This window comes from Streptomyces sp. NPDC005374, assembly GCF_042872225.1.
Taxonomy (GTDB): domain Bacteria; phylum Actinomycetota; class Actinomycetes; order Streptomycetales; family Streptomycetaceae; genus Streptomyces.
This window is the reverse complement of record NZ_JBIAKA010000004.1, coordinates 1-56,502: the sequence shown is the minus strand read 5'-3', so window position 1 is coordinate 56,502 and position 56,502 is coordinate 1. Positions and strand designations below refer to the sequence as shown.

The window sequence follows — 56,502 nt, the reverse complement described above, 5'->3', positions numbered from 1 at the left end:
CAGGGGATGCGTGAGCCGCCGCTGCCGCCGTACGAAGAGGACGAGCAGCACCGCCCCGGCGATCAGCGGGACCGCGGTGAACGCGTCGAACTCGCCGCCGCCGAGCCGCTTCACGCCGAGGACGAGGCCGAAGAGTCCGGCGGCGGCCATCAGTGCGCCGACGACGTCCCAGGGGCCGTTCGCGCTGCCCTTCGACTCGGGCAGCAGCAGGCGGCCCACCGGCAGGCTGACCAGCATCAACGGGATGTTGACGAGGAAGACCGAGCCCCACCAGAAGTGTTCCAGGAGGAAACCGCCGAGCAGCGGTCCGACCGCCGCTCCGACCGCGGCGACCGCGCTCCAGATGCCGATCGCGAGCGCCCGCTCCCGGCGGTCCGGGAAGACCTGCCGCAGGATCGAGAGGGTCGCGGGCATGATCATCGCGCCGCCGACGCCGAGCAGCGCCCGCGCGAGGATCAGCATCACGGCGCTGTCCGCGAAGGCGGCGAGACCGGAGGCGACGCCGAACAGGCCGTACCCGAGGAGAAGGACCCGTCTGCGGCCGACGCGGTCGCCGAGCGTGCCGAACAGGATCAGCAGCGAGGCGCAGACCAGGGGGTAGATGTCGACGATCCAGAGCAGGTCCATCGCGCCGGGCTTGAGGTCCTCGGTGACGGCCGGGACCGCCACGTGCAGCACGGTCGCGTCGAGGGCGACCAGGAGCAGGCTGACACACAGGACGACGAGGACGACCCAGCGGTTGGCACCGGCCCCGGCCGCCCGACGGCGCAGCGCTGAGGCGGCCGTGGTCGTCCCGGACATGTACGTACCTCCCAGATGTTCCCTCGCGTTCGGCGGGCACACGGGGTGGGGGCTCCCCATGATCTCGGCCGGAGAGGAGCGGGGTCTCCGGCCCGCGCAGCGAACGGCGGGTGACACGTCAGCGTACGCGAGTTCGGACGTCGGCCCAGTGGCGGACCTCTCAGACTCCGAACAGAACACGTGTGGCGTACACCACTTTCCGCACCCCTCCGCGTGCCCCGGCGGACATGCCTGTCCGGCGCGCGGTCGATAATCGGGCCCGTGACCGATCTTGCGACGCGCACCGAACCGGCCCTGCGCCGAGCCGCCCCGGCGCTGCTCGGCTACGCGGCCGTGCGCGCCCTGGGCCTGATCGCCCTGGCCGTGTGGAGCGCTGCCCGCGGCAAGAGCGCGTACACGCTGCTGACGGCCCGCTGGGACGCGCTCTGGTACACGCGGGTCGCCGAACTCGGGTACGGCTACGAGGTACGGCTGCCGGGCGGGGACGTGCACTCGAACCTGGCGTTCTTCCCGCTGCTGCCGTGGCTGGAACGGCTGTTGGCCGCGCTGACCCCGCTGTCGTACGCCGACGCCGGCTTCGCCGTCTCGTTGCTCGCCTCGCTCGCCGCGGCCTGGGGGGTCTTCGCGGTGACGGACCACGTGTACGGCCGCCGGGCCGGCGTCTGCGCGGTGCTGCTGTGGGCCGTCCTGCCCGTCGGGATCGTCCAGTCGATGGCGTACAGCGAGTCGCTGTTCACGGCGCTGGCGGCCTGGTCGCTGTACGCGGTCCTGACCGGCCGCTGGGTGACGGCGGGCGCCCTGGCGTCCCTGGCGGGTCTGACCAGGCCGGTGGGGATCGCGGTGGTCGCGGCGGTGTGGGCGGCGGGGATCGCCGCGTTCGTACGGAACCGGGCGGACGCCGCCGGGGAGACCTCCGTCCTCTCCCTGCGCCGTGCTCTCGGCCTGGCGCTGGCCCCGGTCGGCACCGCCGTCTACGTCCTGTGGGTCGGGCACCGCACCGGAAAGGGGCCGTTCGGCTACCTCGACGTCCAGGCGGGCTGGCGCAACGGATTCGACGGCGGGTACGCCTTCGCCCGTTTCGTCGCCGACAAGTTCACGTCGTTCCCGTCGGCCCTGGCCGGAGCGGGGCTGATCGTCGGGGTCGGGCTGGTCGTGTGGCTGTACGTCAGTTGTGTGCGGCAGGGTCAGCCGCTGCCGCTCCTGGTGTACGCGGGGGTCGTCACGGCGCTCGCCCTGTGCGCGTCGAGCTACTTCGGCTCGAAACCGCGCCTGCTGATGCCCGGCTTCCCCCTGTTGCTCCCCCTCGCCCTGGCCCTCGCCCGGCTGCGTACCCGCAGGTCAGCCGTGATCGTGGCGTCGATCGCCGGCGCGTCCGCCCTGTACGGCGCGTTCTGGCTGAACGGCTCCGGTCCGCCCTGACCGACCGCGGAGCGTCGATGAGCGCCGGGAGAATTCCGCCCCATGATTCGGTGAACGAATTCATAAGGGCCATAAAACCGGAACCCGGAATGATCAAAGGAATTGAAGGACGCAGCGCCCGCCTTTGCGGAATCCCCGGAAATAAACCACCGGTTGAGAGGAATCCCACATCACATCGTCATCACAAAGCCGTTGATTCGACAGGGAACTGAGCTCACTCGCTGTAACGTCGATTGAGTGCGTACCGAACGAAACCCCACCCGTCTGGACCGGGTGTTCGCCAGGCTGGACCGCGAGCGGCAGCGGCCGGCTCATCTCAGCGTGCCGAGGCCGAGCCGCCACCGGACCGTCCTGGTGCTCGCCGGACTGGCCTTCTACCTGGCCATCGTGTGGCTGGTGGTGACCACCTCGTGGCTGGTCCGCCTCGACTGGCAGGTCATGTTCTTCCGGCCCTACCAGCAGTGGGCCTCGATCCACTGGTTCGTCGACTACTACGTGGTGCTGGGCCAGCGCGGCCCCACCGCGGTGATGGTCGCGGCCTGGCTGGGCTGGCGTTCCTGGCGGCAGCACACCCTGCGCCCCCTGCTGACCCTGGGCGCATCCCTGCTGCTGCTGAACATCACGGTCGGCGCCGCCAAGTACGGCATGGGAAGGCTCGGACCGCACTACGCGACCGTCATCGGCTCGAACGAGATGGGCCTGGGCGGCGATATATTTCCCAGCGGCCACACCGCCAACGCCGTGGTGACCTGGGGGATCCTGGCATATCTGGCCTCCACCCCGGCAGCCCGCCGCTGGCTGTCCGCGATCTCCGCGGTGACCTCGCTGGGCGTGGGCATGGCCACCGTCTACCTCGGTACGCACTGGCTGAGCGACGTCGTGCTGGGCTGGGTGGCGGGTCTGCTGATCCTGCTCGCACTGCCCTGGTTCGAGCCGTTGATCGCCCGCACCGAGGCCCACGTCTTCGACCTGCGCGACCGCTGGCGGGCCCGCGGCGACCTGCGGGCACCGGCCCCGGTCACCCCCGTACCGGCGCACGCGCCCGCCCGGCTCAAGCCCCTCACGGCCCCGCAGAACGAGACGGCGGCCCGCGAGGCCACCACCCCGGCACACGGCACCAGGCCGCCCGCCTACCTGGCCCAGGGCCCGCACACGAGCCGCTCGGAGCGCACCCCGGTCACCCCCGTCGGCAGCCGCCGCCCGCCACAGTCGGACCGTGTCGTGCGCGGTACGCCGTCCCCGGCCACCCGGCCGGTGGCAGGCGGCTGAGCCCTCTTGCGACCAGCGGGGCCGGTACGCACCACCACCCCGCACGAAGGCCCCGGTTCGCCATGACAGGCGACCGGGGCCTTCGTCGTCGTACAGAGGTGCTCCGTTTGTCAGCCCTTCCAGGCCCGTGCGACGCGGCCGTCCTTCACCTCGAAGTTCAGCCGGCCCGCGCGGTACTCCATCGTGATGATCGCCCCCGGCGGCAGCGACCGGACCGTCGACCAGCCCCGCTCACGCGCGGTCCGTTCGGCGGATGCGGAGTCGAGGCCGACGTATGTGTCCGGACTGTCGTCGGGTTCGGCGGACGGTGTGGGAATGGGTGCCATGGCGCCACGCTAGGCCCTGCCCGGCGGCCGGGGAAGTCCGGGTCCCGCACCCCTCCTGTCACGCTTCTGTCACAGGATCACGACACCCGTTTCCCTAGCGCTGCGTCACACGGACGGGCGTTTCCCTAGCCCTTCCGCGGGTATTCGAACGAAATTCCCGCGTGTCGGGCGACTTCCCCGAATGGCCCGTGAGAGGGCTTGTCCGAGAACCGGCCCGGGCCCCTTTGCCCACCGATTCCGGACAGTGCCACGGAAGCTGACACCGCATAAGAAATACACGGTTCCAGCACAGAACCCCCTTACGCCCCCTGTCGCCGCGCACGACGGCGCGAGCATCATGGCGTGAGCCGAGCGAAGGGGCGAGCGATGGGGACGCAGACCGTGCAGGCGACGGCGCGACCGGTGCGGACCAGGCGAGGCGGGCGGCTGGTGGTGGACTGGCTGACCACCACCGACCACAAGAAGATCGGTCACCTCTACCTGATCACGTCGTTCGCGTTCTTCCTGGTCGGCGGGGTCATGGCCCTGCTGATGCGTGCCGAACTCGCCCGTCCCGGGCTGCAGATCGTGGACAACCAGCAGTACAACCAGCTGTTCACGATGCACGGCACGATCATGCTGCTGCTGTTCGCGACCCCGAGCTTCGCGGGCTTCGCCAACGAGCTGATGCCGCTGCAGATCGGCGCCCCCGACGTGGCGTTCCCACGGCTCAACATGCTGTCGTACTGGTTCTTCCTGTTCGGCGGTCTGATCGTGCTCGGTTCGCTGCTCGTGCCGACCGGGCCCGCCGCCTTCGGCTGGTTCGCCTACGCGCCCCTCAACAGCTCCGCGCACTCCCCCGGCGTGGGCCCCGACCTGTGGATCATGGGCCTCGCCCTGGCCGGCTTCGGCACGATCCTCGGCGCGGTCAACTTCATCACCACGATCATCGGGATGCGCGCACCCGGTATGACGATGTTCCGGATGCCGATCTTCACCTGGAACACGCTGTTCACGTCGATCCTGATCCTGCTGGCGTTCCCGGTGCTGGCGGCGGCCCTGCTGGTCCTGGAGGCGGACCGGCGCCTCGGCTCACAGGTGTTCGAGGCGGGCAACGGCGGGGCGCTTCTGTGGCAGCACCTGTTCTGGTTCTTCGGGCATCCCGAGGTGTACATCATCGCGCTGCCGTTCTTCGGGATCATCACGGAGATCATCCCGGTCTTCAGCCGCAAACCGATCTTCGGTTATCTGACGCTGGTCGGCGCGACCATGTCGATCACCGGTCTGTCGATCGTGGTGTGGGCGCACCACATGTTCGTCACCGGCGCGGTGCTGCTGCCGTTCTTCTCGTTCATGAGCTTCCTGATCGCCGTGCCCACGGGGGTGAAGTTCTTCAACTGGACCGGCACGATGATCAAGGGCTCGCTGTCCTTCGAGACACCGATGCTGTGGGCGACCGGCTTCCTGGTGACGTTCCTGTTCGGCGGCCTGACCGGGGTGATCCTGGCGTCGCCGCCCCTGGACTTCCACGTCTCGGACACCTACTTCGTGGTGGCGCACTTCCACTACGTCGTCTTCGGCACGGTCGTCTTCGCGATCTTCGCCGGCTTCTACTTCTGGTGGCCCAAGTTCACGGGCAAGATGCTCGACGAACGGCTCGGCAAGATCCACTTCTGGACACTGTTCGTCGGCTTCCACACCACGTTCCTGGTGCAGCACTGGCTGGGCGCGGAAGGCATGCCACGCCGGTACGCCGACTACCTCGCCGCCGACGGATTCACCGCCCTGAACACCGTCTCGACGATCGGCGCGTTCCTGCTCGGCGCCTCGACGCTGCCGTTCCTCTACAACATCTGGAAGACCGCGAAGTACGGCGTCCCGGTGGAGACCGACGACCCCTGGGGCTTCGGCCGCTCCCTGGAGTGGGCGACCTCCTGCCCGCCGCCGCGGCACAACTTCACGACGCTGCCGCGGATCCGCTCGGAGTCCCCGGCGTTCGACCTGCACCATCCGGAGTACGCGGCCCTGGCTCCGCAGCCCGAGCCGAAGAGCGAGCAAGCGAGCGAGCGAGGCGGTCCCGAGCCGTCCTGATCGCCTCGGTCAGCCCGTCCGGCTCCAGCACCTCGAACTCGAAGCCGGTCAGCATCACGTGGATCACCATCACGTCGAGACTCGCGGCGCCGCTGTGCAGGATGCAGCTGTCGGAGCTCTCCTCCTCCAGCACCCCGGCACTCGGCGAGATCCGCTCGGCGGCCCGCTCCTTGGGCACCAGCAGCCGCACGACCGCGTGTGAGGCGTACGCGCGCGTGGAGACGCCTCGCGAGACGTACGCGGCGAGATCGTCGGCGGGTGGGGTGCGGGGCGCGAAACGGGGGCCGTGCGGCGGTCTGGGCGTGATCCGGTCGACGCGGAAGGTCCGCCAGTCCTCGCGGTCCAGGTCCCAGGCGACCAGGTACCAGCGCCGCTCGCTGCACACCAGCCGGTGCGGCTCGACGGTACGGCGGCTGGAGGCGCCCCCGTGGTCGCTGTACTCGAAGCGCAGCCGCTCGGCGTCCCGGCAGAGGGTGGCGAGCTCGGTGAGCACGGCCGGGTCCACGGCACTGGGCTGCGGGCCGCGCAGCATCGGCACGGTGAAGGCGTTCAGGGCGCCCACCCGGCGGCGCAGCCGGCTCGGCAGGACCTGCTCCAGCTTGGCGAGGGCCCGTACGGAGGTCTCGCCGATGCCCTCGATGCCCTGTCCCGCGGCCGTGCGCAGGCCGACGGCGACCGCGACGGCCTCGTCGTCGTCCAGGAGCAGCGGGGGCAGCTCGGCGCCCACGCCCAGCTGGTAGCCGCCGCCGGTGCCGGGGCTGGCGTTGACGGGGTAGCCCAGCTCGCGCAGCCGGTCCACGTCCCGGCGGACGGTGCGCGGGGTGACGCCGAGGCGCTCGGCGAGGTCGGCGCCGGACCAGTCGCGGTGGGCCTGCAGCAGTGACAGCAGGCGCAGGAGTCGTGCCGAGGTCTCCAACATGATTCCGAGTCTGCCAGTCATCGCGGACAGTGGCTGTCCGCAAGCCTTCCTACCTTGGGCTCATGGCAGACAACGGCGCGACCACAGAGACCCGTGAGACCCGTGAGATCCCCGAGATCCGTCCCTTCCGGATCGACATCCCCCAGGCGCAGCTCGACGATCTGCACACCCGTCTGGACCTCACCCGCTGGCCGGACGAACTCCCGGGCGCCGGCTGGGAGTACGGCACCTCGCTGCCGTATCTCCGCGATCTCGCCGCCTACTGGCGGGGCGCCTACGACTGGCGCAAGCACGAGGCCGCCCTCAACGAACTCCCGCAGTACGTCACCGGGATCGACGGCGCCCAGGTGCACTTCCTGCACATCCGCTCCTCCCGCCCGGACGCGCTCCCGCTGATCCTCACGCACGGCTGGCCGGGTTCGATCGTCGAGTTCCTCGGTGTGATCGGCTCGCTGAGCGAGGACTTCCACCTCGTGATCCCCTCCATCCCCGGCTTCGGCTTCTCCGGCCCGACGCGCGACAAGGGATGGAACGTCAACCGGGTCGCCCGCGCGTGGGCGGAGCTGATGCGCAGGCTCGGCTACGAGCGCTACGGCGCCCAGGGCGGCGACCTCGGCGCGCTGATCTCCCCCGCGCTCGCCCGGATCGCCCCCGAGTCCGTCGTCGGCGTCCATGTGAACGCCGCCTCGGTCGGCTTCATCCCGCTCGGCCCGGTGTCCGAGGAGCAGCAGCAGGGGCTCAGCGAACGGGAGTCGAGGAGCCTGGCCGCCATCGCCGCGTTCACCACGGACGGCTTCGGCTACAACGTCCTTCAGTCCACCCGTCCGCAGACCCTGTCCTACGGCCTCACCGACTCGCCCGTCGGCCAACTCGCCTGGATCATGGAGAAGTTCCAGGCGTGGACGCACTCCTCGGCCGCGCTCCCGGAGGACGCGATCGACCGGGACACCCTGCTCACCAACGTGATGCTGTACTGGCTGACCGGCACGGCCGGTTCCGCGGCCCGCATGTACTACGAGAACAGTCATGTGCCGGACTGGTTCCCGACGGCGGCCTCGGGGGTGCCGACCGCGGTGGCCAACTTCGGTGAGGACGTGGCGATCCGCCGCTGGGCCGAGCAGGCCAACACCGTCGTCCGCTGGACGGAGTTCGACCGCGGCGGACACTTCGCCGCCCTGGAGGTCCCCGAGCTGCTGGCCGGTGACGTCAGGGAGTTCTTCGGCTCACTGCCCGTCCACGCGCGCGTGTGAGTCACTGCCGGTACGGCAACTGCGGAACGTCGAAACAGGTGCTGTCCATGTCGCCCTGGGAGACCCAGCCCCTGCCGTCCTCCCAACGGGCCACCGACAGACAGGTCCTGCGGGACTTCGGCGGCTCGGCGAGGCGTTCGAAGGTGACGGGCAGGAGAAGGCCGTCCGCGGTGTAGCCCCGGCTGCGGTTCACGAAGGTGTCGACGCACGCGCGCGTGACGCCCTGTGCCGCACACGACTTCGCCGCGTCCGTGAACCACATCGCGGCGGCCCAGCCCTCCAACTGCCACTGAGAGTGCGTCTTCAGGCCCTTCGTGGCGTCCCTGAACTCCCGTACGGCCTCGTTGCCGGTGTCCTCGTAGTTGCGGCTGGATCCGGTCGCCCACAGGGCGTTGCGGCAGCGCGCGGCGTCCTTGTAGTCGTCCGGGACGGTCGACGTCCAGTTCTGCACGTTGGTGACCTTGGCGGTGACCTGGACGCCGGCCCGGTCCATCGCCTCGCACAACTTCGCGTTGCCGTGGCTGTCGACGGCGTCGAAGACCAGATCGGCGCCCCGCTCCTTGAGGTCGGCCGCCACGGCACGGAAGTTGGGCAGCGCGAAGTCGACCTGCTCGGTGACGACCTCGTAGCCCTCGGCCTTGAGGCCCTGCTCGACGAGCCGGGCGTAGGCGGCGGACGCGGCCTGGTTGTAGGACACGACGGCCGCCGTACGGGCCCCGTGTTCGCGCTTGAAGTAGCGGTAGACCTCGGTGCCGCCGTACTGCCTGCCGCCCCAGCCGGTGGTGCCGTCACGGGGCGCGAGGCTCCCGTAGACGCCGTAGAGGTGCGGCCAGGTGTCGTAGGCGGACCCGATGGGCTGGCCCCCGATGTCGGGCACGCGCGCGTGGGAGACGCGGGAGGCGCCCGCGTAGTCGAGGGCGGTGGTCGCGACCAGGGCGACCACCTTGTCCTCGTCGATCAGCCGGTGCACACAGGTGTTGTTGCCGACCCCGCTGCCGCCGTCGTCGCACTCGCGCACCTCGACCCTGCGGCCGGCGACGCCCCCGCGCGCGTTGAGCCGCTCGAAGTACGCCTTGGCGCCGTCACGCGGGCCGGTGAAGGCGCTGCCGCCGACCGGGCTGGTGACGCTGGTGATGACGCCGACCCGGATCGGGACGCCGTCCTGGTCGGTCGCCGCCCGCTCCCGGTGCTCGAAGTCGCTCTCCGGCAGCCGGCTGCCGCACGCCGTGCCCACCACGAGCAGCAGCACCGCGACGGCGGCCTCAGCAGCCCGGAAGAGCCGAGGCCGTGGCATTGCCGCTCAACTGCACCAGCGCGCACAGGGTATTGACCGACACCTTCCAGGCGCCGCCCTGTTCGACCGACGTTCCGGATGCGTCCGGCAGGGCGGTGGCCCCGTTCAGGAGCAGTGTGTACGTCACGGTCGCCTCGGTCGGCTTCGTGAACTCGATCCTGGTGACCTTCGCCGCCACCTGACCGCCGCGCTGGTCACCGCTGAACGCCTTCAGCACCGGCCCCATCCGGTCGCCGTTCTCCAGGACGGCCTGCTTCTCCTTCGTCGAGGTCTTCGGGTCGAAGAACTTCTGCCAGTTCTCCTTGATCTCCTTCTCGGCCGCCGCACGGTCGGCGGGCCCGCTCGGGGAGGGACTGGTCGACGGTGTCGTCCGTTCCACCGTGGGCGTCGGGGGCGGGCTGTCGCTGCCGCCGCCGCTGTCGTCGCTGCACGCCGTGAGGGCCACGGCGAGGACGAACCCCACCGCCATCAGCCCCCTGCTGCCGTTGCCCCACTTGCGGTCGCTCCCGAGAACCATCTGGCTCACCACCGGGTGTCGGTCCGGACCAAGCGCGCCCGGAGCTTTCAGGGTCAGCTTCCAGAAGGCATAGTGCAAAAGATTGGCCGGCATGGACAGGCACACGACATGTGGGAGCCAGAGATGCGGACAACCCGACTGCGGACCGTGCGCCCCGTCCTGTGGGCCGCCTGGGCCGCGCTCGCCGCGGGCGCGGTGCTGTGCGTCCTCGGCTGGTACGGCGTCTCGGGCGAGCGCTACGCCGAACGGCAGCTCCCCTACCTGGCCTCCTGCACGGTGCCCGGTGCCGCGCTGATCGTCGCCGGGGCGGTGCTCCTCGCCCACGGCAGGAGCGCGCTCGCCACCGCGCGCGTGGAGGAGCTGTACGGCCTCCTGGTCGCCGCGGATCCCGAGGACGCCGAGGAGTCCGGTACGGCGGTCTCCGCGCCCCTGGCGGTCAGCGGGGACCTGCTGATGGTGCCCGGCGGCACCCTCTGGCACCGCGCGGACTGTCCGCTGGTCGCCGGGAAGGTGGAGTCGGTCCCGGTGGACGCCAAGCTCCTGGCGAGCGGCGAACTGGGCCCGTGCCCGATCTGCGAGCCCGTCGAAGAGACCGACTGATGTCCTCGCTGACCTACGACCTCACCCTCGCCGGGCTGTCGGTCGGTAGCGCGGCCGCGCTCACCGGAACCGGCCTGATCGTGACGTACCGCGCGACCGGGGTGCTGAACTTCGCGCACGGGGCGATCGCCATGGTGTGCGCGTACGTGCTGCGCCAGTGCGTGGTCGGGTGGGGCTGGCCGCTGTGGGCCGGGGCGGCGATGACCCTCCTGCTCCTTGCGCCGGCGCTCGGCGTGGTGCTGGAGCGTTTCGTCTTCCGGCCCCTGTCCGTCCTGGGCGGCGATCCGGCACAGACCCTGGTGGCCTCCATCGGCGTCTTCGTGCTGCTCGTGGGCGGGGCGGCACTGGTGTGGGGCCAGGGTGCCCGGGACGACGCTCCGGAGCTGGTGTCGGCCGATCCGTGGGGACAACTGGCGGTCGCCCTGGTCCTGGCCGCCGGTGTGGGTGCGGTGATCCGCTGGACGCGCTTCGGACGGGAGCTGCGGGCCGTCGTGGACGACCGGCAACTGGCCGCCCTCGGCGGGATCGACGCGGACCGGGTGGCCGCGGCCGGCTGGGCCTTCGGGGCGTTCACGGCGGGCCTGACCGGCGTCCTGCTGGCCCCGTACGTCCGCCTGGACCCGTACGGGCTGCCCCTGCTCGTCATGGAGGTGGTCGCGGTCGCGGTGGCCGCGCGGATGCGGAGCCTGCCGGTGGCCGTGGTGGTCGCGCTGGGCGTCGGGGTGGCCCAGAGCCAGCTGACGCGACTGCACCCGTCCGGCTGGGCCGAACCGCTCCTCCAGGCGGTGGGCGCCAACCTCTTCGTGGTCGCCCTGCTGATCGCGGCCCTGGCGCTCCCCCGCATCGGCACCCGGGACGCGCTCCCCCGCACGGCCACCGCGCGCGTGCCGACGCCTCAGGGCGCGTGGATCGTGGCGGTGATCCTGTTCCTGCTCCCCCTGGGCTTCGCGGGCTCGGACCTGCACACGTCGGTCCAGGTCCCGGCACTGGGCGTCGTACTGCTCTCCCTGGTCGTCGTGACGGGCAGGGGCGGCCAGATCTCCCTGGGCCAGGCGGCGTACGCGGGTCTGGGCGCCCTCTTCACCGCCCTCCTCGCCTCGGGCCGGTTCCCGGGCCTGCCCCGCCTTCCGGAACTGGCCGCCCTGGCGCTGGCGGTGGCCCTGGTCGCCCCCCTCGGCCTCCTGACCGGCTGGCCGGCGATCACCCGCCAGGGCCTGGCACTCGCCCTCGCGACCTTCGCGGTCGGCGTCGGCGTGAGCCGCTTCGTCTTCGCCCAGCCGTACGCCACGTCGGGTCTGTCCCTGGACCGCCCGGCCGGCTTCGAGGGGGACCGCGCGTACTACGTCCTGGAGTTGGCCCTCCTCTCGCTCGCCCTTGTGTCGGCCCGCGCTCTGCGCCGGGGCCGCACGGGCAGGGCCCTGGCCGCCCTGCGCGACCACGAGTCCGGAGCCTCGGCGGCAGGCGTCCAGGTCCCCTCGCTGAAACTCCTGGCCTTCGTCGCGGGCGCCGCCCTGGCCGCCCTGGGCGGCGGAATGCTCGGCATGGGCCTGCGCGCCTTCGACCCCACCTCCTACGACCCCGTCCGCGGCCTCCTCTGGTTCGCGGCGGTGGTCGTCCTCGGCGCCGACAGCACCCTGGGCGCCCTGGCCGCGGCGGCCCTGCTGGTCGGCCTGGACGCGGGTGCGCGGGGCGGCATGGCGGCGGCACTGATCGGCGTGCTGGCGGCGCTGGTGGGGCGGTTCCCCGGCGGGCCGTACGAGGCGGTGCGAAGGCTGCGGCGTCGATGCAGGACGACGTTGACAGCGACGGGACTCCGAGCCCGGAGGCGCCTGCGACCGACGTCCCGGAGCACGGCTTTCCAGCCCATGCCGAGGAACCCCGCCGACACCGCCGCAAACAGGCCCCACCGATGGGATACCGGCGAACCCGGTCCCCCCACAGCCCACCCGACGAACATCAGCGAGCGCGATCCCTCCACAACTCACCGCACAGACACCGGCGCCGCCAATTCCAGCTCGCCCCACCGGACGGACACTCGCGGACTCGATCCCACCACGGCCCACCAGGCAGGTAGCCGCGCAACCAGTCCCGCCACCACCCGCCGATCCGCCCCCGACGGCACCGAACCCGCCCCGCCCCGCCGCACGCGGCGCCACTCACCGCGACCCGCCGACGGCGCCTCACCCCCGCCGGGGCCACCCGCACGCGACCACGAGACCCGCACGGATGGTGCGGGTGGGAACACGAACCCGGCCGAAGGCCGGGCAGTCCTCACCACCCACAACCTCCAGGCCCGCTACGACGGCTTCACCGCCCTCGACGGAGTCGACCTCACCGTCCCACCCGGCAGGATCACCGCGATCATCGGCCCCAACGGAGCCGGCAAATCCACCCTCTTCCACTGCCTCGCAGGAACCCTCCGCCCCGCCCGGGGCCAGGTCCGCTACGGCGACCGGAACATCACCCACCTGTCCCCCCACACCCGCACCCGCCTCGGCATCGCCCGCACCTTCCAGCAACTCGCCGTCTTCCCCACCCTGACCGTGGCCGAGAACGTCCAAGTAGGCGCGGAACAGGGCCACATCACCGACCCGGCCGCAACGGACCGCGCCCTGCGGCTGCTCGCCCTCGACGGCCCCCTGCGGAACGCCCCCGCCGCGGGCCTGCCCACCGGCACCCTCCGCCGGGTCGAACTCGCGAGAGCCCTCGCCGGCACCCCGGCCGTCCTGCTCCTCGACGAACCGGCCGCCGGCCTCGACACCGCGGAGGTGACCGCGCTGACCCGTGTCCTGAGGGCCCTGGCCGCCGACGGCACCGCCCTCCTCGTCGTCGAGCACGACCTGGACCTGGTGGCCGACCTCGCGGACGTCGTCCACGTCATGACCGCGGGCCGCATCATCGCCTCCGGCCCCCCGGACCACGTACTGGACACGCTCGACGCCCGGGAGAGCGCCGTATGACCGCAACCACGGCCATCTCCCTGCGCCACGCGCGCGTGCGCTACGGCCCCCTGGAGGCCCTGCACGGCGTCACCCTCACCGCTGCGGGCCCCGGCCTCACCGTCCTGTTGGGCCGCAACGGTTCCGGCCGTACGACGACATTGCGCGCCCTGGCCGGAACGGTGCCGCTCACCGGCGGCAGCGTGGTGTGGGACGGCACCGACGTGACCCGCACACCGGCATATGAACGGGCCCGTCAGGGCCTGTGCCTGGTTCCCGAACGCCAAGCGGTGTTCGGTTCCCTCACCGTCCGCGAGAACCTCGAACTCACCGCACCCGTCCCCGACCCGGCCCTGGCTGCCTACCCGCAACTGGCCCCGCTGCTCTCCCGCAGGGCGGGCACCCTGTCCGGCGGCGAGCAGCGCATGCTCGCGATCTCCCGCGCCCTGCTGTCCCACGCGCGCGTGGTCCTCGTCGACGAACCCGCACAGGGCATGTCCCCCACGGTCGCGGCGCGCACCTACGAACTCCTCGCGCGACTGGACGCGTGTGTGGTCGTGGCCGAACAGCGGCTGCCGCCCGCGCTGCACGGCCGGCCGGCGATCGTGTACGAACTGCGGCGCGGCACGGTCGTGTTCAGCGGCGAGGCGGCCGAACTGCGCTCGGCCCGAACATGACCACCTGCGAGCCACCCAGGGGTCCCGTCCGATCGGGAGACCGGACGGGACCCCGTGCCCATGGCAGGGGGGAGCTCTCAGATCTCGAGGCTCTGCCCGGGCACGATCAGGTCGGGATCAGCGCCGATGGCCGCCTTGTTGGCGGCGTAGACCTGCTGCCATGTGGTCCCGTGCCGGGCGGCGATCCGGCTCAGCGTGTCGCCCGAGCGGACGGTGTAGTCGCCTCGGGACGCGTTGCGTTCGGTGTGGTTCTCCGAACGGGTGGGCGTCTTCGACGGCTTGGCGGGGGCGGCCCGGGTGGAGGACGAACTCTCCGCCGAGCCGGCGGATGCGGCGGGCGCGCTGCCAGAGGCCCCGGCGCGTGCCGAGCAGGTCGGCCAGGCGCCCCACCCCTGGGCGCGCTGGACCTTGGTGGCCACCGCGATCTGCTGGGACCTGTCGGCCCGGTCGGCGGTCGGGGCGTAGGCCGAACCGCCGTACGCGCGCCAGGTGCCCGCGGAGAACTGGAGTCCCCCGTAGTAGCCGTTTCCGGTGTTGATGTGCCAGTTCCCGCCGCTCTCGCACTGGGCGATGCGGTCCCACACTCCGCCGTCCGCCGCCACCGAGTTGCCGGCCGCGGCCAGCAGCCCGAGCGGGGCGAGCAGGGCGGCCCCGGCGAGGGCCGCGGTGGTTCGGGTCTTACGAGCGTTGTCGCGCGTGGTATCGCCACATTCGGACATGCGGTTCCCTCTCCAAGGACCCGGGGTCCCCCAAGGCGGGGCGCGTTCCCGGCACATGGGCCGGGCGGTCGCGCCGCGCCCCGTCCGTCGGCGGGGATGGTGCGGTGGAGCTTGCTGGTGCGGTCGGCGGACGTTCCCGAGCGGTGCTCGTTGCACACGGCGGAGGAATGTAGAGAGGCCGACCGGTCGACATCAACCAACTCCCCGTTCCGCCAGGCCAGTTCATCGTTACCGAGGGTAGCGGCGTTTTTCCGCCACCCACTTCATTCGCTGATTTCATGATTTGTCGACCAGTCGCCTTGACGATCTGTGACTCACTTCACGCAACCAACTTCCGTGTGTTTCCCAGGGATTGACCGTGAGTGCCGGATTCCGCCTGAGCTGTGACCCTGCGCTGTCGATGGTTCGATTCCGTTCGCCCTGGAGCGTGACCCCCGCCACAGATCGCCCGTTGTCTTCTTCATGAGCCCGGGACCCGCCCGGTTCACGGACCGGGAGCCACCCGGCCCCGCCACGCACCACATCCCGAGGGAGTCACCCGTGCCGCGCATGCTCGACGTCAGCGACGAGGTACGCGCCGAGATCGGCGACGAAGAAGCCGACCGGCTGCTCGCCGGAGAGAACGCCCCCGGCAGTTACGACTGCACGTCCTGCCGCACCCAGGGCGACTCCGAACAGGAGCACACCAGCACCGTCCTGTTCATCGGCGACGAGACCGCCGTCCTGGCCTTCGCCCACGCCACCTGCCTGCCCTCCCAGGTCGTCCAGGTCACCGAGGAGCAGCTCCAGGGGGCGGTGAAGTCCATCACCGGCGACACCGTGGACCTGGATCCGGGGAAGGTCGTACCCGAGCAGGCGGTGCTCGGGGTGACCAGCGGACTCGTCCTGATCGCCGGGGAGCTGCACCCGGCGCTGGTCGTGGAGCCGACCGGGCCGATCGCGCGGCCGGGGGCGACAGGGCTCGGCGACGACTTCCTGCCGCTGCTGATCGAGCAGGGGTTCATGCCGCTGACGGCGATCGACGCGGCGCCGTCGGTGCTGCAAGGGTGGTCGGTGCTGCTCGCGGTGGGCCAGCTGCACGCGGTGCTCCAGCCGTCGGCGAACGGCGGTCAGCCGGTGGCCTGGTGGCAGGCGCACCAGCCGCTCCAGGTCACCGAGAGCTGGCGGGCCGCCGCCAACAAGCACCAGCAGGTACTGATGTTCGCGGCGCCGGTGGGCTCGATCGGACGGCAGCCCCGCGAGGACCTGCTGCGGGACGCCCTCGACAAGGCCGCGGCGAACGGCAAGCTGGTCGCCGCGGCGATGCCCCTCGCGGGCACCTGAGCGCCTGAGTCCCCGAGGTGAGTCGCGAAAGCCCCATGTCGGCCGCATCCGTTGGAACCCGCTGTCGTTTGGACATACGTGCACCCATACGACGCTCCGCGCCGGTTTCCCGGCGGACCATCGGCCACGCCGATCTACGACGCGCTCTACTCCGAGTACGTCAAGACCTTCCGTTCGCTGCCGGGTGACCGCAGCGGCGAGGAGGAGCTGGGCTTCACCGCGTTCGGGAACATTCCGCACGCCTCGGGCTCGTTCAGCAGCTCGTACAGCGCCTACAGCGCGGGGGCCTTCAGCGCCCGCCAGCAGTCGCAGTGGCAGCGGGTGGGGCACATCGGGCAGCAGCACACCGGGATGCACCACGTCCCGGCCGCGCTGCCGCCCGGCCCCCGCAGAGGGCTCTGAGACGTGAGGAAGGGCGGCCCCGGTCGGGGCCGCCCTTCCTCATGTCTGCGTCACTTCTTCTTGGCGTTGGCACCACGCTTCTCGCGCACCCGCACCGAGATGTGGATCGGGGTGCCCTCGAAGCTGAACTCCTCACGCAGCCGGCGCTCGATGAAGCGCCGGTAGCCCGCCTCGATGAAGCCGGAGGCGAAGAGCACGAACCGCGGCGGCTTGGTCCCGGCCTGGGTGCCGAACAGGATGCGCGGCTGCTTGCCGCCCCGGACCGGGTGCGGGTGGGCGGCGACCAGCTCGCCGAGGAAGGCGTTGAGGCGGCCCGTCGGGACGCGGGTCTCCCAGCCGGCGAGCGCCGCCTCGATCGCGGGAACCAGCTTCTCCATGTGGCGCCCGGTGCGCGCCGAGACGTTGACGCGGGGCGCCCACGCCACCTGGGCGAGCTCGGTCTCGATCTCCCGCTCCAGGTAGTAGCGGCGCTCCTCGTCGAGGGTGTCCCACTTGTTGTAGGCGATGACGATCGCACGGCCCGCGTCGACGGCCATGGTGACGATCCGCTGGTCCTGGACCGAGATGGACTCGGAGCCGTCGATCAGGATGACCGCCACCTCGGCCTTCTCGACGGCGGCGGCGGTGCGCAGCGAGGCGTAGTAGTCGGCGCCCTGCTGGAGGTGGACCCGCTTGCGGATACCGGCGGTGTCGACGAACTTCCAGGTGATGCCGCCGAGTTCGATCAGCTCGTCGACCGGGTCACGGGTGGTGCCCGCGACCTCGTTGACGACGACCCGCTCCTCGCCGGCCACCTTGTTCAGCAGCGAGGACTTGCCGACGTTCGGGCGGCCGATCAGAGCGATGCGGCGCGGGCCGCCGACCGCGGTGCCGAAGGTCTGCTCGGGCGCCTCCGGCAGGGCTTCCAGGACGGCGTCCAGCATGTCGCCGGTGCCGCGGCCGTGCAGCGCGGAGATGGGGTGCGGCTCGCCGAGGCCGAGGGACCACAGATACGACGCGTCGGACTCGCCGCTCTGGCCGTCGACCTTGTTCGCGGCCAGGACCACCGGCTTCCCGGACTTGCGCAGCAGCCGTACGACGGCCTCGTCGGTGTCGGTGGCACCGACCTTGGCGTCGACGACGAACACGACGGCGTCGGCGGCCTCGATCGCGTACTCGGCCTGCGCGGCCACGGAGGCGTCGATACCGAGGACGTCCTGCTCCCAGCCGCCGGTGTCGACGACCTTGAAGCGCCGGCCCGACCACTCGGCCTCGTAGGTGACGCGGTCGCGGGTGACGCCGGGCTTGTCCTCCACGACGGCCTCGCGGCGCCCGATGATGCGGTTGACGAGGGTCGACTTGCCGACATTCGGGCGTCCGACGACGGCGAGCACGGGCAGCGGCCCGTGACCGGCGGCCTCGATGGCCCCCTCGACGTCCTCGATGTCGAAGCCCTCGACCGCGGCGAGCTCCATGAACTCCGCGTACTCGGCGTCGCCAAGCGCTCCGTGGTCGTGCTCTTCGGAAGAGCCCTCGGAGTGGATGTGGTCGTTCATGAAGTCCGTACCTCGTTCATCGTGGTCATCGGTGGACCGGCCGGCCCTTTCGCCGGTTCGGTCCACTACTCAGTGTCGCCTAGCGCCCGGTGAGGCGCCTGGCGTTGTGCAGATGGGTGCTGAGCTGCTTCTGGATGCGCTCGGTCGCCTCGTCGAGCGCCTTGCGTGTGCGTCGCCCGCTGCCGTCGCCCGCCTCGAAGGGATCGCCGAAGACGACATCGACGCGGCTGCGCAGCGGGGGCAGCCCCTTCATCAACCGCCCCGGCTTCTCGGAGCTTCCCAGCACGGCGACCGGGACGACCGGCGCGCCGCTGCGGACGGCGAAGTAGGCGAGCCCGGCGCGCAGGGAGGCGAAGTCGCCCTCGCCCCGGCTGCCCTCCGGGAAGATGCCGAGCACACCGCCGACCGTCAGGACGTCGAGTGCCCGCGTGATCGCCCCTCGATCGGCCACCGAGCGGTCCACCTTGAGCTGCCCGATGGCCGTCAGGAAAGGATCCAGCGGGCCGACGAACGCTTCCTTCTTGATCAGGAAGTGCGTCGGCCTGGGCGCCACGCCCATGACCATCGGGCCGTCGATGTTGTGCGAGTGGTTGACCGCGAAGATCACCGGGCCGGTCGCGGGGACCTTCCAGGCGCCCAGGACACGCGGCTTCCACAGCCCGTACATCAGGCCGACGCCGATGCGCCGTCCTACCTCGGCGCCCTTTTCGGAGGGAGCAGTCACTTCCCGGCCCGCTTCTCCTCGACCAGGGTCACGACGCACTCGATGACCTGCGCGAGGGTGAGCTCGGTGGTGTCCACCTCGACCGCGTCGTCCGCCTTGGCGAGCGGCGAGGTCTTCCGGCCGGCGTCGGCCGCGTCCCGCTTGACCAGGGCCTCACGGGTGGCGTTGACGTCGGCCCCCTTGAGCTCCCCGCTGCGGCGGGCGGCTCGGGCCTCAGGCGAGGCGGTGAGGAAGATCTTGAGGTCGGCGCCGGGCAGCACGGTCGTACCGATGTCCCGTCCCTCGACGACGATGCCCTGTTCGGCACAGGCCGCGAGCGACCGCTGGAGCTCGGTGATCCGGGTCCGCACCTCGGGCACGGCGCTCACGGCGCTGACCTTGGAGGTGACCTCCTGGGTCCGGATCGGTCCGGCCACGTCCGTACCGTCGACCGTGATCGTCGGGTTCTCCGGGTCGGTGCCGGAGACGATCTCCGGCTTCCCGGCCACGGCGGCGATCGCGGTGGGGTCCTCGATGTCGATCCCGTTGGTCACCATCCACCAGGTGATCGCCCGGTACTGGGCGCCGGTGTCCAGGTAGCTGAGGCCGAGCTGCGCGGCGACAGCCTTCGAGGTGCTCGACTTGCCGGTGCCGGAGGGACCGTCGATGGCGACGATCACGGGCTGGGCGGCGCCGTTTTCCACGGGGGGACACCTTTCGGGTGCGGTGTGGCGGGTGGTGTGGGGGCGCGACTGTGCCCCGCACAAGGTTACTGGCTCCCCGGGCCCCGTCTTACAGACGGATGATCCCCCGGATCGTCCGCCGGATCACTGCCTGATCGCCCAGCCCCGCTCCCGCAGCGCGGCCGACAGCACCGGTGCGGCCTGCGGCTCCACCATGAGCTGCACGAGACCGGCCTGCTGCCCGGTCGCGTGTTCGATCCGTACGTCCTCGATATTGACCCCGGCCCGGCCCGCGTCCGCGAAGATCCGGGCCAGCTGTCCCGGCTGGTCGTCGATCAGCACGGCCACGACCTCGTACGTCCGGGGAGCGGAGCCGTGCTTGCCGGGCACCCGCACCTGCCCGGCGTTCCCCCGCCGCAGCATGTCCTCGACCCCGGAGGCCCCCTCGCCCCGCTTGGCCTCGTCCGCGGACTGCAGCGCCCGCAGCGCCTGCACTGTCTCCTCCAGGTCACCGGCGACATCGGTGAGCAGATCGGCCACCGGGCCCGGGTTCGCGGAGAGGATGTCGATCCACATCCCGGGATCGGACGCGGCGATCCGGGTCACGTCCCGGATCCCCTGACCGCACAGCCGTACGGCGGCCTCCTCGGCGTGCTCGAGCCGTGCGGCGACCATGCTGGACACGAGGTGGGGCATGTGGGAGACGAGCGCCACGGCCCGGTCGTGGGCGTCGGCGTCCATCACCACCGGAACGGCACGGCAGTGCGAGACCAGCTCCAGGGCGAGGTTCAGCACCTCGGTGTCGGTGTCCCGGGTCGGCGTCAGCACCCAGGGACGGCCCTCGAAGAGATCCGCGCTGGCGGCAAGCGGTCCGGACTTCTCCCGCCCGGACATCGGATGCGTGCCGATGTACGAGGACAGGTCGAGCCCGAGGGCCTCCAGCTCCCGCCGCGGCCCGCCCTTGACGCTGGCCACGTCGATGTACCCGCGGGCGACACCGCGCCGCATGGCGTCGGCGAGCACTGCGGCCACGTGCGCGGGGGGCGCCGCGACGATCGCGAGGTCGACGGGCCCCTCGGGCGTCTCGTCGGTGCCTGCGCCGAGCGCGGCCGCCGTTCGGGCCTGCTCGGGGTCGTGGTCGGCGAGGTGCACGGTGACACCCCGGGCCGCCAGCGCCAGCGCGGCGGAGGTGCCGATGAGCCCGGTGCCGATGACGAGCGCGGTCCTCACTGCGCGATGTCCTTGCGCAGGGCGCCCGCGGCGCCGAGGTAGACGTGCGCGATGTCGGCGCGGGGCCGGTCGGACTCTATGTGCGCGAGGACACGGACGACCCGGGGCATGGCGCCCTGGATGTCGAGTTCCTGGGCGCAGATCAGCGGGACGTCCACGATGCCGAGCTTGCGGGCGGCGGCGGCCGGGAAGTCGCTGTGCAGGTCGGGCGTGGCCGTGAACCAGATGCTGATCAGGTCGTCGGTGGTCAGCTCGTTCCGCTCCATGATGGCGGTGAGCAGCGCCCCGACCTGCTCGTCCATGTGGCCGGCCTCGTCCTGTTCGAGTTGGACGGCGCCCCGGACCGCTCGTACCGCCACGGCGTTGCTCCCTGCTGGTGTTCGGCTCTGGTCCATCCAGCCTAGTCAGCCCGTGCGGGACAAGCGTGCGGCGCCCGTCCCGTGAGACGCGACCGCCGCGGCACGCCCGCCCGCCGCTTTCCGGCGTCGGACCGTGCCAATGTCACCTGAATGTCGCAGTTCCGCTACTTGGGGTGAAAACACACCCGTGCGCCTCTGGACTAGGAGCCGCACGTCCGCTCTGATGGCAGGAAACTCGCCTCGGGGGAGGCCCCATACATGAAGCGTTCCGGACCCTTGCTCACACTGCTCGCGGGGTTGCTGGTCGGTTTGTTCATGCTCTCGCTCAACGCGACGACGGGAGAGAAGCCCACAGCCGCGACCGTGAAACCGTCGGCCGGCACCAAGGCGTCACCGAACACCGCACCGCCGAAGACGTCCGCCCCGCCCAGCCCGTCCCCGTCCCGCACACCCGTGCCGGAGGGCGTCTACGCGGGCCGTACCGACGACGACTCCTCCGCCGTCGCGATCACGGTGCGCGACGACAAGGCGATCGCGTACGTCTGCGACGGCCACAACATCGAGTCGTGGCTCCAGGGCGACGTGAAGGACGACGGCAGCCTGCACCTCACCGGCAAGGGCGGCGCACGCCTGGACGGCACGGTGAAGGGCACCAAGGAGATCCGCGGCACGGCGGCCGTCGGCAGCGGACGCTATGCCTTCACCGTCGACAAGGCGAAGAAGCCGTCCGGCCTGTACCGGGCGAACAGCACGGTGGCCGGAGCGAAGATCGAGGGCGGCTGGATCGTCCTGCCCAAGGGCGAGCAGGTCGGCATCCTCACGCGCGACGGCAAGCGCTCCGCGGCACCCGAGATCGACCCGGAGACCGGTGCGGTGACGGTCGACGGACAGCAGCTCACGGCCCGCCCGGTGACCCCCTGACCTCCGCCCGAGGGAGCCGATCATGACCGTCGACCCGAACGCGGCCACCCAGAGCTGGCCCTCACCCGAACCCGAGCGCCGCCCCGGCCCGGCCCGCTATCTGATCCCCGCCCTCGTGGCCGCCGCGGTGGCGGTCGCCCTGGGCGCCTACGGCAAGGTCCACGACCCGACGGGGACGGCCTTCAACCTCGCCGGCTTCAGCAGCACGGGCGCGGTCAAGTCGTGGCTGGCGACGGTCGCGTTCTTCTTCGCGATCGTGCAGCTCGTCTCGGCCCTGATGGTGTACGGCAAGCTGCCGGGCCCGAGTTGGTCGTCCACCCTGCACCGCTGGTCCGGCCGCGTGGCGTTCCTCGTCGCGGTGCCGGTCGCGGTGCACTGTCTGTACGCGCTGGGCTTCCAGTCGTACGAATCACGCGTTCTGTGGCACTCCCTCTTCGGTTGCTTCTTCTTCGGTGTCTTCAGTGCCAAGATGCTGCTGCTCCGCTCGGAGCGACTTCCCGGCTGGCTGCTGCCGATCATCGGTGGGCTCGTCTTCAGCGCGCTCACGATCCTCTGGCTGACCTCGGCCCTCTGGTTCTTCCGCACCTTCGGAGTGACGACATGACGCACAGCCCGACGCGACGCACGGCCCTTCTCGCGACGGGCGCCACCGCGCTGACCGTCGGCTGCGGCGAGTACGGCGGCAGCAGTGACTCCGGGTCCAGTTCGGTGGAGGCGTCGGCCGGCACCGAACTGGCGAAGACGAGTGAGATCCCGGTCGGCGGCGGGAAGATCTTCAAGGACGAGAAGGTCGTGGTCACGCAGCCGAAGAAGGGCGAGTTCAAGGCTTTCTCGAACATCTGCACCCACCAGGGCTGCGCGGTGACGAGCGTGTCCGGCGGCACCATCAACTGCCCGTGCCACGGCAGCAAGTTCAACATCACGGACGGCTCGGTGGCCAACCCTCCGGCGCCGAAGCCCCTGCCCGAGAAGCAGATCACCGTCAGCGGCGACTCGATCCAGCTCGCCTAGTAATGCTTCGTCAGGTCTAGGCGTCCCAGAGCGCTCCGAGCGTCACCAGTTCGCTGCCGTACTCGATCCGGTCGGCCCACTCCACCGGCCATGCCTCCGCTCCCAGGTGGGCGCCCGCGAAGGCGCCCGTCAGGCAGGCGATCGAGTCGGAGTCGCCGGAGGTGCAGGCGGCCCGGCGCAGGGCGGTCAGCGGCTCGTCCGGGAACTGCAGGAAGCACAACAGCCCGGTCACCAGGGCCTCTTCGGCGATCCAGCCGGCCCCGGTGGCCAGGCACGGGTCCTCCTCGGGCGAGGCGGTGCGCACGGCGTCGTCGAGCCGGTCGAGGACCGCCAGGCACTCGTCCCAGCCGCGCGCGATGAACTGCCCGGGCGTCCGGTCCTGACTGCGGGTCCACAGATCGCCGAGCCAACGCTCGTGGTACCGGCCCCGGTTCGTCACGGCGTACGCCCGCAGCATCCCGACCAGTTCGCCCGGCTCGGCCCCCTGCGTGAGCAGCCGTACGGCACGCGCGGTGAGGTCGGACGCGGCGAGCGCGGTCGGGTGCCCGTGGGTGAGCGCGGACTGCAACTGGGCGGCACCGGCTCGCTGTTCGTCGCTGAGCCCGGGGACGAGTCCGACGGGCGCGACGCGCATGTTGGCCCCGCAGCCCTTGGAGTTGATCTGGCTGGCGTCCTGCCAGGGCAGATCCGCGCGCTCCAGCAGGTTGCACGCCGTGAGGCAGGTGTTGCCGGGGGCGCGGTTGTTCTCCGGGGAGCGGTTCCACGCGATGAACTCCTGGCGGACCGGCCCCGCCATGTCGGATCCGAGCACCCCTCGGTCCATCGCCGTCCGCAGCCCCCTCGCCACCGCCAGCGTCATCTGGGTGTCGTCGCTGACGATCGCCGGTGTCGACAGCGCCATCTCCCGCCACGGCCCGAACTTGGCGAGGATCGACGGCACGCTGTTGAACTCGGTCGGGAAGCCGAGGGCGTCCCCGAGGGCGAGCCCGACGAGGGTTCCGGTGGCGGCGCGTTTGGTGAGGATCGTGGTCATGCGGGGCGTCCTTTCGGGGACGGTCGAAGGAGAGGGGGATGCAGGGCGGTGGCCGGTCCCGCGCGGTAGAGCGCGGCCGGTTTTCCGCGGCCGCCGGTCAGGCGTGCGGCGCCGGGGACGGCTTCGACGAAGCCGGGCGTGGCGAGCACCTTGCGGCGGAAGTTGGGCCGGTCCAGGACGGTGCCCCATACGGTCTCGTACACCTGCTGGAGCTCGCCGAGGGTGAACTCGGGCGGGCAGAAGGAGGTGGCGAGGCAGGTGTACTCGAGCTTGGCGCCGACGCGTTCGTGGGCGTCGGCCAGGATCCGGTCGTGGTCGAAGGCCAGCGGCCCGGTCGCGTCGTACGGCACCCAGCGGGCTTCGGCCGCGTCGCTGCCGCCGTGCGGCTCGGGCGGGTCGGGCAGCAGGGCGGCGTACGCGACGGAGACGACCCGCATGCGTGGGTCACGGTCGGGCTCGCTGTAGGTCCGCAGCTGTTCCAGGTGCAGCCCGGAGAGGTCCGACAGGCCGGTCTCCTCGGCGAGTTCGCGTCGCGCGGCGGTCTCCGCGGACTCGTCCGGGTGCACGAACCCGCCGGGGAGCGCCCACTGTCCGGCGTACGGTTCCTGTCCCCGCTCCACGAGCAGCGCGTGCAGGGCACCTTCGGCGACGGTCAGGACGGCGAGGTCGACGGTGACGGCGAAGGGCTCGTGGGCGTACTTGTCGTAGTCCACTCGCATCCGCCTCCTTTATGGTCAGCACGACTAATAGTCGCTACGACTATAAAGGGGTGGAGCGGGATTCGACAAGCCCTAGGAAGAGCGCCCCAGGAAGCCGAGAAGCCGCACTCCGGGCTGTGCGCGGGAGGGCACGTGGACCGGTTCGGCGAAGCGCACGCCCCGGTCCTCCTCCCCCACCACGCACTGGGCGACAGACAGCAGTTCGGCCGCGAGGCCGTCCGGGATGGGCCGCCGCTGCCCGCAGGCCCGGGCCACGTCCCACCCGTGCACGGTGATCTCGACGGCACCGACGGCGGCCATCACCCGTACGTCCAGCGGCCGTTCGCCCACCAGCACGTCCTCGGGCGGCCCGGCCGCCCACGCGCCGAGCACGGCACGCGCGCGTGCACGGAAGCCGCAGACCCGGTCGGCGTGCGGGAACAGCCCGATCCGCGCACCGGCCAGTCCCTCGTACAGCGCGTCCAGGGAGTCGTCGAGATGGCCCAGCAGCTCCCTCAGATCCCATGGGGCGCACGGCGTTTCCCTGCCGAGGCCCACGCTCCCCACGTCCGCCACGCTGCCCAGCGTGTAGGCGAGCGAGCGCTCCAACAGTTCCCCCGCGCTCATGACAGCACCTCCGCCGGACCGCTGGAACGACCCCTCAACGGTCCCGCAGCGGCCTCCTGGGCCCGGGGAGCCCGAAGGGCCACGAAGGCCGCACACGGCCCTCCAACGACGTCGGACACACCTCGTCACGGAAACCGGTCCTCGCGTCCATCTCCACTCCCTCCGTCACGGATACAGACGGGCGGGAGACCCGAAACGCATCGGCCGGTCCCGGAGAAATCCGGAACCGGCCGCACACGCGCGTGCGAGGGAACTCGCGGGGGGACTACAGATCGACTTCCTGCATCAGCATGCCGACCTCGGTGTTGGACAGCCGCCGCAGCCAGCCCGACTTCTGGTCGCCCAGGGTGATGGGGCCGAACGCGACCCGCACCAGCTTGTCGACCGGGAAGCCGGCCTCGGCGAGCATGCGGCGCACGATGTGCTTGCGCCCCTCGTGCAGCGTGACCTCGACGAGGTAGTTCTTGCCGGTCTGCTCGACGACACGGAAGTGGTCCGCCTTCGCGTACCCGTCCTCCAACTGGATGCCGTCCTTGAGCTGCTTGCCCAGGTCGCGCGGGATCGGGCCCACGATGTGCGCGAGGTAGACCTTCTTCACGCCGTACTTGGGGTGGGTCAGCCGGTGGGCCAGCTCGCCGTGGTTGGTGAGCAGGATGACGCCCTCGGTCTCGGTGTCGAGCCGGCCCACGTGGAACAGCCGCGTCTCACGGTTGGTCACGTAGTCGCCGAGGCACTGCCGGCCCTCGTTGTCCTCCATCGTGGAGACGACACCGGCGGGCTTGTTCAGCGAGAAGAACTGGTACGACTGCGTCGCGACCGTCAGGCCGTCGACCTTGACCTCGTCCTTCTCCGGGTCGACCCGCTTGCCCTGCTCCAGGACGATCTCGCCGTTGACCTCGACCCGCGCCTGCTCGATGAGCTCCTCACAGGCCCGCCGCGAGCCGTAGCCCGCGCGCGCGAGGATCTTCTGCAGCCGCTCGCCCTCCTGCTCGGCACCCGGGAAGGTCTTCGGCGGCTTCACGTCCTTCTTGCCCGCGTACCGCTCGCGGTTGCGCTCCTCGGCCCGCGCCTCGTACTCGCGGGAGGTCGCCGGGACCGAACGGCCACGCCCGGTGCCCTGGCTCTGCTTGGGGCCGCCCTTGGCCCCGCCGCGCGCGGAGGCACCGCGCCCGGACTTCGGCCCGTCGTGGGTGGCGCCGGGGCCCACGTCGTAGCGGCGCTCCTCGGGACGGGGATTGCCCGCGCGCTTCGGCCTGTCGTCGCGCCCCGCCCCGCCCTTCGGCTGGGAGCCGCCGGCGCCCGTCCCGCGGGGCTTGCCGCCCCCACTGCTTCCCCGGGGGTTGCCGCGCCCGTTGTTCCTGCCACTGCCGCTGCCACTGCTTCGCATCAAAGTTCCGTCGTCGTCGAGTCGTCTGCATCTGCATCCGGTGCGTCCGGATCGAACGACGGGACCCCTTCCAGCGTCTCGGCCTCGATCGCCTCCGCCTCCGGGAGGAAGGGCGCCAGCTCCGGGAGCTCGTCCAGGCCGCGCAGGCCCATCCGCTCCAGGAAGTAGTTCGTCGTCACGTACAGGATCGCACCTGTTTCGGGTTCCGTGCCCGCCTCCGCCACCAGACCCCGCTGCAGAAGGGTGCGCATCACACCGTCACAGTTCACTCCGCGCACCGCGGAGACCCTGCTGCGGCTGACCGGCTGGCGGTACGCGACCACCGCCAGCGTCTCCAGAGCTGCCTGGGTGAGCCGGGCCTGCTGCCCGTCCAGGACGAAGCGTTCCACGGCCGCGGCGTACTCGGCCCGGGTGTAGAAACGCCAGCCGCCCGCGACGTACCGCAGCTCGAAGCCGCGCCCCTGCACGGTGTAGTCGTCGGCGAGTTCCCTGAGCGCCTTGCCGATCTGCCGCCGGGGCCGCTCCAGGATCTTCGACAGCTGCTCCTCGGTCGCGGGCTCGTCCACGACCATGAGGACGGCCTCCAGCGCCGGCTTCAGGTCGAGGTCGGCGACACCGGGCGACCCCGCCACGACCTCGGTGGTCTCCTCGCTCACGCCTTGTCCTCCTTGGGCGGCTCGGGCGGTCGGTCGAACTCGTCGGTCACCGTCGGCTCGGCCTCCCCCTCGCCGCCGGTCCACCGCACGATCAGCTCCCCGAGAGCGGTCTCCTGGTCCAGCGCCACGGCCTTCTCCCGGTACAGCTCGAGCAGCGCGAGAAACCTCGCCACGACGGTCAGGGTGCCGTCGGCGTCCTCCACCAGCAGGCGGAAGCTGGCCTCGCCGAGCTCCCTGAGCCGCGCGACCACGATCCCCGCCTGCTCCTGGACACTGACCAGGGGCGCGTGGATGTGGTCGACGTACACCTGCGGCTTGGGCTTGGGCTGCATCGCCTTCACGGCGAGCTTCGCGAACCCCTCGGCGCCGATGCTGATGACCACCTCGGGCAACAGCTCGGCGTGGTGCGGCTCAAGGCCGACGGTACGGGGATAGCGCCGGCCCTCCTCGTCGAGACGCCGGTTGAAGATATCGGCGATCTGCTTGTACGCGCGGTACTGCAGCAGCCGCGCGAAGAGCAGGTCCCGCGCTTCGAGGAGCGCCAGGTCGGCCTCGTCCTCGACCTCGGCGGCGGGCAGCAGCCGGGCGGCCTTGAGGTCGAGGAGAGTGGCGGCGACGACGAGGAACTCGGTCGTCTCGTCCAGGTCCCAGTCCGGACCCATCGCACGGATGTACGCCATGAACTCGTCGGTGACCTTGGAGAGCGCCACTTCGGTGACGTCCAGCTTGTGCTTCGAGATCAGCTGGAGGAGGAGGTCGAAGGGCCCCTCGAAGTTGGCGAGCCGAACCTTGAAGACACCGTCGGAGGCTTCTTCCGGGGATGCGACGGCCTGCGCCTGCTCCTGACCGGCGCCGCCGCCATGCCCGTCCGCCTCAGCGGGAGCCCCGGTCTCCGCGACCGGCTCGTCGTCCACCTCGACCGGTACGACGACGGCGGGTGCCGCTTCCGGCCCCCGCCCCAGCACACGCCGACGACCGGCAGAGCCGCCGGCGCCGGGCACGGGAACGTCGTTCGAGGTCATAGCCCTCGCAGGCTACCGCTACCGCCCGCGCAGCCGACGGACGAGAATGCTCGCGTCCCCGCGTGATTCCAGATCCGCCAGCACCACGGCGACCGCCTCGCGCACGATCCGCCCACGGTCCACCGCGAGCCCGTGCTCACCCCGGAGCACCAGACGGGCGTGCTCCAGATCCATGAGCTCCTCGGCCGACACGTACACGGTGATCTTCTCGTCGTGCCGCTCGCGCCCGCTGGGCCGCCGGGAGGGAGACCGGCCGCGCTTGCCGCGCTGCTGGGCACCGCCGGAGGCCTGGGCTGAACCTTCCTGCGCCTCCTGACGTCGGGCGGTGCGCTCCGCGGCAGCCGCCCGGATACGGGACTCGCCCGCCTCCGCCGACTCGGCGTCGACCGCCACGTGCTCGGCCCCGTCGCCGTCCCCGTCCCGGGCGGGGACGGACTGCGGCGCGTCCTCGGCCGCCGCCGCGTCGGACTCCCCCGCGGGAGCCGGTACCCGGGCCTCGCCGTTGGCCCCCCGCCGGGGAGAGGACGCCTGGAGCGCCATCCCCCCTGTCGTACGGAACAGTTCGTCGGCCCCCGGCAGACTCACTCGGCGTGACACCGGGCGAGCACCTCCCTGGCGAGCTGACGGTAGGCGGCGGCGCCGACGGAGTTGGAGGCGTACGTGGTGATCGGCTCACCGGCGACCGTGGTCTCCGGGAAGCGGACCGTGCGCCCGATGACCGTGTGGTAGACGTGGTCGTCGAACGCCTCGACGACACGCGCGAGCACCTCACGGCTGTGCACGGTGCGCGAGTCGTACATGGTGGCGAGGATGCCGTCGAGCTCCAGATCCGGGTTGAGCCGTTCCTGGACCTTCTCGATGGTCTCCGTCAGCAGTGCGACCCCTCGCAGGGCGAAGAACTCGCACTCCAGAGGCACTATCACCTTGTGCGCGGCCGTCAGAGCATTGACCGTGAGCAGACCGAGTGAAGGCTGACAGTCGATCACGATGTAGTCGTAGTCGGCCATGAGCGGCTTCAGGGCACGCTGCAATGTCGACTCACGGGCGACCTCGGAGACCAGCTGGACCTCCGCCGCCGACAAGTCGATATTGCTCGGCAGCAGGTCCATGTTGGGGACCGCGGTCTTCAGCAGGACCTCGTCGGCCGCCATGCCCCGCTCCATGAGCAGGTTGTAGACGGTGAGGTCGAGCTCCATCGGGTTGACACCCAGCCCCACCGACAGCGCGCCCTGCGGGTCGAAGTCCACCAGCAGCACGCGTCGGCCGTACTCCGCGAGTGCCGCACCCAGGTTGATGGTCGACGTCGTCTTGCCCACGCCGCCCTTCTGGTTGCACATCGCGATGATCGTCGCGGGTCCGTGACTGGTCAGCGGGCCCGGGATCGGGAAGTACGGCAGCGGGCGTCCGGTCGGACCCACGCGCTCACGCCGCTGACGGGCCGCGTCCGGCGCGAGCGTCGCCGCGTACTCCGGATCGGGCTCGTACTCGGCGTCGGGGTCGTAGAAGTGCCCCTCGGGCAGTTCGTCGTAGTCGGCGAAGTGGTTGTGGGGCGCGCCACTTCCGTCGCCGGCCATGGCGTTCACGTGATGGCCATCCATGCTCTGGTGTGCTGTCCGCACGGTGCGCGGACTCTGATGGGCTGCGAAGGTGCGCACCGCGACGGAGCCGACAGCCTCGAAGCCCGCGGGGCCCTGGGCCTCGGCGGGCATTCCTGGTTGACCACCCCCGGGAAGAAATGTCGACTCATTCACAAGTCGTCTTACCTCCTTGGTGACCAGGAAACTTCTAGACAAGGTCAGCGTGGCACCATGCCGACGGTTGGCGACTCTATGGCGTGTCGGGTGTTCACAGCAACACAATCCGCCGGACCCGGCAGGATGTGTCGGCAATGAAACATCCCGCTGTCAAGGGCGTACGGCAGTCGCACGGCAGGTTTCGCCGGTGTACGAATCGGTTCAAGGGTTACGTTCGACGCGAGTTGACCGAGAGTCGCAAAGTGACCATACACACATCCGGCCGGACCTTCTCGGGCAAGGTCCGGCCGTGCGTACGTCGTTGACGCGCCTTGTTGACGTATCGCCTTTACGAAAAGGTGACTTAGCCATCCGGCGAGGTCACAGGCTCAGCCGAGCAGCGTCTCCAGCTCCACGTGCTCCAGGCCGTGCGCCTCCGCGACCTCCCGGTAAACGACCTTGCCGTCATGGGTGTTGAGACCCTTGGCCAGCGCGGGATCCCGGCGCAGCGCCTCCACCCAGCCGCGGTCGGCGAGTTCGACGATGTACGGCAGCGTCGCGTTGGTGAGCGCGTAGGTGGACGTGTTGGGCACCGCGCCGGGCATGTTGGCGACGCAGTAGAAGACCGAGTCGTGGACCCGGAAGGTCGGCTCGGCGTGGGTGGTCGGACGGGAGTCCTCGAAGCAGCCGCCCTGGTCGATGGCGATGTCGACAAGGACACTTCCGGGCTTCATCCGCGCCACGAGCTCGTTGGTGACCAGCTTCGGCGCCTTGGCGCCCGGGATGAGGACGGCACCGATGACGAGGTCGGCGTCCAGGACGGCCTTCTCCAGCTCGAAGGCGTTGGACATGATCGCCCGGACCTTGGTGCCGAAGACCTTGTCCGCCTCGCGGAGCTTGTTGATGTCGCGGTCCAGCAGCGTGACATGGAAGCCCATGCCCACGGCGATCTGCGTGGCGTTCCAGCCGGAGACGCCGCCGCCGATGACGACGGCCCGCGCGGGCTGGGTGCCGGGGACACCGCCCGGGAGGACACCGCGGCCACCGACCGAGCGCATCAGGTGGTAGGCGCCGACCTGCGGGGCGAGCCGGCCCGCGACCTCGGACATCGGGGCGAGCAACGGGAGCGCACGGGAGGGCAGTTCGACGGTCTCGTAGGCGATCGCGGTGGTACCGGACTCGATGAGCGCGTCGGTGCACTCCTTGGAGGCGGCCAGGTGCAGGTAGGTGAAGAGCGTCTGGTCCTTGCGCAGGCGGTGGTACTCCTCGGCGACGGGCTCCTTGACCTTGAGCAGCAGGTCGGCCGTGGCCCACACCTCGTCGGCGGTCTCCAGGATCAGGGCGCCCTCGGCGACGTACTCCTCGTCCGGGATGGAGGAGCCGAGGCCGGCGCCCCGCTCGATGACGACCTGGTGGCCGTGGCGCACCAGTTCGTGCACACCGGCGGGGGTGATGGCCACCCGGAACTCGTTGTTCTTGACCTCGCGGGGGATGCCGACCTTCACGTGGATCACGGTCCTTGGCTCAGTGGATGTGGGGCAATACAACACATACCCAGGCATGCACGAGCACACCAGGAGACACCGCAGGAGAAGGTGCGGCAGAGCCAGTCTAATGAAGGTGTTCCCGCTGTCTAGCCTTTCATTGCATCAATCTTCAGCGGATGTACTACGGATTTCGCAGGCATCAGCGTCTTGTTTCGGCTCGACGGCCTGCTGGGCCCCGGGTTCGCCCTGGGAAAGCTCCTCACCCAGCAGCCGCTCGGCGGCGCCGCGGTGCAGCCGGGCGGCCGCGGGATCGCCGAGGTGGTCCAGCGTGTCCGCGAGCCGCAACTCGAGCGCGGCCTGCAGCCGGACGTCCTCGGCGCGCCCGGCCCACTCGACGGCCTCCTGGCAGGTGCGCAGCGACTCCTCGGGGTGTCCGGCGTACTCCTGGACGCGGGCCAGTTCGCTCAACGCCCGCGCGTGGGCTGCGACATCGCCGTTCTTGCGGTGCCCGGCGAGCGCGGCCCGCCAGTTCCTGACCGCCTCGCCGTAACGGCCCGCACAGGTGTGCGCGGCGGCGATACGGCCGTACAGCCGGGCGGCCTCCGCGCGCTCGTCCCGCGCCAGCCGCTGAGCGAGGGCCCGGCCGAACCAGTCGGCGGCCCGGTCGTAGTCCCCGAGCTCCAGATGCGCGCCGCCTACGGATTCCATCGCGCGGCCGGTCGCATACGGGTCGTTCGCCTCCCGTCCGGCGTCCAGTGCCTCCCGGTAGCGGGCCAGCGCCTCCCGGGTCCGGCCCGTCCGGGCGTCCAGGTCGGCGAGGTTCAGCAGGGCGGCGGCCTTCTCACGGGGCAGGGCACGCCGCTCGGCCACGTCCAGGACCAGGCCGTGGATGCCGTAGAGGTCGGGGGCGGCGGCCTTCATCCCGAAGTGAGCGACCATCGTGCGCACGAGCTGCGACATCAGGCGCCGGGCGAGGGTGTCCAGCTCACCGTCGGCGACCGCCAGGCGGGCCGCGGCGAGCAGGGCGGGCTTCCGGACCCGCAGCCAGTCCTCGGCGGCCCTGGGGCTCGGGAAGCGCAGGGAGCGCGGCATGTCCTGGAGCTTCTCGCGGGCGTCGGGGTTGTCGGTCTCGGTGATCGCGCGGGAGGACTGGAGCAGCCGTACGGTCCGCTCCAGCATGCGGGCGCGGGCCAGTTGGAGCTCGGCCGGGCGCTCCCGGGCGTCGGCGAGGGCCTTGAGCAGCGGGTGCAGACAGCCGGGGACCATGTACTGCGGCAAGGGCGAGTCCACGGCGTGCAGCAGGCCGAGGGCGACGAAGTCGTCGAGGGTGGAGCGGGCGCCGTCCAGCGAGCAGCCGGCGAGCGCGGAGGCGGTGTGCGGGTCGACGAGGCCGGCCGGGGCGAGGGAGAGCAGTCGCAGCATCCGGGCGGCGGGGGTGGACAGGGACGTGTGGACCAGCTTGAAGACCCGGCTGAGCGGGCTCCCTTCGTCACTCTCCGCATGCAGGTGCTTGGCCAGATCGGCGACGGCGGCCTTGGGGCGGGCTGCGAGCCAGCCCCCGGCCAGCATCAGCGCGGCGGGGTGACCCTGGCACTCCTCGACGAGGCCCTCGGCGGTACGCGGATCGACGGTGATGCGGACCGACCCGGTGTGCCGGGACAGCAGATCCAGCGCGGCCTTGGTGTCGAGCCCGCCGAGGGTGCACGGACGGACGTCCGCGATCCCGGTCAGCGGGCCCCCGGAAACGGCCACGACCAGGCACTCCGGCGTATCCGGAAGCAGGGCGTCCACCTGCTCGGCGGCCACCGCGTCGTCGAGCAGGAGCAGTGTCCGCCGGTCGGCGAGGGCCTCGCGCAGCACCGCCGTGAGATCCTCCTCGGCGGCTCCGGCGGGCGCCGACACGTCGAGCGCGGCGAGCAGTTCACGGGCGGTGTTCCCGACCGGGACGGGGGTGCCGTCGGAGTCGCTCAGCCGGGCGCGCAGCACCCCGTCGTAACGCTCCGCAACCTGCCGTACGAGTTCCTCGGCGAGCTCGGTCCGGCCGGAGCCGGGGCGGCCCGCGATGAGCAGCACACGCGCGCGTGGCGCCTTCCGGCCCGCGATGGTGTCCAGACCGGCCCGCTCGATGTCGGCGAGCAGTTCCTTCAACTCCCGCGTCCGTCCCAGGAACCGACCCTCGCCCGACAGCCTCAAGCCGCCTGCGTCCACCGCCTGATCCGTCACGGGCCACACTCCCGTCCACCGCACGCGCAAAGCCCGCCGGTGACCCCGGTTCGGGCATAAAGAGCCTAGTTCACGCTCTGCAACGTTCCTGGTGGAGCACGACGATGGAGTCCCCCGATCGGATCAACGGATCATAGGAACTACGGCACTACGGCACTACGGCACCGGAGTACCGACAGGGGCGCGGGGCTGTACCGATATGCGGCTCCGCCGCGTGGGCGCGACCAGCCGCATCGGACCCGCATCCCGCGACGGTCAGACACCACTACGGCGCCACCCGCATCGGCTCAGCTCTCGAACGGCCGCGCCGGCCACTCCGCCTCAGCCGACCTCAACCCGTCCAACCCTCCGGAGGAGCGCGCGGCCACCAGCGAGAGCACGCCCACGACCAGGCAGTTGTTGTGCAACTCCCCCGCCAGCACCCCCCGCACCAGCTCGGAAACCGGCACACGCGCGTGCTCCATGTCCGCCTCCTCGTCCTCGACCTCGAACCGCTCCTCCTCGGCCTCGGACAGCCCCCTGGCGAGGAAGATCCGGATCGCCTCGTCGCAACCCCCCGGCGTCGTGTAGACGTCGGTCAGCACCCGCCAGTCCTCCGCCTTGACGTGTGCCTCCTCGTACAGCTCCCGCTGGGCCGCGTGCAGCGGATTCTCACCGGGCACGTCGAGCAGTCCGGCGGGGATCTCCCACAGCTTCTGCCGTACGGGGTGCCGGTACTGCCGGATGAGCAGGACCCGGTCCTCGTCGTCGAGGGCGAGGACGCCCACGGAACCCGGGTGGACCTGGTAGTCACGGCCGACCACCGACCCGTCGGGCATGACGACCTCGTCCGTGCGGACGGAGGTCTTGTTGCCCACGAAGGGGGTCTCCGTGGCCCGGATCTCCCACTCCTCCGGGGTGTCCTTGATCGTCATGCCCTGTCCTTCCCCACGTGCACAAAAGAAGCCGGGGCACTCGCCGTTGAATGCGCGCGCCCCGGCCACCGTACAACTGTCGTGCTACTTCGAAGTCTTCCGCTCGACCGAGGCCTTCACCAGGCCCGCGAACAGCGGATGCGGACGCGTCGGACGCGAGCGCAGCTCCGGGTGGGCCTGCGTGGCGACCAGATAGGGGTGGACGTCACGCGGGTATTCGACGTACTCGACGAGCTTGCCGTCCGGGGATGTGCCGGAAAACAGGATGCCCGCCTTCTTTTCGAGCTCGGCCCGGTAGGTGTTGTTCACCTCGTAGCGGTGCCGGTGCCGCTCCTCGACGTACTCCTTGCCGTCGTACACCTCGCGGACGATGGAGCCCTCGGCGAGCTTGGCCGGGTACATGCCGAGCCGCATGGTGCCGCCCATGTCGCCCTCGCCGGCGACGATGTCGAGCTGCTCGGCCATGGTGGAGATGACCGGGTGGCCGGTGGCCGCGTCGAACTCGGTGGAGTTGGCGTCCGGGATGTCGGCGAGGTTCCGCGCGGCCTCGATCACGATGCACTGCAGGCCCAGGCAGAGGCCGAGCAGCGGGATCCTGTTCTCGCGGGCGTACTTGATCGCGCCGACCTTGCCGAGCACACCGCGGTCGCCGAAGCCGCCCGGGATGCAGATGCCGTCCACGTCACCGAGCTGCGCCGCGGCGCCGGCCGGGGTCTTGCAGTCGTCGGAGGTGACCCACTTGATCTTGACGCGCGCCTTGTTGGCGAAACCGCCCGCGCGCAGCGCCTCGGTGACCGAGAGGTAGGCGTCGGGCAGGTCGATGTACTTGCCGACCAGCGCGAGTGTGATCTCGTGGTCGGGGTTGTGGACGCGGTCGAGCAGGTCGTCCCAGGTCGTCCAGTCCACGTCCCGGAACGGCAGGTCCAGCTTGCGGACGACGTAGGCGTCCAGGCCCTCGCCGTGCACGGTCTTCGGGATGTCGTAGATCGACTTGGCGTCGGGGCAGGCGACCACGGCGGACTCGTCGACGTCGCACATCAGCGAGATCTTGCGCTTGATCGCGGTCGGCACCTCGCGGTCGCAGCGCAGCACGATCGCGTCCGGCTGGATACCGATGTTGCGCAGTGCCGCAACCGAGTGCTGGGTCGGCTTCGTCTTCAGCTCACCCGAGGGTCCGATGTACGGGAGGAGGGAGATGTGGACGACGAAGACGTTGTCCCGGCCGACCTCGTGCCGGACCTGGCGGACCGTCTCGAGGAACGGCAGGGACTCGATGTCGCCGACCGTGCCGCCGACCTCCGTGATGACGACGTCGACCTCGTCGGTCGCCATCCGGCGGATGCGGTGCTTGATCTCGTTGGTGATGTGCGGGATGACCTGCACGGTGTCGCCCAGGTACTCACCGCGCCGCTCCTTGGCGATCACCGTGTTGTACACCTGGCCGGTGGTGACGTTGGCGGAGCCGTCGAGGTCACGGTCGAGGAAGCGCTCGTAGTGGCCGATGTCCAGGTCGGTCTCGGCGCCGTCGTTGGTGACGAACACCTCACCGTGCTGGAAGGGGTTCATCGTGCCCGGGTCGACGTTGAGGTACGGGTCGAGCTTCTGCATCACGACGCGCAGGCCCCGCGCCTTGAGCAGCATGCCGAGGCTGGAGGCCGTCAGCCCCTTGCCGAGCGAGGAGGCGACACCCCCAGTGACGAAGATGTGCTTGGTCGTCGTGGCTGTGCTGTTTCGAAAAGCAGCGGTCATGGCCAAGAGGAGGCTCCCGTGGTCGCGATCTGGAGGTGCGGTTCGGGGGTCAGGCGCCCACCGGTCCACGGGCTACCAGGGTATCAGCGCCGCGAGGAGATGGCTTCCGGCCACGCTCCGCACACGTGCCGACACGGACCCGCACGAACACACCCGTTTCTCACCCGTTGCTCACCCGTTCGGCCCACCCGCGTTGCCCGGAGCGGCACACAGATCATCTACGTGCGTCGTATCCTGCTCGGACACTCGCTGCCGAGCCCGGCCGGAAACACGGGACCACCCCCACCCGTAGGCGCCGGAACAACGAGAGCTCGTCAGTTCGTTGAGCAACAGTTGTCGTTTTGCCTCACGGCGGCAGGACTGTTTTGCTTCACCGCTCAACGACGCATTACAACGACCCCCTTGACCGCACCAAGCGACAGCCCCCTTTTTCCCTGAGGGGGTGACGTGGCCGTTCGACTGGAGTTGCACGTGGCCGGGCGCATCGAAGACTACGCACTCATCGGAGACATGCAGACCGCTGCCCTGGTCTGCCGGGACGGCACGGTGGACTGGCTGTGCCTGCCCCGCTTCGACTCGCATGCCATCTTCGCCGGCCTGCTGGGCACCGAGGAACACGGCTTCTGGCGGCTCGGTCCCGCGCACGCGGCCGACGCCGAGCCCCCCACCGCGGCCCGGCGCACCTACCGCGGCGACTCCCTGATCCTGGAGTCGGAGTGGGACACCCCACGCGGCACGGTCCGGGTGACCGATTTCATGCCCCCGCGTGACGGCGCCCCGCAGCTGATCCGGATCGTGGAAGGCGTCTCGGGCCGCGTCCCGATGCGCTCGGCCCTGCGCATGCGCTTCTCCTACGGCCGTGTCGTCCCGTGGGTCCACAAGCACGAAGGCCGCACGGTCGCCGTGGCGGGCCCGGACTCGGTGTGGTTCGACACCGACTGCGAGACCTACGGCAAGTCCCTGACGACGTACTCGGACTTCACCGTCGCCCCGGGCGACCGGATCGCGTTCACCATCTCGTGGGAGCCCTCGCACAAGCAGCCGCCCCCGCTGCCGGAGCCCGAGCAGTCGCTGGAGGCGACGGAGGACTTCTGGCGCGAGTGGGTCGAGCACTGTACGTACCACGGCCCCTACCGTGAGGCGGTGATCCGCTCGCTGATCACCCTCAAGGCGCTGACGTACGCCCCCACCGGCGGCATCGTGGCGGCCCCCACCACCTCCCTGCCCGAGGACATCGGCGGCGTCCGCAACTGGGACTACCGCTACACCTGGCTGCGCGACGCGGCCATCACCCTGTCCTCGCTGCTGCGCACCGGCTACCGGGAGGAGGCCCGCGCCTGGCGCGAGTGGCTGCTCAGAGCGGTCGCCGGCGACCCCGAGAACCTGCAGATCATGTACGGCATCGCGGGCGAACGGGAGTTGGGCGAGGCCGAGCTGGACTGGCTGCCGGGTTACGAGAACTCCGCCCCGGTCCGGGTCGGCAACGGCGCCGCGCACCAGCTCCAGCTCGACGTGTACGGCGAGGTCACCGAGGCGCTGCACCTCGGCCACATGACCGGCCTGGCCCGCAACGACTACGCCTCCCTGCTCCAGCTCAAGCTGATCCGCTACCTGGAGCAGCACTGGGACGAGCCGGACGAGGGCATCTGGGAGGTGCGCGGCCCGCGCCGGCACTTCGTGCACTCCAAGGTGATGGCCTGGGTCGCCGTCGACCGCACCATCAAGCTCATCGAGTCCGGCGACGCGGACGGCCCGCTGGAGAAGTGGCGCGACCTCCGCGACGACATCCACCGGGACGTGTGCGAGAAGGGTTACGACAAGGAGCGCAACACCTTCACGCAGTCGTACGGCTCGAAGGAGCTGGACGCCTCCCTGCTGCTGATCCCGCAGATGGGCTTCCTGCCGCCGGACGACAAGCGAGTGATCGGCACCATCGAGGCGATCCAGCGCGAGCTGTCCACCGAGGACGGCTTCATCCTGCGTTACCCGACCACCTCGGGCGACGACGAGAACCTCGACGGTCTGCCGGGTGACGAGGGCGCGTTCCTGGCCTGCTCGTTCTGGATGGCGGACGACCTCGCGATGATCGGCCGCGTGGACGAGGCCCGCAAGCTCTTCGAGAAGCTCCTGGCCCTGCGCAACGACCTCGGCCTGCTCGCCGAGGAGTGGGACCCGCGACTGAAGCGTCAGGTCGGCAACTTCCCGCAGGCCTTCAGCCACGTCCCCCTCATCGACACGGCACTGCGGCTGACGGCCTCGGGGGCGTACGGCGGTTGACCCTTACCGATCGGTGACGTCCGACGGTTGAACAGGACCGTTGGCCAAAGCCCGCCTAGGCTGGTGCCATCACCCCCGCAAGGAAGGGGGCGCCCCCATGGCATCCCCGTCAAAGGCGGGCGCGGCCATCACCGCGCTGCGCGAGGATCTGGTCGGCGACGTGTTCGCCCCGGGTGATCCGGGCTTCGACGAGGCCCGGACCGTCTTCAACTCGATGATCGACCGACGGCCCGCGGTCATCGCGCAGTGCATGAGCGAGGACGACGTCGTACGGGCCGTGCGCTTCGGACGAGACCTGGACCTGCCGATCGCGGTGCGCGGCGGCGGGCACAGCGTGGCCGGCATGGCACTCAACGACGGCGGACTCGTCATCGACCTCCGCCACCTGCGTACGGTCACCGTCGACCCCGCGGCCGGGGCGGTACGGGTCGCGGGCGGCGCCACCATGAGCGACCTGGACCGGGCCTGCCAGCCGCACGGCCTGGTCACCACCGGCGGCCGGGTGTCCACGACCGGCGTCGGCGGCTTCGTCCTGGGCGGCGGCTCCGGCTGGCTGGACCGCTGGTGCGGGCTCGCCGTCGACAACCTGCTCGGCGCCGACCTCGTCACCGCGGACGGTGAGCGGGTCCACGCGAGCGCCGACGAGAACCCGGAGCTGTTCTGGGGTCTGCACGGCGGCGGCGGCAACTTCGGCGTCGCCACCGCCCTCACCCTCGAGCTGCACGCCCTGCCCGAGTTCTCCATGGCACTGCTGCTGTACCTCCCGGAGTTCGGCCCCGAGGTGGTCCGCACCTACCGCGAGCTGATCTCCGTCGGCCCGGACGAGGCGAGCGGCGGTGTGCTGTACATCACCGGCCCGCCCGAGGAGTTCGTACCGCCGCACCTGGTCGGCACGCTCCTGTGCGGTGCGCTGCTGACGTACGCCGGGCCCGAGGAGGAGATGCTGAAGCTGGCCGAGCCGCTGCTCGCCCTGCCGCACGAGGCGGAGGTCATGGGGGCGATGCCGTACGCCGATGTCCAGTGCATGCTCGACGATCCGCCGGGGATGCGGAACTACTGGTCGGCGGAGTACCTGACGGGTGCGCCGGACGACTTCCTGGACGTCTACTGCTCCCGGGCGCAGTCCCTGCCCGTGCCGACCGGCACCATGCATGTGCTGTTCCCGCTGGGCGGCGCGATCGCCGCGGGTCCGCGCGACTACCCCGTGCCCTACCGGGACGCGCCGTGGGCCGTGCACCCCTTCGCGATGTGGGAGGACCCGGCGCAGGACGAGCGGTGCATCCAGTGGGTCCGGGACGCCTGCGCGGACGCCCGGCCGTGGAGCACCGGTGCGGTCTACCTGAACTTCATCGGCGACGAGGGCACCGAGCGGGTCACGGCCGGCGTCGGAGCGGAGAACGCCGGCCGGCTCTCCGCGCTGAAACGCCGCTACGACCCGGACAACGTGTTCCGCTTCAACCACAACATCAGGCCGGCATAAGGGCCGTCAGGGAGCGCTCGCCGCCCGGATCCCCCGCCGTCGCCGGAACGAGGGCGATCTCGTCCAGGCCCGCCTCGGCATACGTGTCGATCCTGGCCCGTACGGCGTCCACGTCGCCCACCAGACCGAGCGTGGCGGCCGCCTTCGGCGGGAGGGCGCGCAGCAGGGTCTCCGGGTCGGCCCCGGTCGCCGCGAGCATCACCGCCTCGCCGAAACCGGCCTCGACGAACACCTCGCTGTAGCCCGGCACGGTCAGGTATCCGGCGATACTGCCCAGTACCTGCGCGAGCGACTCCGGCGCCGGATCGACGGCCACCGGCAGCCACGCCGCGAGCGTCGGCGGCGTGCGGCCGACCTTCTCTGCCGCCGCGTCCAACTGCGCCCGCAACGCCCGCACCTGCTCCGGCGAGACCACGTCCAGCAGCATGCGGTCGGCGTGCGCGGCGGCCGTGGCGATCGCGCGGGGCCCGAAGGCGGCGACGGTGAGCGCGCCACCGGGCGCCGGGAGCCGTCGGCGGAACGTGCTGCCCGGCACGACCGGCTGCCCCGGAACGCCGTGCATCAGCCGCCGTACGGCTGCCGCGCTCTCCTCCAGTACGGCCGCGGGGCGCGTCCTGGGCCGGTCGTGCACGCCCTCCACCACCCGCTTGCTCGAGGTGCCCAGCGCCACTCCGACCGGCCTGCCGACCAGGGCCGCGACCGACGCGGCACCGCGGGCCACGGTGTACGGGTCGCGCACGGACACCGGCACCGGACCGGCGGTCAGCGTCACCCGCTCGGTAGCCCGCCCGATCGCGGCGGCGAGGACGAAGGAGTCCCACGTCGGCCCTTCCCCCGCCCACACCTCCCGGTAGCCGAGCCGGTCTGCGGCCACCGCCACCCGTATCGGCTCCTCGATGGGACTGTCGTCCTCACGGCCCACGGCAACCACGCTGAAGTACATGTCCCGGCCGCTACCCCGGCACGCCGGCGGGCACACCTCGGGTAGCGTCCGGCTCATGGACAGCGCCACGAGCAGCGGATTCGACACGCAGGGAGCCGGGATCACCGTGCAGCGGGCGCTGGAGCTGCCCGGTCTGCGCAGCGGGCTCCCGGAGATCCTCGCGGGCGCGGACCGGCTGCAGCGGACCGTGCGCTGGGTGCACGCGGGCGAGGTGCCCAACATCGCTTCGCTGCTGAAGGGCGGCGAGCTGCTGCTGACCACCGGCTACGGGCTCGGCACGCGTCCGGCCGAACAACGCGCGTTCGTCCGCACCCTGGCCGAGCGCGGTATCGCGGCCCTGGTCGTCGAGCTCGGCCCGCGTTTCACCCGGCTTCCCGCGTCCCTCGTCGACACGGCCCGCGCGACCGGCCTGCCGCTCGTCCAACTGCACCGCGAGGTGCCGTTCGTGGCGGTCACCGAGGAGATCCACACCGAGATCGTCAACGGCCACTACGCGCTGCTCCAGCGCGCGGAGGAGGTGCACCGCCGCTGTACCGGGGCCCTGCTGGGCGGCGGGGGCATCCCGCAGGTGCTCGGCATCCTGGCCGACTTCGGCGGCAACCCGGTCTTCCTGGAGACACCGGACGGCCGGCTCCTGTACGCCGCCGGGGCGGGCCCCGAGGGCGCCGACCCGCTCCAGGTGTGGGAGGGGCTGCGGGGCCAGCACAAGGACCTCCCGCCGTCCGGCTCGGTTCTCGTGGACGTGCCCGGCGGCGGCGCCGGCACGGGTTCGGTACGGGCGCGGCTGGTCCTGCTTCCGGTGCGGGCCCCGCTCGGGCCGGTGCACCGCATGGCGGCCGAACGCGCCGCGGGCATCCTGGCCGTCGTCCTGATGCAGGCCCGCCAGGAGGAGGAGCTGGCGGCGCGCGGCCGCGGTGACTTCCTCACCGACCTCGCCGAGGGCCGGATCACCGCCGAGGACGCGCCCGCGCAGGCGCGCGTGCTGGGATTCAAGCCGGGCACCGGACCACTGCTGCCCGTGGTGATGCGGCTGGGCGACGCGCTCTCCCCGGGCGGCGGCTGGGCGGTCCTGGCCCGGGCGGTCTCCGAAGAGCTGGCCGCGGTCGGTGTGCCGGTCCTGCTCGGCGTACGACCGGTCGAGGGCCGCGTGCTCGTGCTGCTCGGCCTGCGCTCGGAGTCGGAGCGGTCGGCGGTGGCGGACCGGGTCGCGGCGGCGCTGCGGGCGGGCGTGGAGCGGGCCGGGATGCAACGGCCCGGCGCCCAGCCGCCCGTGGTCGTGGTCGGCGTGGCGGGCAGCTGGGCGGCGGCCTCGGCAGGCCTGCGGCACGCGGCCGAGACGGCGACGGCAGCACAGGGCCTGTCCGACCGCCCCTGGTACGACGCCCGCCGCCTCGACATCGACCTCCTGCTGTGGCGGCTGCGTGACCACCCGGACCTCGCGGCCTTCGTGGACCGCGCGATCGGCCCGCTGCGCGCCCACGACAACCGCTCCAAGCCGCCTCTGCTGCCCACCCTGGAGACCTATCTGGCACACGCGGGCCGCAAGGCGGAGACGGCCCGCGAACTCCACCTCAACCGGCAGACCCTCTACAACCGCCTTGCCCGCATCGGCGAGTTGCTCGGCACGGACCTCGACGACCCGCAGACGGTACTGGCGTTGAGCCTGGCCCTGCGGGCGCGCAGGCACGTGCCCTAGAGCAGCGGCCGGGGCTGGGTCAACTCGTCGTAGACACTCAGCACTTGAGCGACGGTCTCGTCCTCGGTGGGCCAGGTGGCCGCCTGCCGCACACCCCGTTCCCTCAGCAGTTCCTGCCGCTCGGGATCCCCGAGCAGCCGTACGACGGCGTCGGCGAGGGCCTCCGGGTTGCCGTACGGGACCAGTTCGGCGGCGTCGCCCACGAGTTCGGGGATGCCGCCGACCGCGGTCGCGACGAGCGGCACGCGCGCGTGGAAGGCCTCCTGGGCGAGCACCGAGCGGGCCTCCCAACGGCTCGGCAGGAGTGCGAGATCGGCGGCCGCGAGCAGTTCGGCGATGTCGTCGCGTCGGCCGATGAGGCGAACCGGCAGCCCTTCTTCCTCGATGCGGCTCTGCAGAACGGGCCGCAGCGGACCCTCCCCCGCGACGACGACCAGCGGCAGGGGGTCGAGAAGGCGCCACGCGCGTGCCGCGTCCAGCAGCGTCTCGTAGCCCTTGTGCCGCTCCAGGGCGCCGACCGCCATCAGCAACGGCCTGCCGGTGGCCCCCAGTTCGGCCCGCATCTTCGGCCGCAGCCGATCGGGGTCCTCCTGCTCGACGGCCCCGCGCGGTCCAGGCAGGGCCACTGCGGCGAGCCGCGCGTCCCGGGCACCCGTCCTGCGCGCCCGGTCCACGAGCGCCGAGGTGGATCCGAGGACCACGGAGGCGGCCTTCACGACCCGGCGCTCGAGGAGGCGTACGAAATGAGCCCGCGCCCCCTCGGCGTACGCCCGGTCGTGCCAGGTGACGATGAGCGGAGTCCGCCGCCCTGCGAGCGCCAGCACCGCGCGGAACGAGGCGTGCAGCCCGTGCGCGTGCACCAGGTCCGCATCCGCGCACGCCGACCGCAGCACGGCCACGGAGGTCGGATCGCTGCTGCGCGGCACGTGCACGTGTTCGGCGCCGGCCCCGGAGAAGTCGTAGGTGCGATCCGCCTCGGCGGGGGCGCACACCGTGACCCGCACGCCCCGCGCGACGAGCCCCGAGGTCAGGGAGCGCACATGCGCGCTGCTGCCGGCATTGCCGCCGCCCAGTACCTGCACGGTACGCAGCGGCGACTGGCCGTGCGGTGAGTGGCTGCTCACGGGGGTCACGTGGCCGGGGCTCCTGGTTCGGGTCGGACGGTCACGAGGAAACGTACAGAAGGTATCGAGCGGAGGGGGTGTACCGCGCGCTTCCTACGCGTGACGGGTTCTCCCCCAAGGATGCCAGGACGTACGGGTGTTCCGCGCATACGAAGAGCGGGTGAAGAGCATGCACGGCGAGTCGGCATCACTCACAAGAGTGAGAACAAGCCGTCCGAACCCATCCCAGTGTCACGAACCTCTCCACGCCCAGCCCGTCCCCCCAGGGGCGCGGGGAACTGCGCGACCAGCCCCCACCGGCCCGCAGCCGACAATCCCGACCGCACCCACCCCCGTCGTTCCCACACGCCGACGCGAGTCAAAGGTGGCCGCGCCTACAAGGAACACCCCGTCACGCGTCAGCCCGAGCCGTGGCCAGCAACTCCTCCGCATGCGCCCGGGCCGTCTCGGAGTCCTCCTGCCCGGCGAGCATCCGGGAGAGCTCCCGCACCCGTTCCTCGCCTTCCAGCACCTTCACACCGGACCGGGTGACGGACCCGTCGTTGGTCTTCTCGACCAGCAACTGCCGGTCGGCGAACGCAGCGACCTGAGGCAAGTGCGTCACGACGACAACCTGCGCGGTCTTCGCGAGCCGCGCAAGGCGCCGCCCGATCTCCACCGCCGCCTTGCCGCCGACACCCGCGTCGACCTCGTCGAAGAGATACGTCGGCACGGGGTCCGTCCCCGCGAATACGACCTCGACGGCCAGCATCACCCGCGACAGCTCACCACCGGACGCGCCCTTGGCGATGGGCCGCGGCGGCGCCCCCGGGTGCGGGGCGAGCAGCAGCTCGACCTCGTCGACACCGGACGTCCCGTACGCGACCGCGCGCCCGCCGACCTCCACGCCCTCCGGGTCCTCGGTCTGCCGGATGTCGAAGGACACACGCGCGTGGGGCATCGCCAGCGACGCCAGCTCTGCCGTCACCGCCGCCGCAAACCTCTCCGCGGCGTCCGTTCGCGCATCCGACAACGCCTGCGCCAGCCCGCCCAGTTCGGCCCTGAGCGCGTCCCGTTCCGCGGTCAGTTCGTCGATGCGCTCGTCGTCGCCGTCGAGTTCGGTGAGCCGCGCGGCGCTCTGCTCGGCCCAGGTGAGCACCGCGCCGACGTCCTCGCCGTACTTCCGCGTCAACGCGGTGAGTGCGGCCCGCCGCTCCTCGACGGCCGACAGCCGCAGCGGATCGGCGTCCAGGTCGTCGGCGTATCCCGCCAACTCGCCGGACACGTCCGCGAGCAGGATGCCGATCTCCCCGATCCGGTCAGCGAGCGCGGCCAGGGCGGGGTCGTGCGACCGTACGGCCTCCAGAGCCCGCTGAGCGCCCGCCACGAGCGTCGCGGCGTCGATGCCCTCCGGGTCCTCGGGATTCCCGGCGAGGGCGGCGTGAGCGGCCGTGGCGGCCGACGACAGCGCCTCGGCGTGCCCGAGCCGCTCGGCCTCCTCGGCCAGCTCGACATCCTCACCCGCACGCGGCTCGACACCGGCGATCTCGTCGAGCCCGTACCGCAGCATGCCGGCTTCCTGGGCCCGCTCACGCGCGCGGGTGACGATCTCGTCCAGTTCGACGGAGACGGCCCGCAGCCGCCGGTAGGCCTCGGTGTACTTGGCCAGCGGCACGGTGACCGCGTCGCCCGCGTACCGGTCGAGAGCCTGCCGCTGCCGGTTCTGCTTGAGCAGCCCCTGCTGATCGGTCTGCCCGTGCACGGCGACCAGCTCGTCGGCGAGCTCGGCGAGCACCCCGACCGGCACGGACCGCCCGCCCAGGTGCGCCCGGGACCGCCCTTCGGCGGAAACGGTACGGCTGATCAGCAGCGCCCCGTCGTCGATCTCCGCCCCGGCCTCCTCGGCCCGTACGACGACGGAGTCACCGGCGGACACACTGATCCGCCCCTCCACCACCGCCTTCTCGGCACCGATCCGCACGAGCGCCGCGTCAGCCCGCCCACCGAGCAGCAGCCCCAGGCTGGTGACCACCATGGTCTTGCCCGCACCCGTCTCACCGGTGACAGCGGTGAACCCGGGCGACAACTCGACGACGGCGTCATCGATGACTCCGAGCGACCGTATCCGCATCTCTTCCAGCACGGTGACGACCTTACGAGGTCGGGACGGGCGAGTGCGAGGTGCCCTTGTCACTCGGGCGAGTGTCAGGCTTTTAAGGGGCGCGGGGAACTGCGCGAAAAGCCCCACCGGCCCGCAGCCGCCCACACTCCGCAACCACCCCCCACGGTTGGCTAGTGAGGCGCCCCCCGCCACCCGGAAACCGGCAACGCGAACTTCGCCACCAGCCGATCCGTGAACGAAGCATGATGCAGTCGAGCAAGCCGCACCGGCACAGCCCCCCGCCGAACCTCAACCCGCGCCCCCGGCGGCAACTCGAACGTCCGCCGCCCGTCACACCACAACACCCCCGGCGGGATGTGCGGCAACAACTCCACGGCCAGCACAGAGTTCGGCGAGGTCACCAACGGCTTCGCGAACAGCGCATGCGCTGAGATCGGCACCATCAGCAGCGCCTCCACCTCGGGCCACACGACAGGCCCACCGGCCGAGAACGCATACGCCGTGGACCCGGTGGGCGTGGACAGCACGATCCCGTCACACCCGAACCCCGTCACCGGCCGGCCGTCGATCTCCAGCACGACCTCGAGCAGCTTCTCCGCGCCTGCCTTCTGCACGGCCGCCTCGTTCAGCGCCCAGTCGGTGTGGACGATGTCCCCGTTCCGGTGAACGACGACATCGACGGTCATCCGCTCCTCGACCTCGTACGACTTGGTCACCACCCGATCGACGACCTTGTCGAGATCGTCCCGCTCGGCCTCCGCGAGGAACCCGACACTGCCGAGGTTGACGCCCAGCATCGGCACCCCGGAGGCCCGGGCGAACTCGGCGCCACGCAGCAGCGTCCCGTCACCCCCGAGCACGATGAGCAGCTCGCACCCTTCAAGGCACTGGGGAGTGGCCTCCTTGACGAGTTCCACCTCGGGCGGCAGCGGCAGGTCGGCGGCCTCGTACGCCAGCACGCGCACGCCGATCCCGGACTGCATCAGCCCCTTCACGACCAGCTCGGCACTGCGGATGGCCGCGGGCCGCCCGGTGTGGGCGAGCAGGAAAACAGTACGAGCTCGGTTCGGTGTCAACGCGGCCCCTCCGCCACTGCACGGTCAACGTCGGCCGGGTCCAGAGCAGGTGCCCCGGCACGCAGCCACAAAAAGTATTCGACATTGCCCGAGGGCCCGGGCAACGGACTGGCCGTGACGCCGCTCACCCCGAGCCCGAGTTCGGCCGCCTTCCCGGCGACCCCCCGCACTGCCTCGGCCCGCAGCTGCGTGCTGCGGACGACTCCCCCACTGCCCAGCCGTTCCTTCCCCACCTCGAACTGCGGCTTGACCATCATCACCAGGTCGGCGTCCGGCTTCACGCACCGCACCAGGGCGGGCAGTACCAGTCCGAGCGGGATGAAGGACAGATCCCCCACGACAAGATCCACTGGTTCCCCATCGATCGCTTCGAGCGTCAACTCGCGTACGTTCGTACGGTCCTTGACGGTGACGCGTTCATCGCTCTGGAGAGACCACGCGAGTTGGCCGTAGCCGACGTCGACGGCGACCACGTGCGCGACGCCCGCCCGCAGCAGCACATCGGTGAAACCGCCGGTGGACGCGCCGGCGTCCAGCGCCCGCCGCCCCTCGACGACCAGCCCCCGGGGTACGAACGCCTGAAGGGCACCCGCAAGCTTGTGCCCGCCCCGGGACACGTAGTCGGGATCGCTGTCGTCGTTCTGGACCAGGATCGCGGCCGCGGTCTCCACCTGGGTGGCGGACTTGGTCGCGACGGTCTTTCCGACAGTGACCCGTCCGGCCGCGATCAGCTGCCCGGCGTGCTCGCGCGAGCGCGCGAGCTTCCGCCGGACCAACTCCGCGTCCAGACGACGGCGTGCGACTCCTGCCACGTTCGGTTCAGCTCCTAGTGCCATACGAGGGTGAGGGCGCCCTCTGGTCATACGACGGTGAGGGCGCCAAAGGTTCCGGGCGCGCGTCGAGCGCGGTGAGCGCGTCGCGCAGCCCCCGGTGTACATCCTCGTACACCTCGAGGTGGCCGTCCGTGGCGAGGTGGTCGGCATCGTCCAGCCGCTCCAGCCGGGCGTCGACCTCCGCGTTGCCGGTGGGGGTGCGGAGGACGCCCAGCGGGGCGGGAGCAGCCGGGTCGTACTCGGGTTCGACCTCGACCTCTTGTGAAGGCTCTGGAACTGCGTCGCTCATGCCCAGACGCTACCTCGAACCCCTGGGGTACCGTCGATCGCGATGGCCACGATCGAGGAGTGCCGCGCCGCACTCGAGAAGCTCTCCGACACCATGCGGAGCACCGAGGGGGACGTCGCCGCGGCGGCGTCCATGGACCGCTCGGTGAGCTGCCGCATCACCGATCTCGACGTCACCTTCGTCGGCCGGATGACGGGCGGCCGGATCGTGGTGCACGACACCCTGCAAGGCCCTCCGAAGGAGAAGGCCCAGATCAGGCTGACCATGTCCGGGGACGACCTGGTGTCCCTGGTGGACGGCGAGCTGAACTTCGCCAGGGCCTGGGGCTCGGGCCGGGTGAAGCTGGAGGCGGGGCTCAGGGACCTGTTGCAGCTCAGGAAGCTTCTGTAACGCCCACCGTCCCGCTGCCCGTCCTCCCGCTGCCCGCCGCCACACGCGCGCGTGCCTTCCGCGAGGCCGGCACCACCAGCGGCGTCCCCGTCTCCGGGTCGTCGATGACCTGGCAGCGCAGCCCGAAGACCTCCTCGACCAGCTCGGCCGTGACGATGTCGTTCGGGGCGCCCTCGGCGATGATCCTGCCGTCCTTGAGCGCGATCAGATGCGTGGCGTACCGGGCCGCGTGGTTCAGATCGTGCAGGACGGCGACCAGCGTCCGCCCCTGCCCCTCGTGCAGCTCGGCACAGAGGTCGAGGACGTCGATCTGGTGCTGGATGTCGAGGTAGGTCGTCGGCTCGTCGAGCAGCAGCAGCGGGGTCTGCTGGGCGAGTGCCATCGCGATCCACACCCGCTGCCGCTGACCGCCGGACAGCTCGTCGACGTACCTCTCGGCGAGTTCCTCGACCCCGGTCTGCCGCATGGACTCCTGGACGACCCGCTCGTCCTCGGTGGACCACTGGCGCAGGATGCCCTGGTGCGGATAGCGGCCGCGGCCCACCAGGTCGGCGACGGTGATCCCGTCGGGCGCGATCGAGGACTGCGGGAGCAGACCCAGGGTGCGGGCGACCTTCTTCGCCGGCATCGACTGGATGACCTGCCCGTCGAGCAGCACCTTGCCCTGGGCGGGCTTGAGCATCCGCGAGAGGGCCCGCAGGAGCGTGGACTTGCCGCACGCGTTGGGACCGACGATCACCGTGAAGGAGTTGTCGGGTATCTCCACCGACAGCTGCTCGGCGATGACGCACTGGTCGTAGGCGAGGGTGACGGTGTCGGCGGACAGGCGGTTCACGGTGCTCCTTGTGTTGTTCAGTCCGCTGTCGAAGATGCTCGCGGCACTCATATCCGGCCCGCCTTGCGCTCGGTGACCAGGAGCCACAGCAGGTAGACGCCGCCGAGGACTCCGGTGACCACGCCCACGGGCAGCTGGTCGGCCCCGAAGACCTTCTGCGAGACCCAGTCGGCGGTGACCAGGAGGGTGGCGCCCATGCACAGGGACGGGAGCAGGTTGGGGCCGGGCGAGCGGGTCAGACGGCGGGCCAGCTGGGGTGCGGTGAGCGCGACGAAGCTGACCGGACCGGCGGCCGCGGTGGCGGCGGCGGTGAGCAGTACGGCCGCGACCAGCAACAGCAGCCGTACGCGCTCGACACGCACTCCGAGGGCGTTCGAGACGTCGTCGCCCATCTCCATCATCCTGAGGCCCCGCGCATTGACGAGGACCAGCGGTACCAGGACGGCGCACAGCCACAGCAGCGGCCAGACCTGCGCCCAGTCCCGGCCACTGAGTGAACCGGTCATCCAGACGACGGCCTGGGCCGCCTCGGTGAGCGTGGACCTGGTCAGCAGATAGCCGTTGACCGCGGTGACGATCGCGGAGACCCCGATACCGACCAGGACCAACCGGTATCCGTGCACACCCTGTTTCCAGGCGAGCAGATAGATCGCGAACCCTGTGACCAGTCCGCCCACGAGCGCGCCCGTGGTGATCTGGGCAGCGCTCCCGGAGAACAGCACGATCATGGTGAGCGCCCCGGCCGTCGCCCCCTGGGAGAGCCCGAGCACATCCGGACTGCCCAGCGGATTACGGGAGATGGCCTGGAACAGCGCGCCCCCGAGCCCGAGCGAGGCGCCCACGAGAAGCCCGACGAGGACCCTGGGCAGCCGCAGATCGTTGACGATGAACTCCTGCCCGGCGTTGCCGTTCCCGAGCAGTGTCCTGAGGACGTCCTTGGCGGGGATCGGGAAGTCGCCGGTGCCGATCAGTACGACGCTCGCGGTGAGCGCGGCGAGCAGGATCAGGCCTACGACGACAGCGGCCCGGACGTCCACCCGGACCGAGAGTCCGCCGGGGGTCCTGAGGGCACGGTTGGTCTTCACAGCTGCGCCGTCCTCCGCCGTCGTACGAGAAAGATGAAGACCGGCCCGCCGATGAGCGCGGTGACGATACCGACCTGGAGCTCCGCGGGCCGGGCGACGATCCGCCCGATGACGTCCGAGCCCAGCAGCAGCACGGGCGACAGGACGGTCGCGTACGGCAGGATCCAGCGCAGGTCGGGGCCGGTGAAGGAGCGCACGATGTGCGGCACCATCAGGCCGACGAACACGATCGGTCCGCAGGCGGCGGTGGCGGCCCCGCACAGCACGGTCGCGGAGAGCATGGCCAGCGCCCGGGTGCGGTTGAGGTGGGCGCCGAGGGCCTTCGCGGTGTCGTCGCCCATCTCCATCGCGTTGAGCGGCCGGGCCAGTGCGAGCGCGAGGAGCGAGCCGGCCGCGAGGAACGGCAGAACCTGGAGGATGGTCGAGTTGTTCGCCGAGGACAGCGAACCGACCGTCCAGAAGCGCATCTTGTTGAGCGCCTGGTCGTCGGTGATCATCACGGCCTGGAGATAGCCGTAGAGCGCCGCGCTGATCGCCGTACCGGCCAGCGCGAGCCGCACCGGCGTGGCCCCCCTGCTGCCGCCGAGGAACCAGACCAGCGCGCCGACCGCGGCCGCGCCGAGAAAGGCGAACCACACATAGCCGTTGAGCGAGGTGACGCCGAAGAAGGTGATCGCGGTGACGACCGCGGCGGACGCGCCCGCGTTGATGCCGAGCAGTCCGGGGTCGGCCAGCGGATTGCGGGTGAGCGCCTGAAGCACCGCCCCGGACAGGCCGAGGGCGGCGCCGGCCAGCAGCCCGAGGACGGTCCGCGAGAGCCGGTCCGCCACCACGACATCGCCGTAGGTCCCCGTGTCGTGGAAGAGGCCGTGCCAGACCTGCCCGGCCGACAGACCCTTCGCACCGATCGCGATGCTCGCGCCCGCGACAGCCAGCAGGATGGCCACGGAGACGAGCAGCCCAAGAACTCGTATCGCCCGGCGGGTTGGGGGCGCGGGGGCGGTCTCCGCGCGCTGTTCGGGAGGACTGTCGACCAACACGCAGTTAGGTTAGCCTACCCTGCCAATCAGCCACGATCCCGAGGCCCGAACACACCCGGACTCACTGGAACGCCCGCCCCCACGGCTGCCCACCCCTACGGCTCACAACCCCAGCTTGGCCAGCGCCTTGCCCCCGTCCAGCTCGCACGCCGCTTCTCCCCCCGCCGTCCAGGCCGCCGCGCACAGCGCTCGCAGCCCGTCCAGCGCCTCGCCGTCACCGTCGAGTTCCAGCCGCTCCGTCCCGGCCGTAGCCGTCCAGCCACCGCACCGGAAGCCCTCTCCCGCCTCGGTGACCTCGGGCTGCCCGGTGAGCATCCCCCGCAGATCGGCGTCCACATAGGTCGGCCGGTGCTGCGGCGGCGCGGCCAGCAACTGGGCGCCGTCGGTGACGCCGGTGAGCACGAGCAGCGAATCGACCTCCCCGTTGAACGCGCCCTCGATGTCGGTGTCCAGCCGGTCGCCGACCACCAGCGGCTTCTTCGCACCGGTCCGCAGAATCGTCTCCCGGTGCATGGGCGGCAACGGCTTGCCTGCGACCTGCGGCTCGGCGCCGGTCGCGATCCGCACGACCTCCACCGCCGCGCCGTTGCCCGGCGCGATGCCACGCCCGCTCGGAATGGTCAGGTCGGTGTTGGACGCGTACCAGGGCACCCCGCGCGCGACGGCGTAACTGGCCTCGGCGAAGCGCCCCCAGGGCAGGTCCGGTCCGCCGAAGCCCTGCACGACCGCCGCCGGATCGTCGTCCGCCGACTCGACGGGCTCAAGACCCCGCTCCCGCAGCGCGACCCGCAGCCCCTCGCCCCCGATCACCAGCACCCGCGAACCGCCCGGCACCTGCTCACTGATCAGCCGCGCCACCGCCTGGGCGGAGGTGATCACGTCGTCCGCCTCCGTCGGTATCCCCAGCTCGCCGAGATGCTCGGCCACGGCGTCGGGCGTACGCAGCGCATTGTTCGTGACATAGGCGAGGTGCATGCCGCCGTCACGCGCGACGGCGAGCGACTCGACCGCGTGCGCGATCGCGTTCCCGCCCGCGTACACCACCCCGTCGAGGTCGAGCAGCGCCGTGTCGTACGCCTCGTTCAGAGCCTGCCCACTGCCCTCGGGCCTCGTCCTCACGCCCTGGCTCATTCCGCATCGCTCCTAGTTCGACGGCTTTCCCCCGATCATCCCCCATGCCACTGACACCCGTACGATGCCGGGATGAACACAGCAGGTCACCCGGAAGCAACAGCGCGCCGAGGCCTGGAACTCACCCCGTTCCGAGGCCTGCGCTACGACCCCGACCGGGTCGGCAGCCTGGCCGCCGTGACATCCCCTCCGTACGACGTCGTGGTCCGCCCCGACGGCCTGCACCAGCTCCAGTCCAACGACCCGTACAACATCGTCCGGTTGATCCTCCCGCAGGCCACCACCCCGGCCGAACGCAACGAACAGGCAGCCCGCACCCTGCGCGGCTGGCTGTCCGAGGGAATCCTGGCCGCCGACCCCGAGCCCGGCCTGTACGTCTACGAACAGCACGACGGCGCCGGCCTGCTCCAGCGCGGGATCATCGGCACCCTGCGCCTGTCGGACCCGTCCGAGGGCGTGGTCCTGCCCCACGAGGACGTCATGCCGCACGTGGTCGCCGACCGCGCGGCCCTCATGCGCGCCACCTCGGCGAACCTGGAGCCCCTGCTCCTCACCTACCGCGGCAACGGATCGACCGCCGACTTCGTGGAACGCACCGCCGAGCGGCCACCGCTGCTCTCCACCACCACGGAGGACGGCTACAGCCATCGCCTGTGGTCGGTCACCGACCCCACCGACCTGGCCCGCGTCCAGACCGACCTGGCCCACCACCAGGCCCTCATCGCCGACGGCCACCACCGCTGGGCGACCTACCGCCGGCTACGCGCGGAGCACCCCTCGCCGAGCCCCTGGGACCACGGCCTGGTCCTCCTCGTCGACACGGCCCGCTACCCCCTCCGCGTCCGTGCCATCCACCGCCTCCTGCACGGCGTCCCGGTAGCCGAGTCCCTCACCCTTCTCGACGGCCACTTCCGCGTACGACACCTCGACGTGCCCCTCGCGGAAGCCCTGGAGACCCTCGCCGACGCGGCCTGCGCGGGCAACGCCTTCCTCCTCGCCGGCGACGGCGCCTTCCACCTCGTGGACCGCCCCGACCCGGACCTCCTGTCCCGCACGATCCCCGGGGACCGCCCCACCGCCTGGCGCACCCTGGACGCCACGGTCCTGCACGTCACGCTCCTCGCCCACATCTGGCACATCCCCGAGGACGACCCCGCCCGCATCGCCTACATCCACGACACCGCCGCCACCGTCGAGAAGGCGGAACGCGACGGCGGCACCGCCATCCTGATGCACCCGGTCCGCGAGGAGGTCGTCCGCGACCTCGCCCGACAAGGCGTCACGATGCCCCGCAAGTCGACGTCGTTCGGGCCGAAGCCGGCATCGGGACTGGTCCTCCGCGCGCTGGATGTCTGACGCGAACGCAAAAAGGGGCGGGATCCCAGGATCCCGCCCCTTCACTCACTACCGCGCTCAGTCCTTGAGACCGCTCTCGTCGCCGTCTTCGCCTTCGGCCTCTACGACCGTCTCAGCGACCTCAGCATCGCCCTCACCATCGGCCTCGTCCTCGTCGAAGGCGTCGACGAACTCCACGCCGTCCATCTCGGCGAGCCGGTCGGAGGCATCCGTGCTGCCGTCCTTGTCGGACTCCACGGCCTTGGCGAACCACTCCCGCGCCTCGCCCTCACGGCCTGCCGCGAGCAGCGCGTCGGCATACGCGTACCGCAGCCGCGCGGTCCACGGCTGCACGGAGTTGGAGGCGAGCTCCGGGCTCTGCAGCGTCACGATGGCCGCGTCCAGCTGATCCATGTCACGCCGGGCACCTGCGGCGACGAGCCGCATCTCGACCTGCCCGGCCTTGTCGAGCTTGTGCACCTCGGGCGCACCGGCCATCTCCAGCGCCTTCTCCGGCCGCCCGAGCCCACGCTCGCAGTCGGCCATGACCGGCCACAGTTCCACGTTCCCGGTCATCCGCCGCGCGGCCCGGAACTCGGCGAGCGCCTCGCTGTACTTCTGGTTCGCATACGCCGCGAACCCGGCCGCCTCGCGTACCGCGGCGACACGCGACGCCAGCCGCAGGGCGATCTTGGAGTACGCGTAAGCGCCCTCGGGGTCCTCGTCGATGAGCCGGGCAACCATCACCAGGTTCTTGGCGACATCCTCCGCGAGCCCCTTCGGCAGGCTCTGCAGCTCCTGCCGTACGTCCTTGTCGATCTCGTCGCCCGTGACGTCCTCGGCAATCGGCAGCCGCTTGATCGGCTCGCGATCCCGGTCACGCTCCTCACGGAAGCGCCCGCCACCACGCCGGTCGTCACCACCGCGCCGGTCGTCCCGCCCACGGAACCCACCGGGCCGCCCACCACGGTCGTCCCTACGGGGCCCACCGCTACCGCCACGGTTGTCGCCGCCACGGTCGTCACGACGGAAGCCGCCTCGATCCCCACCGCGGTCTCCGCCGCTGCGGTTGTCGTCACGGCGGAAGCCGCCCCGGTCACCACCGCTGCGGTTGTCGTCGCGGCGGAAGCCACCGCGGTCATCGCTGCGACGGTCGTCACGGCGGTCATCGCGACGGTCGTTGTCACGACGGAAGCCACCACGGTCGCCGCGGTCGTCACGGCGCGGCGGATAGCTGCTGCCGCGGTTGTCGTCCCGACGGAAGCCACCACGATCATCGTCACGGCGCTCTACACGCTCGCCACGGTCCCCGCGGTCGTCACGACGGAAGGCAGGCCGGTCACCATCACGCCGGAACCCACGGTCACGATCGTCCCGGCGAGGCCCAGCCGGCCGGTCATCACGACGAAACGCAGGACGAGCCCCACGATCCCCACCACGGCTGTCGCCACCACGATCGTCACGACGGAAGCCGCCTCGATCCCCACCGCGGTCTCCGCCACTGCGGTTGTCGTCACGGCGGAAGCCGCCCCGGTCACCACCGCTGCGGTTGTCATCGCGGCGGAAGCCACCGCGGTCACCACCGCTGCGGTTGTCGTCGCGGCGGAAGCCACCGCGGTCATCGCGACGGTCGTTGTCACGACGGAAGCCACCACGGTCGCCACCGCGGTCGCCGCGGTCGTCACGGCGCGGCGGATAGCTGCTGCCGCGGTTGTCGTCCCGGCGGAAGCCACCACGATCATCGTCACGGCGCTCTACACGCTCGCCACGGTCCCCGCGGTCGTCACGACGGAAGGCAGGCCGGTCACCATCACGCCGGAACCCACGGTCACGATCGTCCCGGCGAGGCCCGGCCGGCCGGTCATCACGACGGAACGCAGGACGAGCCCCACCACGGCTGTCACCACCACGATCGTCACGACGGAAGCCGCCTCGATCCCCACCACGATCATCGCTCCGACGGTCGTTGCCGCCACCGCGGTTGTCATCGCGACGATCGTCACGGCGTGCGTAGCCACCACCGCGATTGCCACCACGGTCGTTGCCGCCGCGGTCGTTGCCACCACGGTTGTCGTCGCGGCGGAAGCCGCCGCGGTCCCCCCGGTAGCCTCGATCGCCACGGTCACCACTGTCCCGTCGTTGCTGATCGCGCTCCGGTCGGTCCTCGGGAGAGTTGGTGGACATGGTGGTGACTCCTGTCTTCGGTACTGCAAGCATTCTAAAAACAAAAGGACCCCTGGTCCCAGCTGAACGCTGGGACCAGGGGTCCTCCAAAGATTGTTCGGCGGTGTCCTACTCTCCCACAGGGTCCCCCCTGCAGTACCATCGGCGCTGTAAGGCTTAGCTTCCGGGTTCGGAATGTAACCGGGCG

50 protein-coding genes, 1 rRNA gene and 2 pseudogenes (1 of these 53 only partly in view) are annotated in these 56,502 nt (G+C 71.1%); 17 read left to right on the top strand and 36 right to left on the bottom strand.

The features are described from left to right. Positions 1–801 carry the 5' end (the start) of an MFS transporter gene (locus ACFYRX_RS11480; RefSeq protein ID WP_389098322.1) on the bottom strand. The gene continues 810 nt to the left of window position 1, outside the view, so only the first 801 of its 1,611 coding nucleotides appear in the window; it begins with the start codon at positions 799–801; its stop codon lies beyond the left edge, outside the window. 261 nt (positions 802–1,062) lie between these two features. On the opposite strand from ACFYRX_RS11480, the gene ACFYRX_RS11475 reads away from it, so the two are divergent. Both ACFYRX_RS11475 and ACFYRX_RS11470 read left to right on the top strand, forming a co-directional pair. Next, the gene (locus ACFYRX_RS11475) at positions 1,063–2,220 is read left to right on the top strand and encodes a mannosyltransferase family protein (protein ID WP_389098320.1); all 1,158 of its coding nucleotides are present in this window, start codon (positions 1,063–1,065) and stop codon (positions 2,218–2,220) included. A 237-nt stretch (positions 2,221–2,457) separates the two neighbouring features. Continuing rightward, entirely contained in the window at positions 2,458–3,489 is a 1,032-nt protein-coding gene (locus ACFYRX_RS11470; protein WP_389098318.1) for a phosphatase PAP2 family protein, read from the top strand. Between the two features lie 110 nt (positions 3,490–3,599). Here ACFYRX_RS11470 and ACFYRX_RS11465 read toward each other — a convergent pair whose 3' ends face one another. Next, on the bottom strand, positions 3,600–3,815 hold the full coding sequence (locus ACFYRX_RS11465; protein ID WP_389098316.1) for an I78 family peptidase inhibitor: 216 nt from the start codon (positions 3,813–3,815) through the stop codon (positions 3,600–3,602). 366 nt (positions 3,816–4,181) lie between these two features. Here ACFYRX_RS11465 and ctaD point away from each other — a divergent pair. Continuing rightward, positions 4,182–5,708 (top strand): annotated as a pseudogene (gene ctaD, locus ACFYRX_RS11460) (cytochrome c oxidase subunit I); the annotation flags it as partial. A gap of 43 nt (positions 5,709–5,751) precedes the next feature. Here the strand turns inward: ctaD and ACFYRX_RS11455 are convergent. Continuing rightward, a complete protein-coding gene (locus ACFYRX_RS11455; protein WP_389098314.1) occupies positions 5,752–6,804 on the bottom strand; it encodes a helix-turn-helix transcriptional regulator in 1,053 nt (350 codons plus the stop codon). Positions 6,805–6,866: 62 nt separating this feature from the next. Here ACFYRX_RS11455 and ACFYRX_RS11450 point away from each other — a divergent pair, with 62 nt between their 5' ends. After that, the gene (locus ACFYRX_RS11450) at positions 6,867–8,054 is read left to right on the top strand and encodes an epoxide hydrolase family protein (RefSeq protein ID WP_389098312.1); all 1,188 of its coding nucleotides are present in this window, start codon (positions 6,867–6,869) and stop codon (positions 8,052–8,054) included. 1 nt (position 8,055) lies between these two features. Here the strand turns inward: ACFYRX_RS11450 and ACFYRX_RS11445 are convergent, their stop codons facing one another. Together ACFYRX_RS11445 and ACFYRX_RS11440 are read right to left on the bottom strand one after the other, a co-directional pair. Next, positions 8,056–9,348, bottom strand: coding sequence for an ABC transporter substrate-binding protein (locus ACFYRX_RS11445; RefSeq protein WP_389098310.1), 1,293 nt, complete (start codon positions 9,346–9,348; stop codon positions 8,056–8,058). After that, entirely contained in the window at positions 9,317–9,865 is a 549-nt protein-coding gene (locus tag ACFYRX_RS11440; protein WP_389098309.1) for a hypothetical protein, read from the bottom strand. The genes ACFYRX_RS11445 and ACFYRX_RS11440 overlap by 32 nt, the downstream gene beginning before the upstream one ends. Before the next feature lie 123 nt (positions 9,866–9,988). On the opposite strand from ACFYRX_RS11440, the gene ACFYRX_RS11435 reads away from it, so the two are divergent. The 3 genes from ACFYRX_RS11435 to ACFYRX_RS11425 are packed head-to-tail and all read left to right on the top strand — an operon-like array spanning position 9,989 to position 14,081. Further along, on the top strand, positions 9,989–10,465 hold the full coding sequence (locus tag ACFYRX_RS11435; RefSeq protein WP_389098307.1) for a hypothetical protein: 477 nt from the start codon (positions 9,989–9,991) through the stop codon (positions 10,463–10,465). Beyond that, complete coding sequence (locus ACFYRX_RS11430) at positions 10,465–13,425, top strand: ATP-binding cassette domain-containing protein (RefSeq protein ID WP_389098305.1); 2,961 nt, start codon at positions 10,465–10,467, stop codon at positions 13,423–13,425. Before ACFYRX_RS11435 ends, ACFYRX_RS11430 begins: the two co-directional genes overlap by 1 nt. After that, the gene (locus ACFYRX_RS11425; RefSeq protein WP_389098303.1) at positions 13,422–14,081 is read left to right on the top strand and encodes an ABC transporter ATP-binding protein; all 660 of its coding nucleotides are present in this window, start codon (positions 13,422–13,424) and stop codon (positions 14,079–14,081) included. The genes ACFYRX_RS11430 and ACFYRX_RS11425 overlap by 4 nt, the downstream gene beginning before the upstream one ends. A gap of 77 nt (positions 14,082–14,158) precedes the next feature. Here the strand turns inward: ACFYRX_RS11425 and ACFYRX_RS11420 are convergent, their stop codons facing one another. Next, positions 14,159–14,800: a transglycosylase family protein gene (locus tag ACFYRX_RS11420; RefSeq protein ID WP_389098301.1), complete on the bottom strand. Its 642-nt coding sequence runs from the start codon at positions 14,798–14,800 to the stop codon at positions 14,159–14,161. A 540-nt stretch (positions 14,801–15,340) separates the two neighbouring features. On the opposite strand from ACFYRX_RS11420, the gene ACFYRX_RS11415 reads away from it, so the two are divergent. Together ACFYRX_RS11415 and ACFYRX_RS11410 are read left to right on the top strand one after the other, a co-directional pair. Then, positions 15,341–16,123: a hypothetical protein gene (locus ACFYRX_RS11415; protein WP_389098299.1), complete on the top strand. Its 783-nt coding sequence runs from the start codon at positions 15,341–15,343 to the stop codon at positions 16,121–16,123. Between the two features lie 78 nt (positions 16,124–16,201). Next, on the top strand, positions 16,202–16,525 hold the full coding sequence (locus ACFYRX_RS11410; RefSeq protein WP_389098298.1) for a hypothetical protein: 324 nt from the start codon (positions 16,202–16,204) through the stop codon (positions 16,523–16,525). A 50-nt stretch (positions 16,526–16,575) separates the two neighbouring features. Here ACFYRX_RS11410 and der read toward each other — a convergent pair whose 3' ends face one another. The 5 genes from der to aroH form a co-directional block, all read right to left on the bottom strand. After that, on the bottom strand, positions 16,576–18,060 hold the full coding sequence (gene der / locus ACFYRX_RS11405) for a ribosome biogenesis GTPase Der (RefSeq protein ID WP_389098296.1): 1,485 nt from the start codon (positions 18,058–18,060) through the stop codon (positions 16,576–16,578). A gap of 79 nt (positions 18,061–18,139) precedes the next feature. Then, positions 18,140–18,727 (bottom strand): lysophospholipid acyltransferase family protein, encoded by a 588-nt coding sequence (locus ACFYRX_RS11400; RefSeq protein WP_389099082.1) that lies wholly within the window; start codon positions 18,725–18,727, stop codon positions 18,140–18,142. 53 nt (positions 18,728–18,780) lie between these two features. Then, on the bottom strand, positions 18,781–19,467 hold the full coding sequence (cmk, locus tag ACFYRX_RS11395) for a (d)CMP kinase (protein WP_389098294.1): 687 nt from the start codon (positions 19,465–19,467) through the stop codon (positions 18,781–18,783). A gap of 123 nt (positions 19,468–19,590) precedes the next feature. Continuing rightward, entirely contained in the window at positions 19,591–20,676 is a 1,086-nt protein-coding gene (locus tag ACFYRX_RS11390; protein WP_389098292.1) for a prephenate dehydrogenase, read from the bottom strand. Further along, a complete protein-coding gene (gene aroH, locus ACFYRX_RS11385) occupies positions 20,673–21,035 on the bottom strand; it encodes a chorismate mutase (RefSeq protein ID WP_389098290.1) in 363 nt (120 codons plus the stop codon). The genes ACFYRX_RS11390 and aroH overlap by 4 nt, the downstream gene beginning before the upstream one ends. Positions 21,036–21,293: 258 nt before the next feature. Between aroH and ACFYRX_RS11380 the strand changes: the two genes are divergently transcribed. Genes ACFYRX_RS11380 through ACFYRX_RS11370 form a run of 3 tightly spaced genes read left to right on the top strand, consistent with a single transcriptional unit; the run spans position 21,294 to position 22,967 of the window. After that, positions 21,294–21,956, top strand: a complete 663-nt coding sequence (locus ACFYRX_RS11380; RefSeq protein WP_389098288.1) for a hypothetical protein — start codon at positions 21,294–21,296, stop codon at positions 21,954–21,956. A gap of 22 nt (positions 21,957–21,978) precedes the next feature. Further along, on the top strand, positions 21,979–22,560 hold the full coding sequence (locus ACFYRX_RS11375) for a DUF6529 family protein (protein WP_389098286.1): 582 nt from the start codon (positions 21,979–21,981) through the stop codon (positions 22,558–22,560). Continuing rightward, positions 22,557–22,967, top strand: a complete 411-nt coding sequence (locus ACFYRX_RS11370; RefSeq protein ID WP_389098284.1) for a Rieske (2Fe-2S) protein — start codon at positions 22,557–22,559, stop codon at positions 22,965–22,967. The genes ACFYRX_RS11375 and ACFYRX_RS11370 overlap by 4 nt, the downstream gene beginning before the upstream one ends. Positions 22,968–22,983: 16 nt before the next feature. Here ACFYRX_RS11370 and ACFYRX_RS11365 read toward each other — a convergent pair whose 3' ends face one another. The 12 genes from ACFYRX_RS11365 to ACFYRX_RS11310 form a co-directional block, all read right to left on the bottom strand. Beyond that, positions 22,984–24,000: an ADP-ribosylglycohydrolase family protein gene (locus ACFYRX_RS11365; protein ID WP_389098282.1), complete on the bottom strand. Its 1,017-nt coding sequence runs from the start codon at positions 23,998–24,000 to the stop codon at positions 22,984–22,986. Further along, positions 23,997–24,719 carry an NUDIX domain-containing protein gene (locus ACFYRX_RS11360; protein ID WP_389098280.1) on the bottom strand — a complete coding sequence of 241 codons (723 nt, stop codon included), beginning with the start codon at positions 24,717–24,719 and terminating at the stop codon, positions 23,997–23,999. Before ACFYRX_RS11360 ends, ACFYRX_RS11365 begins: the two co-directional genes overlap by 4 nt. A gap of 72 nt (positions 24,720–24,791) precedes the next feature. Then, positions 24,792–25,325: a TIGR03086 family metal-binding protein gene (locus tag ACFYRX_RS11355; protein ID WP_389098278.1), complete on the bottom strand. Its 534-nt coding sequence runs from the start codon at positions 25,323–25,325 to the stop codon at positions 24,792–24,794. Positions 25,326–25,590: 265 nt separating this feature from the next. After that, positions 25,591–26,712, bottom strand: coding sequence for a pseudouridine synthase (locus ACFYRX_RS11350; RefSeq protein ID WP_389098276.1), 1,122 nt, complete (start codon positions 26,710–26,712; stop codon positions 25,591–25,593). Continuing rightward, positions 26,712–27,368: an SMC-Scp complex subunit ScpB gene (gene scpB, locus ACFYRX_RS11345; RefSeq protein WP_389098274.1), complete on the bottom strand. Its 657-nt coding sequence runs from the start codon at positions 27,366–27,368 to the stop codon at positions 26,712–26,714. The genes ACFYRX_RS11350 and scpB overlap by 1 nt, the downstream gene beginning before the upstream one ends. Beyond that, positions 27,365–28,390, bottom strand: coding sequence for a segregation and condensation protein A (locus tag ACFYRX_RS11340; RefSeq protein WP_389098272.1), 1,026 nt, complete (start codon positions 28,388–28,390; stop codon positions 27,365–27,367). Before ACFYRX_RS11340 ends, scpB begins: the two co-directional genes overlap by 4 nt. Before the next feature lie 18 nt (positions 28,391–28,408). Beyond that, entirely contained in the window at positions 28,409–28,987 is a 579-nt protein-coding gene (locus ACFYRX_RS11335; protein ID WP_389098270.1) for a hypothetical protein, read from the bottom strand. After that, on the bottom strand, positions 28,972–30,099 hold the full coding sequence (locus tag ACFYRX_RS11330; RefSeq protein ID WP_389098268.1) for a ParA family protein: 1,128 nt from the start codon (positions 30,097–30,099) through the stop codon (positions 28,972–28,974). The genes ACFYRX_RS11335 and ACFYRX_RS11330 overlap by 16 nt, the downstream gene beginning before the upstream one ends. Positions 30,100–30,512: 413 nt before the next feature. Continuing rightward, complete coding sequence (gene ald, locus ACFYRX_RS11325) at positions 30,513–31,628, bottom strand: alanine dehydrogenase (RefSeq protein ID WP_389099080.1); 1,116 nt, start codon at positions 31,626–31,628, stop codon at positions 30,513–30,515. Positions 31,629–31,772: 144 nt separating this feature from the next. Then, complete coding sequence (locus ACFYRX_RS11320) at positions 31,773–33,833, bottom strand: tetratricopeptide repeat protein (protein WP_389098266.1); 2,061 nt, start codon at positions 33,831–33,833, stop codon at positions 31,773–31,775. Positions 33,834–34,120: 287 nt separating this feature from the next. Continuing rightward, on the bottom strand, positions 34,121–34,747 hold the full coding sequence (locus ACFYRX_RS11315; RefSeq protein ID WP_389098264.1) for an NUDIX domain-containing protein: 627 nt from the start codon (positions 34,745–34,747) through the stop codon (positions 34,121–34,123). Positions 34,748–34,831: 84 nt separating this feature from the next. Further along, positions 34,832–36,496 (bottom strand): CTP synthase, encoded by a 1,665-nt coding sequence (locus tag ACFYRX_RS11310; RefSeq protein WP_389098262.1) that lies wholly within the window; start codon positions 36,494–36,496, stop codon positions 34,832–34,834. A 471-nt stretch (positions 36,497–36,967) separates the two neighbouring features. Here ACFYRX_RS11310 and ACFYRX_RS11305 point away from each other — a divergent pair, with 471 nt between their 5' ends. Then, positions 36,968–38,773 (top strand): glycoside hydrolase family 15 protein, encoded by a 1,806-nt coding sequence (locus ACFYRX_RS11305; RefSeq protein ID WP_389099078.1) that lies wholly within the window; start codon positions 36,968–36,970, stop codon positions 38,771–38,773. A 97-nt stretch (positions 38,774–38,870) separates the two neighbouring features. Next, a complete protein-coding gene (locus tag ACFYRX_RS11300) occupies positions 38,871–40,253 on the top strand; it encodes an FAD-binding oxidoreductase (protein ID WP_389098260.1) in 1,383 nt (460 codons plus the stop codon). Here ACFYRX_RS11300 and ACFYRX_RS11295 read toward each other — a convergent pair. Then, entirely contained in the window at positions 40,240–41,196 is a 957-nt protein-coding gene (locus ACFYRX_RS11295) for an LLM class F420-dependent oxidoreductase (protein ID WP_389098258.1), read from the bottom strand. The genes ACFYRX_RS11300 and ACFYRX_RS11295 overlap by 14 nt on opposite strands. A gap of 55 nt (positions 41,197–41,251) precedes the next feature. Here ACFYRX_RS11295 and ACFYRX_RS11290 point away from each other — a divergent pair, with 55 nt between their 5' ends. Then, a complete protein-coding gene (locus ACFYRX_RS11290) occupies positions 41,252–42,892 on the top strand; it encodes a PucR family transcriptional regulator (RefSeq protein ID WP_389098256.1) in 1,641 nt (546 codons plus the stop codon). Here the strand turns inward: ACFYRX_RS11290 and ACFYRX_RS11285 are convergent. From ACFYRX_RS11285 to ACFYRX_RS11265, 5 genes are all read right to left on the bottom strand, one after another. Further along, complete coding sequence (locus ACFYRX_RS11285) at positions 42,889–44,025, bottom strand: glycosyltransferase family 4 protein (RefSeq protein WP_389098254.1); 1,137 nt, start codon at positions 44,023–44,025, stop codon at positions 42,889–42,891. The two genes, ACFYRX_RS11290 and ACFYRX_RS11285, sit on opposite strands and share 4 nt — an antisense overlap. A 382-nt stretch (positions 44,026–44,407) precedes the next feature. Then, positions 44,408–46,126, bottom strand: a complete 1,719-nt coding sequence (gene recN / locus ACFYRX_RS11280) for a DNA repair protein RecN (protein ID WP_389099076.1) — start codon at positions 46,124–46,126, stop codon at positions 44,408–44,410. 161 nt (positions 46,127–46,287) lie between these two features. Beyond that, on the bottom strand, positions 46,288–47,193 hold the full coding sequence (locus ACFYRX_RS11275; protein WP_389098252.1) for an NAD kinase: 906 nt from the start codon (positions 47,191–47,193) through the stop codon (positions 46,288–46,290). Next, positions 47,190–48,005, bottom strand: coding sequence for a TlyA family RNA methyltransferase (locus ACFYRX_RS11270; RefSeq protein WP_389098250.1), 816 nt, complete (start codon positions 48,003–48,005; stop codon positions 47,190–47,192). The genes ACFYRX_RS11275 and ACFYRX_RS11270 overlap by 4 nt, the downstream gene beginning before the upstream one ends. Before the next feature lie 7 nt (positions 48,006–48,012). After that, positions 48,013–48,315: a hypothetical protein gene (locus tag ACFYRX_RS11265; protein WP_389098248.1), complete on the bottom strand. Its 303-nt coding sequence runs from the start codon at positions 48,313–48,315 to the stop codon at positions 48,013–48,015. Positions 48,316–48,357: 42 nt separating this feature from the next. Between ACFYRX_RS11265 and ACFYRX_RS11260 the strand changes: the two genes are divergently transcribed. Further along, entirely contained in the window at positions 48,358–48,705 is a 348-nt protein-coding gene (locus ACFYRX_RS11260; RefSeq protein ID WP_389098246.1) for an SCP2 sterol-binding domain-containing protein, read from the top strand. Here the strand turns inward: ACFYRX_RS11260 and ACFYRX_RS11255 are convergent. The 4 genes from ACFYRX_RS11255 to ACFYRX_RS11240 form a co-directional block, all read right to left on the bottom strand. Then, the gene (locus ACFYRX_RS11255; protein WP_389098244.1) at positions 48,689–49,591 is read right to left on the bottom strand and encodes an ABC transporter ATP-binding protein; all 903 of its coding nucleotides are present in this window, start codon (positions 49,589–49,591) and stop codon (positions 48,689–48,691) included. The genes ACFYRX_RS11260 and ACFYRX_RS11255 overlap by 17 nt on opposite strands. Beyond that, on the bottom strand, positions 49,588–50,625 hold the full coding sequence (locus ACFYRX_RS11250) for a FecCD family ABC transporter permease (protein WP_389098242.1): 1,038 nt from the start codon (positions 50,623–50,625) through the stop codon (positions 49,588–49,590). Before ACFYRX_RS11250 ends, ACFYRX_RS11255 begins: the two co-directional genes overlap by 4 nt. After that, positions 50,622–51,665, bottom strand: coding sequence for a FecCD family ABC transporter permease (locus ACFYRX_RS11245; protein ID WP_389098240.1), 1,044 nt, complete (start codon positions 51,663–51,665; stop codon positions 50,622–50,624). The genes ACFYRX_RS11250 and ACFYRX_RS11245 overlap by 4 nt, the downstream gene beginning before the upstream one ends. Before the next feature lie 102 nt (positions 51,666–51,767). Beyond that, entirely contained in the window at positions 51,768–52,796 is a 1,029-nt protein-coding gene (locus ACFYRX_RS11240; RefSeq protein WP_389098238.1) for an HAD-IIA family hydrolase, read from the bottom strand. Positions 52,797–52,868: 72 nt separating this feature from the next. Between ACFYRX_RS11240 and ACFYRX_RS11235 the strand changes: the two genes are divergently transcribed. Beyond that, positions 52,869–54,152 (top strand): DUF1015 domain-containing protein, encoded by a 1,284-nt coding sequence (locus ACFYRX_RS11235; RefSeq protein WP_389098236.1) that lies wholly within the window; start codon positions 52,869–52,871, stop codon positions 54,150–54,152. A 57-nt stretch (positions 54,153–54,209) separates the two neighbouring features. Here the strand turns inward: ACFYRX_RS11235 and ACFYRX_RS11230 are convergent, their stop codons facing one another. The 3 genes and pseudogenes from ACFYRX_RS11230 to rrf form a co-directional block, all read right to left on the bottom strand. Continuing rightward, a complete protein-coding gene (locus tag ACFYRX_RS11230) occupies positions 54,210–54,983 on the bottom strand; it encodes a hypothetical protein (RefSeq protein WP_389099075.1) in 774 nt (257 codons plus the stop codon). A gap of 114 nt (positions 54,984–55,097) precedes the next feature. After that, positions 55,098–56,105 (bottom strand): annotated as a pseudogene (locus tag ACFYRX_RS11225) (hypothetical protein); the annotation flags it as partial. Between the two features lie 305 nt (positions 56,106–56,410). Further along, positions 56,411–56,502, bottom strand: a 5S ribosomal RNA gene (gene rrf / locus ACFYRX_RS11220); the annotation flags it as partial.

What these genes read in the sequence shown, in the direction of transcription:
- ACFYRX_RS11465 (WP_389098316.1), bottom strand. Translation starts at nt 3,815, where the DNA reads ATGGCACCCATTCCCACACCGTCCGCCGAACCCGACGACAGTCCGGAC.
- ACFYRX_RS11455 (WP_389098314.1), bottom strand. Translation starts at nt 6,804, where the DNA reads ATGTTGGAGACCTCGGCACGACTCCTGCGCCTGCTGTCACTGCTGCAG.
- ACFYRX_RS11450 (WP_389098312.1), top strand. Translation starts at nt 6,867, where the DNA reads ATGGCAGACAACGGCGCGACCACAGAGACCCGTGAGACCCGTGAGATC.
- ACFYRX_RS11445 (WP_389098310.1), bottom strand. Translation starts at nt 9,348, where the DNA reads ATGCCACGGCCTCGGCTCTTCCGGGCTGCTGAGGCCGCCGTCGCGGTG.
- ACFYRX_RS11440 (WP_389098309.1), bottom strand. Translation starts at nt 9,865, where the DNA reads ATGGTTCTCGGGAGCGACCGCAAGTGGGGCAACGGCAGCAGGGGGCTG.
- ACFYRX_RS11435 (WP_389098307.1), top strand. Translation starts at nt 9,989, where the DNA reads ATGCGGACAACCCGACTGCGGACCGTGCGCCCCGTCCTGTGGGCCGCC.
- ACFYRX_RS11430 (WP_389098305.1), top strand. Translation starts at nt 10,465, where the DNA reads ATGTCCTCGCTGACCTACGACCTCACCCTCGCCGGGCTGTCGGTCGGT.
- ACFYRX_RS11425 (WP_389098303.1), top strand. Translation starts at nt 13,422, where the DNA reads ATGACCGCAACCACGGCCATCTCCCTGCGCCACGCGCGCGTGCGCTAC.
- ACFYRX_RS11420 (WP_389098301.1), bottom strand. Translation starts at nt 14,800, where the DNA reads ATGTCCGAATGTGGCGATACCACGCGCGACAACGCTCGTAAGACCCGA.
- der (WP_389098296.1), bottom strand. Translation starts at nt 18,060, where the DNA reads ATGAACGACCACATCCACTCCGAGGGCTCTTCCGAAGAGCACGACCAC.
- ACFYRX_RS11400 (WP_389099082.1), bottom strand. Translation starts at nt 18,727, where the DNA reads ATGTACGGGCTGTGGAAGCCGCGTGTCCTGGGCGCCTGGAAGGTCCCC.
- ACFYRX_RS11380 (WP_389098288.1), top strand. Translation starts at nt 21,294, where the DNA reads ATGAAGCGTTCCGGACCCTTGCTCACACTGCTCGCGGGGTTGCTGGTC.
- ACFYRX_RS11375 (WP_389098286.1), top strand. Translation starts at nt 21,979, where the DNA reads ATGACCGTCGACCCGAACGCGGCCACCCAGAGCTGGCCCTCACCCGAA.
- ACFYRX_RS11370 (WP_389098284.1), top strand. Translation starts at nt 22,557, where the DNA reads ATGACGCACAGCCCGACGCGACGCACGGCCCTTCTCGCGACGGGCGCC.
- ACFYRX_RS11365 (WP_389098282.1), bottom strand. Translation starts at nt 24,000, where the DNA reads ATGACCACGATCCTCACCAAACGCGCCGCCACCGGAACCCTCGTCGGG.
- ACFYRX_RS11360 (WP_389098280.1), bottom strand. Translation starts at nt 24,719, where the DNA reads ATGCGAGTGGACTACGACAAGTACGCCCACGAGCCCTTCGCCGTCACC.
- ACFYRX_RS11355 (WP_389098278.1), bottom strand. Translation starts at nt 25,325, where the DNA reads ATGAGCGCGGGGGAACTGTTGGAGCGCTCGCTCGCCTACACGCTGGGC.
- ACFYRX_RS11350 (WP_389098276.1), bottom strand. Translation starts at nt 26,712, where the DNA reads ATGCGAAGCAGTGGCAGCGGCAGTGGCAGGAACAACGGGCGCGGCAAC.
- ACFYRX_RS11340 (WP_389098272.1), bottom strand. Translation starts at nt 28,390, where the DNA reads ATGACCTCGAACGACGTTCCCGTGCCCGGCGCCGGCGGCTCTGCCGGT.
- ACFYRX_RS11330 (WP_389098268.1), bottom strand. Translation starts at nt 30,099, where the DNA reads ATGCCCGCCGAGGCCCAGGGCCCCGCGGGCTTCGAGGCTGTCGGCTCC.
- ACFYRX_RS11315 (WP_389098264.1), bottom strand. Translation starts at nt 34,747, where the DNA reads ATGACGATCAAGGACACCCCGGAGGAGTGGGAGATCCGGGCCACGGAG.
- ACFYRX_RS11310 (WP_389098262.1), bottom strand. Translation starts at nt 36,496, where the DNA reads ATGACCGCTGCTTTTCGAAACAGCACAGCCACGACGACCAAGCACATC.
- ACFYRX_RS11300 (WP_389098260.1), top strand. Translation starts at nt 38,871, where the DNA reads ATGGCATCCCCGTCAAAGGCGGGCGCGGCCATCACCGCGCTGCGCGAG.
- ACFYRX_RS11295 (WP_389098258.1), bottom strand. Translation starts at nt 41,196, where the DNA reads ATGTACTTCAGCGTGGTTGCCGTGGGCCGTGAGGACGACAGTCCCATC.
- ACFYRX_RS11290 (WP_389098256.1), top strand. Translation starts at nt 41,252, where the DNA reads ATGGACAGCGCCACGAGCAGCGGATTCGACACGCAGGGAGCCGGGATC.
- recN (WP_389099076.1), bottom strand. Translation starts at nt 46,126, where the DNA reads ATGCGGATACGGTCGCTCGGAGTCATCGATGACGCCGTCGTCGAGTTG.
- ACFYRX_RS11265 (WP_389098248.1), bottom strand. Translation starts at nt 48,315, where the DNA reads ATGAGCGACGCAGTTCCAGAGCCTTCACAAGAGGTCGAGGTCGAACCC.
- ACFYRX_RS11260 (WP_389098246.1), top strand. Translation starts at nt 48,358, where the DNA reads ATGGCCACGATCGAGGAGTGCCGCGCCGCACTCGAGAAGCTCTCCGAC.
- ACFYRX_RS11255 (WP_389098244.1), bottom strand. Translation starts at nt 49,591, where the DNA reads ATGAGTGCCGCGAGCATCTTCGACAGCGGACTGAACAACACAAGGAGC.
- ACFYRX_RS11240 (WP_389098238.1), bottom strand. Translation starts at nt 52,796, where the DNA reads ATGAGCCAGGGCGTGAGGACGAGGCCCGAGGGCAGTGGGCAGGCTCTG.
- ACFYRX_RS11235 (WP_389098236.1), top strand. Translation starts at nt 52,869, where the DNA reads ATGAACACAGCAGGTCACCCGGAAGCAACAGCGCGCCGAGGCCTGGAA.